Raw genomic sequence first — 56,098 nt, forward strand, 5'->3', positions numbered from 1 at the left:
TGGGGTGCCGGGCCCTTGTCATGCGGACGGGTGGGCATGAACAGAAGCCCGTTCATGCCCGAATGTGCCCATCTCCGTTTACTTCCCGGACATTCGAACGTACTCTGCGAGCGAAACCACACGTTCGGGCATGAACGGACTCGGAGGCACGCCCATGTACGCACCGGAACGCCAGCAGGAGATCCTGCGGCTCGCCCGCGACGGCGGCCGGGTGGACGTGGTCTCGCTGGCCGAGGAGTTCCAGGTGACCGCCGAGACCATCCGCCGGGACCTCAAGGCCCTCGACCGCGCCGGCCTGGTCCGCAGGGTGCACGGCGGGGCCATTCCCGCCGGGCGCCTCGACTTCGAGCCGGACCTCGCCGAGCGGGAGACGACCGCGGCCGACGAGAAGGACCGCATCGCCAGGGCCGCCCTCGCCGAGCTCCCGGCCGACGGAACACTGATCGTGGACGCCGGTTCGACGGCCGCGCGGCTCGCCGGGATCCTGCCGGCGGAGACCTCCCTCACCGTCGTCACCCACAGCCTGCCCATCGCGGCCCGCCTCGCCGACCACCCCGGCATCCAGCTCCATCTCGTCGGGGGGCGCGTACGGCACCGCACGCGCGCCGCCGTGGACGCCTGGGCGCTGCGCGCGTACGCCGAGATCCGCGCGGACGTGCTCTTCGTGGCCGCCAACGGGTTCTCCGCCGAACACGGGCTGACCACGCCCGACCTCGCCGAGGCCGCCGTGAAGCGCGCGGCCATGGCCGCTGCCCGCCGGGTGGTGCTGCTCGCCGACTCCTCCAAGCACGGCCAGGAGCACTTCGCCCGCTTCGGCGACCTGAGCGACGTGGACCTGCTGATCACCGACAGCGGGCTCGGCCCGGACGACGCCGCCGCGATCGAGCACGGCGGCACGGAAGTGGTACGCGCATGATCCTCACCGTCACCCCCAACCCGTCCCTGGACCGCACCTACGAGGTCCCCTCGCTGGACCGCGGCGAGGTCGTCCGGGCCACCGGTGAACGCGTCGACCCCGGCGGCAAGGGCGTCAACGTCTCCCGCGCCGTCACCGCGGCCGGCCGGCGCACGGTCGCCGTACTGCCCCTGGGCGGTGCGCCGGGCGCGCTGGTCGCCGACCTGCTCGACGCGCAGGGCATCGAGGTCGCTCCGGTCCCGGTCGCCGGCGCCACCCGCTCCAACATCGCGCTCGCCGAGGCCGACGGCGTACTGACGAAGATCAACGCACCGGGTCCGGAACTGACGGCGGCCGAACAGGAACTGCTCCTGGACACCGTGCGCCGGCAGTCCCCGGGCGCCGACTGGATCGCCTGCTGCGGCAGCCTGCCGCGCGGACTCGCCCCCTCCTGGTACGCCGAACTGGTCGCCCGGGTGCACGCCGCCGGCGTACGCGTCGCGCTGGACACCTCAGGGCCCGCGCTGCTCGCGGCCCTGCGCGAGCGGCCCGACGTGGTGAAGCCGAACGCGGGGGAGCTGGCCGAGGCCGTGGGGCGGCCCCTGGCCACCGTGGGTGACGCGCTGAAGGCGGCCGAGGAGCTGCGGGGGATGGGCGCCCGGGCCGTCCTGGCGAGCCTCGGCGCCGACGGGCAGCTGCTCGTGGACGACGACGGCGCCTGGTTCGGCACCGCCGCGGTGGACGCCGTCCGCAGCAACGTGGGCGCGGGCGACTCCTCGCTGGCCGGGTTCCTCGTCGCCGGCGGGCGCGGACCCGAGGCGCTCGCCTCCGCCGTCGCCCACGGCGCGGCGGCCGTCCGGCTCCCCGGCAGCGTGATGCCGACCCCGGCCGACCTGGACCCGGCCGCGGTGACCGTCACGGCCGAGGTACCCGCCGACCGCGCACTGCGGGAGCCGGTGTCATGAACCCTCCCCTCCCCCTCCTCACCCCCGTCCCCCCTTCCGCCCACCCCGCTGCACGGGCGATACGCGTGCGAAGGAGCCCGCGATGAGCGACATGATCACTGCGGAACTGGTCGATCTCGACCTGTCCGCCGACACCAAGGAGGCGGCGGCGCGCGCCCTCGCCGAGCGCATGGTGGCCCTGGGCCGGGTGACCGACCTGGACGGCTTCCTCGCCGACGTCGCCGCCCGCGAGGCGCAGATGCCGACCGGCCTCGACGGCGGCATCGGCATCCCGCACTGCCGCAGTGAACACGTCACCGAGCCCACGCTCGCCTTCGGACGCAGCGCCGCCGGGATCGACTTCGGCGCGGCGGACGGGCCCGCCGACCTGGTCTTCCTCATCGCCGCCCCGGCCGGCGCCGACGACGCCCATCTGACGATCCTGTCGTCGCTGGCCCGGCAGCTGATGAACGCCGAGTTCACCGATGCGCTGCGGTCGGTGGGCGATGCGGGGGCGGCTGCGGCGCTCATCCGGGGCGAAGAGGCAGGCTCCCCGGGCTCCGAGGACTCCGAGGACTCCGTGGCGGCACCGGGGGCGGCCTCCCCCGGTGCCGCCACGGACACCACCACCGTCGCCGCTGCCGAGGAGGAGCGCCCGTTCCGGGTCGTCGCCGTCACCTCCTGCCCCACCGGCATCGCCCACACCTACATGGCCGCCGAGTCGCTGGAGAACGCCGGCCGGGACGCCGGGATCGAGATCGTCGTCGAGACCCAGGGCTCCGCAGGCTTCACCCGGCTCGACCCGGCCGTGATCGCGGCGGCGGACGGAGTGATCTTCGCCCACGACGTGCCCGTACGGGAGAAGGACCGCTTCGCGGGCAAGCCGACCGTCGACACCGGGGTCAAGGCGGCCATCAACCGGCCCGCCGACCTGATCACCGAGGTGAGAGGCAAGGCGGAGCGCGGCGAGGTCACCGCGGCGGCCACGTCCGGAGCGTCCGGCGGTACGCCCGTCGAGCGGGCCGGTGACAGCGGCGAGGGCTACGGCACCAAACTGCGCAAGTGGCTGATGTCGGGCGTCAGCTACATGGTGCCGTTCGTCGCGGCGGGCGGCCTGCTCATCGCCCTCGGCTTCGCGATCGGCGGCTACGAGATCAACGAGGCGCCCTCGGTGATGGACCACTTCGTGTGGACCCAGGCCGACAGCTGGGGCGCCCTGCTCTTCCAGATCGGCGGCGTCGCCTTCGGCTTCCTCGTCCCGGTCCTGGCCGGTTACATCGCCTACGGCATGGCCGACCGGCCCGGCCTCGTGCCCGGCTTCGTCGGCGGCGCGATCTCGCTCACCATCAACGCCGGATTCCTCGGCGGTCTCGCGGCCGGTCTGATCGCCGGTGGCGTGGTGATCGCGATCCAGAAGGTGCGCATCCCGGCGGCCCTGCGCGGCATCATGCCGGTGGTGGTGATCCCGCTGATCTCCGCGGCGGTCGTCGGCTTCCTGATGTTCGTCGTCATCGGCAAGCCCATCGCCGAGGCCCAGAAGGGCATGACGGACTGGCTGAACGGCCTCACCGGCACCAACGCCGTCCTGCTCGGCGCCCTCCTCGGCCTGATGATGTGCTTCGACCTCGGCGGACCCGTCAACAAGGTCGCCTACACCTTCGCCACCGCCGGGATCGCCGTCGCGAGCCCCAGCGACTCCGCGATGAAGATCATGGCCGCGGTGATGGCCGCCGGCATGGTGCCGCCGCTGGCGATGGCCCTGGCCACCACCGTGCGCGGCAAGCTCTTCAACCGCACCGAACGCGAGAACGGCAAGGCCGCCTGGGTCCTGGGCGCCTCCTTCATCTCCGAGGGCGCGATCCCGTTCGCCGCCGCCGACCCGCTGCGGGTGATCCCCGCCTCCATGGTGGGCGGCGCGGTCACCGGCGCCCTGTCGATGACCTTCGGCGCCACCCTGCGCGCCCCGCACGGCGGCATCTTCGTCGTCCCGCTGATCGGCAACCCGTTCCTCTACCTGGTCGCCATCGCCGCGGGCGTGTGTGTCACGGCGGCCCTGGTGATCGTCCTCAAGGGCCTGCGCAAGCCGGCCCCGGCCACCACGGGCGCGGGCGAGGGCGCCTCGGCTCCGTCGGCGGGGACCAAGCAGCCGGTGGCCGCGTAGAGTTACGACGGTGCGTCCGTTTGGGTAGGTGTGGGCGGTTCATGCCTACTGCGATATAGATCACGATCATCACGATCCGGGGTCAAAGCCCCGGATCTTGGTGTGTACTGGGCCGCATGCCTGAGTACACGACACTCTCGCGGACGACGGGCGCCACCGTCCTCACCCTGGTGGCCGTGGCCTGTGCGGCGGGCCTGGCCGACGCCCTGCGGCGCCGGCGCGGACGGACGCGCGCACGCGAACCCCTCGACGAGGCGGCCCGCCGGCAGCACACCCCCCACGCCCCTCACGGCGCCCCGGTGATCCCACGCCAGCGGCGGACCGGCCCCCACGTGGAAGCCGTACGGCTCACCCCGGCGGAGCGCGACGCGTTCGCCGGGCTGGTACGGCGCTTCGGCGAAGGGGACTGAGCGGGGCTGAGCGGGGCTGAGTCGCGGCCCCGGCCGCCCGCGTCAGGAGACCTGCGCCGCCCGGCGCTCCATCGCGTCCCGCGCCGCGTCCTCGCTGGCGTACACCTCGCACATGTGCCGTCCGTCCGGCGTGACCGTGTGCTCGACCTCCCACACGGACATCTCCGCGCCGTCCCCCAGCAGGAACGCGTGCTCGTAGAGCGAGAAGGACAGCCCCGGACGCCCCGCGCGCGACGGGCGGCCGAAGGCCTGCGTGATCCGGTGCGCGCACGCCGTGGCCAGCAGCGCGGCCGTCTCCGCGCCCGGCCGGTCCGTGTTCTCCGCCCGGCGCAGTAAACGCCGCGCGTGATCCGCGGAACCGTCCGGAACGTACACCTGCCGCAGCGTGGGAGGCGGCAGCAGCTGCACCGTCACCGGCAGCTCGAAGTCCGGCGTGTCCGGCGGCAACGGCAGCCGGGCCGTGGCCGTCCGCAGCTCCTCCTCGTCGACATACACCTCGTGCTGCGGTTCGTCCCCCGGCGCCGTGTTGTGCACGAGCTCCCAGAGCGTCAGCGCCGAACCGTCGGCGAGCAGCCAGGTGTGCCGGTACGTCTCCCGGTGCAGACCGGCGCTGTGGTGCGCGGAGTGCAGCGAACCGTCGTGCGCCAGCGCGCAGTCCAGCCGCCGGATCGTCTCGTCCGGCAGCTCGAAGGAGTTCAGGGCACGGCCGAGGAGGCGCGCGAGGTGCTCCTCCGGAGACTCGGGCGAGTCGGATGGTTCGTACGCTGCCGTCTCGTACGGAACGCTCAAGGTTTCTCCCGGCGTTGCTGCATGTCACCTTGTGGGTGCATACCGTAGCCCCTCGGTCGGACATCGTGTCCGGGAACTGAGAAAACGTATGGCCGAAAAACGAGCGGAGCGCAAGAGAAGTTCCCGACGGGGCCGGTACGGGCATCAATTGCTCCTGGTCAAACGGTACTTCCGCAGCCGGTCGCCGGCACCCCTCACCGCTCGCCGTACAACTCCCCGTACGACGGCCACGAACCGCCCGGCCCGTCCACCGGACCGGCGGCCCGGACCGCTCGTACGATCGCGCGGGTCACCAGGTCCGCGCCCGCCGCGAGAACCTCGTTCAGGGCCAGCGGGTCCGCCGCGTCCAGCGGACGGGCGCCCGTGGCCAGGGTGAAGACGGTGTCGCCGTCGCTGAGCAGATGCACCGGCCGTACGGCCCGCGCGATGCCGTCGTGCGCGGTGCCGGCCAGCTTCTGCGCCTGCGCCTTGGACAGGCCGGCGTCGGTGGCGACCACCGCGAGCGTGGTGTTCAGCGGCGGATCCGCGTTCCGCCCGGCCACCTCCGCGAGCCGCCGCAGCGCGGCCTCGTGCACCTCCGGTTCCGGGTACCGCACCCGGCCCTGGAACAACTCCCCGTACAGCACCCCCGTCCCCGGATCCACCGCCGACCCCGCCGCGTTGGCCACCACCAGAGCGGCCACCGTGATGCCCGACTCCAGCACCGCGCTCGCGGTACCGATCCCGCCCTTCACCTGCCCGACCACCGCGCCCGTACCGGCGCCCACGCACCCCTGCGGCACCGGCGCGCCCGGATCGCTCGCCGCCGCGGCCTCGACCGCGGCCCGGCCGGTGGCCGCGTCCGGCCGGGCCCGGAAGTCGCCGCCCCGGCCCAGGTCGAAGACACAGGCGGCCGGCACCACCGGCACCACATGCGCGGGATCCGGCCCGACGCGCACCCCGCGCCCCCGCTCCTCCAGCCAGGCCATCACCCCGGACGCCGAGTCCAGCCCGTACGCGCTGCCCCCGGTCAGCACCACCGCCTCGACCGTCCGCACCAGGTTGCGCGGATCGAGTGCGTCGGTCTCCTTCGTGCCGGGCCCGCCGCCGCGCACGTCCACCGCGGCCACGGCCCCGCCCTCGGGCGCGAGCACGACCGTGGTGCCCGTGAGCCATCCGTCGCCGGTACGCGTCGCGTGCCCCACGCGCAGGCCGGCCACATCCGTCAGAGCGTCAGCTTTCATGGGCCAGTACTGCCCGGTCAGGGGCGGCCGTACCCTGGACGTATGAGCACCGCCCCCGATCCCCGCCCGAGTGGGCCCAAGCCGGCACTGGTCTTCGACGACCCGCTGGACCAGCAGTCCTCGGACGACACGGACCGCGGCTGGGGCGAGCGCCCGTCCGGTGACAGCGCGGCCGATCTGAAGCGCTTCCTCGACGAGAAGCCGCCCCACCACATCTGACCCGCCCGTCGGCGGGCCGCCCCTACCGCTCGCCGTGCCCCGTGCCGCGCTGCGCGACGAGGGTGTCGCGGATCTCCTTGAGCACCTCCAGCTCGGTGATCTCGATGACCTCGTGCGTGCCCTCCTTCGCCTTCCGGCGGGCCTCCACCCGGGCCAGGTACTTCGCCATGGGCAGCACCATCAGGAAGTAGACGACCGCCGCGGTGATCACGAACTGCAGCGTCGCCCCGAGGACCGAGCCCCACAGGATCCTGACACCGGTCGCGGCGTCCCCGGTGCCCTCGCAGGGGCCCTTCAGACACGAGCTGTAGCTGTCCAGGTTCTTCGTGCCGAACGCACCCACCAGCGGATTGATGACGCCCTTCACGACCGAGTTGACGATGTTCGTGAAGGCGGCACCGATGACCACCGCCACGGCCAGATCGACGACGTTGCCCCGCATCAGGAAGGCCTTGAAGCCCTGCAGAATGCCCGTCTTCTCCTGGTCGCTCACTTCGAGGCCTCATTTCTCGTGCGAAGGGTACGGAAGAAAGCGCTCCGCAACCTACGTCACGCCGGTGTCGGCCTGTCCAATCGGGCCGCCCGGCGCAAGGGCCCGACGCGCGGACGAGGGCCGGAGGAGCACCGGTCACCACACCGTCACCGCCAGCCGGGCCGTGGCGCTCGCGCCGGCCAGCTCGGCCGCCGTGGAACGCGGCACCGACAGCACGACCAGCGCCCCGCCGTCGCCCGTTCCGCCTGCTCCGTCCGCTCCGTCCGCCGGTTCCGGCACCTCGGTCACCCGTGCCCCGCGCGCGACCACGCGGGCCTCGCCCCCGGACGCCGTCTCCTCGGCGGCGATCACGTCCACCCGGTCGCCCGGCCGCAGCAGCCGTACCGTGGCCGCGTCGGCGATCCGCACCGCCGCCGTGACCGCCGCCCCCGCGCCCCGCGCCCGTACGGCACGGTCCCCGGAGGACACCGAGGCGGCACGGGCCGCCGGGGACCCGTCGGGGCGGCCACGGGACCGGTCCGCGTCCCGCGGCCCCGCCGCCACCAGCGCCGCCGCCGTGACCGCGAGACCGAGCGCCATGGCCCGCCTCCGGTGCCGTACGAGCCCGCCCGGGAGCGGCAGGCCGCCGCGCACCCGCACCGGGGCGAAGTGCGGCACCTCGCACGGGGGAGGGACCTCAGGGCCGGGCGGACGGGGGGAAGAGGGGGAGCGGAGCGAGGAGGGAAGACGGGACACGGATACCACCACCTGCGACGAGGGACCGGCTTGCGACTCCCACGATGAGGCCTCGCGCCGCGCCCCGCCGGGCCCTGTGGACGTACCACGAACCTGTGGAGAACTCCCCCACCCGAACGGGACGTTCCGCCCCGCCACCGGCTACGGCAGCGCGAACCCCGGGTCCATCCCGCCCAGCGCCGACGTGCACAGACAGTCCCGCTCCTCCGTCGCCGGCAGCGCGGCCACCGCGTCGAAGAGCACGCCCCGCAGCCGGTCCACGTTGGCGGCGAACACCCGCAGCACCTCGTCGTGGGAGACGCCCTCCCCGGTCTCGGCGCCGGCGTCCAGGTCGGTGACCAGGGTCAGGGAGGTGTAGCAGAGCTCCATCTCACGGGCGAGCGCCGCCTCGGGGTGGCCGGTCATGCCCACCACCGACCAGCCCTGCGCCTGGTGCCACAGCGACTCGGCGCGGGTGGAGAAGCGCGGCCCCTCGACCACGACCAGCGTGCCGCCGTCCACCGGCTCCCAGCCCCGGCCCCGTGCCGCCTTCAGCGCGGCGGCCCGCCCGGTGGGGCAGTAGGGGTCGGCCAGCGACACATGGACCACGTTCGGCACCGTGCCGTCGGGCAGCGGCAGCCCGTCGAAGTAGGTGCCCGTCCGGGACTTCGTACGGTCCACGAGCTGGTCCGGCACGAGCAGGGTGCCCGGCCCGTACTCGGGGCGCAGGCCGCCGACCGCGCACGGCCCGAGGACCTGGCGCACGCCGACCGACCTCAGCGCCCACAGGTTGGCCCGGTAGTTGATGCGGTGCGGCGGCAGATGGTGGCCGCGTCCGTGCCGGGGCAGGAAGGCGACCCGCCGGCCGGCCACCTCGCCGAGGAAGAGGGAGTCGCTGGGCGCCCCGTACGGGGTGTCCACCTGGACCTCGGTCACGTCGTCGAGGAAGGAGTAGAAGCCGGAGCCGCCGATCACGCCGATCCCGGCCTTCGCCATGTTCGCCATGCCCCGCACCCTAACCGCACCCGGAAACGCCGAAGACCCCGTCGTCGGCGGACGACGGGGTTCCGTAAGAATCCGTGAGAAAGCGGCCCTACGCGGCGGTGGTGCCGGCGGTGCTGCCCGAACCGGAGGAGCCGGACGACGAACCGGACGACGAGCTCGAACCCGAGTCCGAGGAGGAGGAGGACGTCGACGACGAGGTGCTCGACGACTTCGACGACGCCGGCGAGCTGCTCGACGAGGAGCCGCGGCTGTCGTTGCGGTAGAAGCCGGAGCCCTTGAAGACGATGCCGACCGCGGAGAACACCTTCTTCAGGCGGCCCTGGCAGTTGGGGCACTCGGTCAGGGCGTCGTCGGTGAACTTCTGCACCGCCTCGAGGCCCTCGCCGCACTCGGTGCACTGGTACTGGTAGGTCGGCACTGTCTTCCTCCTGGCACTCTCACTCGATGAGTGCTAACGACGGTCCATCTTGACGTATTCCGCGGGTTCAGTCCACTGCGACGGACTCGCGGTGACCGACGCCACGCGCGACGGTGCGCCCGCGCGGGGGCGCGGCCAGCCGCGACCGCAGCGCCAGCAGCGTCGCGAGGGCCAGCACCGTACCGGCCATCGGGACCAGGAAGCCGGCGCCGCCCCACAGGCGGTCCTCCAACTGCCCCGCGACCGTGACGGCCGCCGCCTGGCCGAGCGCGACGGCGCCGGTCAGCCAGGTGAAGGCCTCGGTGCGGGCGCCCGCCGGGACCAGGTTCTCCACCAGTGTGTAGCCGGTGATCAGGGCCGGTGCGATGCACATGCCGACCAGGAGACCGAGTCCGGCCAGCAGCAGGGCCGAGTGGGCGGTCCACAGGGCGGACGCGGTCAGCGCGAGCGCCGTGTAGCCGATCACCAGGCGCCGCTGCGGGGCGGTCTTCCAGGCGATCGCGCCGCAGGCGATGCCGGAGAGCATGTTGCCCGCGGCGAAGACGCCGTAGAGGACGCCGTTCAGTCCGGGCTCACCGATCGACTCGGTGAACGCGGCCAGCGAGACCTGCATGCCGCCGAAGACGGAACCGATGCCCAGGAACGTCACGATCAGCACGCGCACACCGGGGACGCGCAGCGCGGAAACGTGCTCCACGCGCGCGTGCCCGTCGCGGCCCGCCTCGGGCTGTGTGCCCTTCTGGGCGGCGAACAGCAGACCGCCGACCAGCGTCAGCGCGGCCTCGGTGAGCAGGCCCGCGGCCGGGTCGACGGCCGTGCACAGGGCGGTGGCCAGCAGCGGTCCGACGACGAAGGTGAACTCGTCGGTGACGGACTCGAAGGCCGCCGCGGTGGTCAGCAGCGGGGAGCCCTTGAGCCGCACGCCCCAGCGGGCCCGCACCATGGGCCCGACCTGCGGCACCGAGGCACCCGTGGGCACGGCGGCGGCGAACAGCGCCCACAGGGGCGCGTCGGTCAGCGCCAGCGCGGTGAGGGCCAGTCCGGCCGCCGTGTGGACGAGGACGCCGGGCACGAGGACGGCGCGCTGACCGTGGCGGTCGGCGAGACGGCCGCTGTAGGGGGCGAACAGCGCCATGGAGACGCCGGTGACGGCCGCGACGGCGCCGGCCGCGCCGTACGAGCCGGTGGTGTGCTGCACCAGCAGCACGATGGAGAGGGTGAGCATCGCGAACGGCTGGCGGGCCGCGAAGCCGGGGAGCAGGAACGTCCACGCGCCGCGCGTGCGCAGCAGCCGGCCGTATCCCGGTCGGGAGGTGGCCGTCGAGTCCTTCGACGTGGTGACCGTGGATGCCACGGCCCGTGCCTTTCCGCCACCTGGTAGCGGCCCGCGCGGGTCGTGCGGGGGCGCCGAGAGCTGTCCTCTTGCGCTGACTGCGGTAGATACCGGCGCCACAGCTCAGGGCGTTCCGGCCGCCATACGGTCGCGCCAGCTCTGCGTCAGGCAGAGTTGGTTCGATCTGGGGGTCGCTTGCATCGTACAGGGATCACCTGTCGTCCGCTGTGAAGCCGGGCACGCCGTCGGCGGCCCGCCTGCGGTCCGTCGGAGTCCTGTCCGCTGTCCGTCAGCGGCCCGCCTGCGGTCCGTCGGCGCCCAGCCAGCCGGCCAGCTTGCCGCCCCGGCCGACCGCGCGCAGGCGCCGTTCGGCGGCGTCCCGTACCGGGTCCGTGGCGACGACGAGCAGCTCGTCCCCGCGGCGCAGCACCGTCGACGGCAGCGGCACGAAGGACGTCCCCTCGCGCACGACGAGGGTGACGGCGGACCCGTTCGGCAGCCGCAGCTCGGCGACCTCCACGCCGTGCATCCTCGACCCGGCCGGGATGGCGACCGACAGCAGGTGTCCGCGCAGCCGCTCCAGGGGCGCCGACTCGATGCCGAGGTCGGCGGCGGATTCCCCGCCCAGGCGCAGTTTGCGGGCCAGCCAGGGCAGCGTCGGGCCCTGGATGAGGGTGTAGACGACGACCAGGACGAAGACGATGTTGAAGATCTTCTCGCTCGCCTCGACGCCCTCCACCATCGGGATCGTCGCCAGGATGATGGGCACGGCGCCGCGCAGCCCCGCCCATGACATCAGTGTCTGCTCCTGCCAGGGCACCCGGAACGGCAGCAGGCAGACGACGACGCTCAGCGGGCGGGCCACCATGGTGAGCGCCAGCCCGATGACCAGCGCGGGCACGATGTCGTCGCCCAGTTCGTGCGGGGTGACGAGCAGGCCGAGCAGGACGAACATGCCGATCTGGGCGAGCCAGCCGAGCCCTTCGGCGAAGCCGCGCGTGGCGGGCCAGTGCGGCAGTTTGGCGTTGCCCAGCACCATCGAGGCGAGGTAGACGGCGAGGAAGCCGCTGCCGTGGACTATGGCGCCGGCCGCGTAGGCGGCGACCGCGATGGCCATGACGGCGATCGGGTAGAGGCCGGAGGCGGGCAGCGCCACGTGCCGCAGCCCCCAGGCGCCCAGCCAGCCCACCGCGAGCCCGATGGCGGCGCCGATGGCCAGCTCCAGCACTATCTCGCCGACCAGGACGTACCAGTGCTCGACCGGTCCGGCCGAGGAGAAGGCGACGACCAGGATGACGACGGGCGCGTCGTTGAAGCCGGACTCCGCCTCCAGTGTGCCCGTCACCCGCGCGGGGAGCGGTATTTTCCGCAGCACGGAGAAGACGGCCGCCGCGTCGGTCGACGACACCACCGCGCCGATGATCAGCGCCTGCCGCCACTCCAGCCCGACCAGGAAGTGCGCGGCCGACGCCGTGACGCCGACGCTCACCGCGACGCCGGTCAGCGCGAGCGCGGAGGCGGCGGGCAGGATCGGTTTCACCTCCGTCCACTTCGTGCCCAGACCGCCCTCGGCCAGGATCACGACCAGGGCCGCGTATCCGATGACCTGGGTCAGCTCGGCGTTGTCGAAGTGGATGTCGCCGATGCCGTCCTGGCCCATGGCGATGCCGATGCCCAGGTAGACGAGCAGGCTGGGGAGCCCGCTGCGCGAGGAGATCCGGACCGCTGCGACGGCGACGAGCAGGACGATCGAGCAGACGAGCAGGAGCTGGTTGAGGTGGTGGACAGTCAGCGGCCGTTCCCTTCCCTGACTCAGGCGCACCCGCGCGTGAGCTCACGTACATCGCATACGAGCCACCGCTTCCGCGGCAAACTACTTCGTTACCTTACCTAACTCTTGACGTTTTCTTGACGCTCGGGACGGCAAGATCGAACGTCCGTCCGGGCTGGTTCCCCACTCCGCGTCAAGTGCCGCGGGGCCCTGCGCCTATCGTTGCTCCAGCGCTCAGTTAAAAGCACAGCCCGACCTGCCGCTCGCGTTAGGACAGCAAGGACAGCGATGCCCACCGACACCACCGCCTCCACGGGTCAGCAGGCCGGCGCCTCCGCGGGGCAGCAGCCCGGCAAGTCCGGCAGGAAGAAGGGACGCAGAGGTCGACTGATCGTGCTCGTCCTGGTCCTGGCCCTGATCGGTGCTGTCGCCTACGGCGGGTACTGGTCGGTCAGCACCGTGCGCGCCTCCTTCCCGCAGACCAAGGGCTCGATCACGCTCAAGGGCCTGACGGGAACCGTCGACGTCAAGCGGGACGGCTACGGCATCCCGCAGATCTACGCCTCCTCCGACGAGGACCTGTTCATGGCGCAGGGCTACGTCCAGGCGCAGGACCGGTTCTACGAGATGGACGTGCGCCGGCACATGACCGCCGGGCGCCTGTCGGAGATGTTCGGCGAGAGCCAGATCGACAACGACGAGTTCCTGCGCACCCTGGGCTGGGACCGGATCGCCGAGGAGGAGTACGAGAAGAAGCTCTCCCCCGCCACCAAGAAGTACCTCCAGGCGTACGCCAAGGGCGTCAACGCCTACCTGGAGGGCAAGGAGGGCAAGGAGATCTCCCTCGAGTACGCGGCGCTGGGCTTCGAGAACGACTACAAGCCCGGGAAGTGGACCCCGGTCGACTCCGTGGCCTGGCTGAAGGCGATGGCCTGGGACCTGCGCGGCAACATGCAGGACGAGATCGACCGCGCGCTGATGACCAGCCGCCTCGGCCCGAAGCAGATCGCCGACCTGTACCCGGCGTACCCGTACAGCCGGAACAAGCCGGTGGTCCAGGAGGGCCAGTACAACCAGCTCACCGGGGCGTACGAGCAGGGCGAGAGCACGGGGACGGGGACGGGCACCGGGACGGGTGCGGAGACCGGCACGGGCACAGGCACAGGCACCGGTACCGGCACGGGTACCGGCACCGGCACGGGTACCGGCACCAGCGGTTCCACCCTGGAGAGCCAGCTCACCGGCCTCCAGGAGGTCCTGCAGGACCTCCCCACCGCCGTCGGCGTCAACGGCGACGGCATCGGCTCCAACTCCTGGGTGGTCGGCGGTGAGCACACCATCACCGGCAAGCCGCTGCTCGCCAACGACCCGCACCTGTCGGCCTCGCTGCCGTCCGTCTGGTACCAGATGGGCCTGCACTGCCGCGACGTCTCCGCCGAGTGCCAGTACGACGTCACCGGCTACACCTTCGCGGGCATGCCGGGCGTGATAATCGGCCACAACCAGGACATCGCCTGGGGCCTGACCAATTCCGGTGTCGACGTCACCGACCTCTACCTGGAGAAGATCACCGGCGACGGCTACCAGTACGACGGCAAGGTGGTGCCGTTCGAGACGCGCGAGGAGACCATCAAGGTCGCCGGCGGCAAGGCGCAGAAGATCGTCGTCCGTGAGACCAACAACGGCCCCCTGCTCTCCGACCGTTCCGACGACCTGGTGAAGACCGGCAAGAAGGCCACCGTCGACAGCGCCGCCCCTGACCGGGGCGACGGCTACGGCGTCGCGCTGCGCTGGACCGCCCTGGACGCCGGCCGCACCATGGACTCCATCTTCGCGATGAACCGCGCGAAGGACTGGGACGACTTCCGTGAGGCGGCCACCCTGTTCGAGGTGCCCTCGCAGAACCTCATCTACGCGGACACCGAGGGCAGCATCGGCTACACGCTCCCCGGGAAGATCCCCACCCGCGCGGAGAACCACGACGGTTCCATCCCCGCCCCCGGCTGGGACGCCGACTACGAGTGGACCGGCTGGATCGAGCAGGAGGCGCTGCCCTACGAGTACAACCCGGACCGCGGTTACATCGTCACCGCCAACCAGGCCGTCGTCGACGAGGAGTACCCGTACACGCTGACCACCGACTGGGGTTACGGCGCCCGCAGCCAGCGGATCACCGAACTGATCAAGTCGAAGATCAAGGACGGCGGCAAGATCTCCACCGACGACATGCGGCAGATGCAGCTCGACAACTCCAGCACCATCGCCAAGCTGCTGGTGCCGCACCTGCTCAAGATCGACACCGAGGACGCGGACGTCCGCGAGGCGCAGAAGCTGCTGGAGGGCTGGGACTACACCCAGGACGCCGACTCGGCGGCCGCCGCCTACTTCAACTCCGTGTGGCGCAACATCCTCAAGCTCGCCTTCGCCCACAAGCTGCCCAAGGAGCTGCGGGTCAAGGGCCAGTGCGTGTGGGTCGACCCGGTCAACACCACCGGACCCGCCGACGAGGTGGACAAGATCCGCGAGTGCGGTCAGCGCGACGCCGACCAGGCGCAGCCCGACGGCGGCGACCGCTGGTTCGAGGTGGTCCGCAAGCTGATGGACAAGGAGGACAGCTCCTGGTGGAAGACCCCCAAGTCGGGCACCCGCCCCGCCGCGGACAACCGTGACGAGCTGTTCAAGCGCGCCATGATCGACGCCCGCTGGGAGCTGACCGCCAAGCTCGGCAAGGACATCGACACCTGGAGCTGGGGTCGGCTGCACCGCCTGTTCCTGAAGAACCAGACCCTCGGCACCGAGGGCCCGGGCTTCCTGCAGTACATGCTCAACCGCGGTCCGTGGAAGCTCGGCGGCGGCGAGGCCACCGTCAACGCGACCGGCTGGAACGCCGCCGGGGGCTACGGCGTCGTGTGGGTGCCGTCCATGCGGATGGTGGTCAACCTCGGCGACCTCGACAAGTCCCGGTGGATCAACCTCACCGGCGCCTCCGGACACGCCTACAGCGCCCACTACGTCGACCAGACGGACAAGTGGGCCGAGGGCGAGCTGCTGGAGTGGTCGTACTCGGAGAAGGCGGTCGAGGACAGCACCAGCGACACCCTGCTGCTGAAGCCCTGACCCGGTCCTCGCCGTCGGAAGCGGCCGCCACGCGCGTGTGGCGGCCGCTTCCGCGTGTGCGGGGGCTCAGCCGAACCGTCAGCCGAACCGTCAGCCGAACCGGCGCACCCCGGACGGCGTCACCACCGCGTGCACCGGCCGGTCGTGCGGCTCGGCGGGGACACGCGCGACGACCTCCGTGTCGTACAGCAGCACCACCAGCGCCGGACGCGCGCCCGCGCGGTCCAGCCGGGCGAGGACCCGGTCGTAGGAGCCGCCGCCGCGTCCCAGGCGCATCCCGCGCCTGTCGACGGCGAGGCCCGGCAGCAGCACGACGTCCGCCTCCGTGACGGCGTCCGGTCCGAGAAGCGGCCCCGAGGGTTCGAAAAGCGCCATCTTCGCGCCGTGTCGCACCCGTGTGAGTGAGCCCTCGCCCTCGTACGCCCCCCAGTCCAGGTCGTTGTCGGGCAGCAGTGCGGGCAGCAGTACGCGTGCGCCCCGCGCGCGCAGCGCGTCGAGCAGCGCGAGCGTGCCGGGCTCGCTCCCCACGGAGACGTACGCCGCCACCGTGCGCGCATGCGCCAGTTCGGGCAGTCCGAGTGCCTGCCGGGCCAGCGCGGCGGCGGATTCCCGCACGTCATCCGCCGTCAACCCGTTCCTCACCGTGAGGAGTTCTCGACGCCATGCCCGCTTGTCAAGATCGCTCGGGCCTTCTGCGTGTTTCAAATCTGTCCCCGTACCGTTCCAATATGCTCATATGAGCAGTAATTAACCGGAGCCCCAGATTCACTGCAAAGGGGCCCGATATGGTGGCGGACATGTCTCAGTCACACCCTCGGATCAGCAAGGCTGTCATCCCCGCAGCCGGTCTCGGCACCCGGTTCCTGCCGGCCACCAAGGCCACTCCCAAGGAGATGCTGCCGGTCGTCGACAAGCCGGCGATCCAGTACGTGGTCGAAGAGGCCGTCTCCGCCGGCCTCGACGACGTCCTCATGGTGACGGGCCGCAACAAGCGCCCCCTGGAGGACCACTTCGACCGCAACTACGAGCTGGAGTCCGCCCTCCAGAAGAAGGGCGACGCCGACCGCCTCGCCAAGGTCCAGGAGTCCAGCGACCTGGCCACCATGCACTACGTCCGCCAGGGCGACCCCAAGGGCCTCGGCCACGCCGTGCTGTGCGCCGCCCCGCACGTCGGCGACGAGCCCTTCGCCGTCCTCCTCGGCGACGACCTGATCGACCCGCGCGACCCCCTGCTCCAGCGCATGATCGACGTCCAGCAGCAGCACGGCGGCAGCGTCGTCGCGCTCATGGAGGTGGCCCCCGAGCAGATCCACCTCTACGGCTCCGCCGCGGTCGAGACCACCGCGGACGCCGACGTCGTCAAGGTCACCGGCCTGGTCGAGAAGCCCGCCCCCGAGGACGCCCCTTCGAACTACGCCGTCATCGGCCGCTACGTCCTCGACCCCGCCGTCTTCGGCATACTGCGCAAGACCGAGCCCGGCCGCGGCGGCGAGATCCAGCTCACCGACGCCCTCCAGCAGCTCGCCGAGGACGAAAAGGCCGGCGGCCCGGTGCACGGCGTCGTCTTCAAGGGCCGCCGCTATGACACCGGCGACCGCGGCGACTACCTGCGTGCCATTGTCCGACTGGCGTGCGAACGTGAGGACCTGGGACCGGACTTCCGGACCTGGCTCCAGCGATACGTCACCGAGGAGATGCAGCAACGTTGAGCACCGCCGCGCCCCGCACCGCAGGCCCGGACCACCTCTGGTCGGTGGACGAGCACCTGGACGACATCCTCGCGACCGTCCGGCCCCTCGAACCCATCGAGCTGCACCTCCTCGACGCCCAGGGCTGCGTCCTGGTCGAGGACGTCACGGTGCCCGTCTCCCTGCCCCCGTTCGACAACAGCTCCATGGACGGGTACGCGGTGCGGGTCGCGGACGTCGCGGGCGCGAGCGAGCGGTACCCGGCGGCCCTGGAGGTCGTCGGGGACGTCGCCGCCGGCGCGGCCGGCCTCCTCCACGTCGGCCCCGGCCAGGCAGCCCGCATCATGACCGGTGCCCCGCTCCCGCCCGGCGCCGAGACCGTCGTCCCCGTCGAGTGGACCGACGGCGGGCTCGGCGAGGGCCCGGCCACCGGGATGCGCGCCCGCAGCCTCGCCCCCGAGGGTGCCACCGGGCAGGTGAACGTGTACCGCCCGGCCGAGGCACGCGCGCACGTGCGCGCCCAGGGCAGCGACGTCAAGGCCGGTGACCGCGCCCTGGCGGCCGGCACCGTCCTCGGCCCGCCGCAGATCTCCCTGCTGGCCGCGATCGGCCGCGGCACGGTACGCGTGCGCCCGCGCCCGCGCGTGGTGGTGCTCTCCACCGGCAGCGAACTCGTCCAGCCCGACGAGGAACTGCGCCCCGGTCAGATCTACGACTCCAACAGCTTCGCCCTCACCGCCGCCGCGCGGGACGCCGGCGCGATCGCCTACCGCGTGGGCGCCGTCGCCGACGACGCCACGACCCTGCGGGACACCATCGAGGACCAGCTGGTGCGCGCCGACCTGATGGTCACCACCGGCGGCGTGAGCGTCGGGGCGTACGACGTCGTCAAGGAGGCGCTGTCGTACGCCGGGGACGAGGACGAGCCCGGCAGCGGCGTCGAGTTCCGCAAGCTCGCCATGCAGCCGGGCAAGCCGCAGGGCTTCGGCTCCATCGGCCCCGACCACACCCCGCTGCTGGCCCTGCCCGGCAACCCGGTCTCCAGTTACGTCTCCTTCGAGCTGTTCGTCCGGCCCGCCATCCGCACCCTGATGGGCCTGACGGACGTCCACCGTCCGAGGGCCCGCGCGAAGCTCACCGCGGACCGGGCGCTGACCTCGCCGGGGGGCCGCCGCCAGTTCCTGCGCGGCCGGTACACCGACGGCACGGTGACCCCGGTCGGCGGCGCCGGCTCCCACCTCGTGGCGGCCCTCGCGCAGGCGAACGCGCTGATCGTCGTCCCCGAGGACGCCGAGTCCGTCGCGCCCGGCACCGAGGTCGAGGTGGTCCTGCTCGGCTGAGCGCGACCGGTTGGCGGTACCGTGTCGCGCACAGCAGGCCCGTGCGCCGCACCGCGACGGGCCAGGACCGGGAGCGCCACACGATCATGACCGTGCCTTCCCGGGGGGAGACCCCCGGTTCCTCCGACCAGTCCCGCCTGACCCACATCGACGAGGCGGGCGCCGCCCGCATGGTCGACGTGTCCGCCAAGGACGTCACCGCGCGCACCGCGCGGGCCACCGGCCGCGTTCTCGTCTCACCGCGCGTGATCGAGCTGCTGCGCGGCGAGGGCGTCCCCAAGGGCGACGCGCTGGCCACCGCGCGCATCGCGGGCATCATGGGCGCCAAACGCACCCCCGATCTGATCCCGCTCTGTCACCCGTTGTCGGTGTCCGGTGTGAAACTGGACCTGTCGGTCGCGGACGACGCCGTGGAGATCGCGGCGACGGTGAGGACGACGGACCGTACGGGCGTCGAGATGGAGGCGCTCACCGCGGTCTCCGTCGCCGCGCTCACCGTGATCGACATGGTCAAGGCGGTCGACAAGGAGGCGGTCATCACGGACGTACGGGTCGAGGAGAAGACGGGCGGCAAGTCGGGCGACTGGAGCCGGGCATGACACTCGACGTGACCGCCGGAGGCGCGCTGCTCGCGCCGTACAGCGCGCTCGTGGTCACCGCGTCCAACCGGGCTGCCGCCGGCGTCTACGAGGACAAGGGCGGCCCGCTGATCGCGGAGGGACTGCGGCGCTTCGGCTTCGCGGTCGACGGCCCCCGGGTCGTCCCCGACGGCGACCCCGTGGAGGCGGCTCTCCGCGCGGGCGTCGACGCCGCCTACGACGTCGTCGTCACCACCGGCGGCACCGGCATCTCACCCACCGACCGCACCCCCGAGGCGACCCGCCGGGTCATCGACCACGAGATCCCCGGCATCGCGGAGGCCATCCGGGCGTACGGCCGCGACAAGGTGCCCACGGCCGCCCTCTCCCGGGGCCTCGCGGGAGTCGCGGGCGGCACGCTGATCGTCAACCTGCCGGGGTCCAGCGGCGGGGTGAAGGACGGTCTTGCCGTCCTGGAGCCGCTGCTGAAGCACGCCGTGGACCAGCTGCGCGGCGGGGACCACCCGAGACCGGACGCCACGGGCGGGGGTGCGAGCTGAACAGCCCACACTGGCCGGTCGAGCTGGTGGACGGCGACATCGTCCTCCGGCCGATAAGGCTGCGCGACCAGAAGGCCTGGCGCGAGGTCAACCGCCGCAACCGTGACTGGCTGCGGCCCTGGGAGGCGACGATCCCGCCGCCCACGCCCAGCGGCCCGGTCACCCACCGGCCGACCTACCGTCAGATGGTCCGCCACCTGCGCTCCGAGGCCAACGCGGGCCGGATGCTGCCGTTCGTCATCGAGTACCAGGGCCGTCTCGTCGGCCAGTTGACGGTCGCCGGGATCACCTGGGGCTCGATGTGCTCGGGCCACGTCGGCTACTGGGTGGACGAGTCGGTGGCCGGCCGCGGAGTGATGCCGACGGCCGTGGCGATGGTCGTGGACCACTGTTTCCGCGCTGTCGGACTGCACCGCGTCGAGGTCTGCATTCGCCCCGAGAACGGGCCGAGCCGCAGGGTCGTGGAGAAACTCGGATTCCGCGAGGAGGGACTGCGCCCGCGATATCTGCACATCGACGGCGCCTGGCGCGACCACCTCGTCTTCGCGCTCACGGCGGAGGAGGTCCCCGACGGTTTGCTCGCCCGGTGGCGCCGGGCACGCTCCGAGGGGCGGTCCGGCCACGAGCGGCGTAATCCGGGAATCCCGCACGGCCCCGGAAATTGAATAAACGTTCGAATTTAAGCGGAAGGTGACCGCCTTCAGGCGTGGAATTCCCGCTTTGAGGGGGTCCCTGATCGTGCCGGTCACAAGAAAAGTTCGAAATATCAGCCAGATCGTGCGACACACCGGCCCAATTGGCGGATGGCCCCGTGCAAACCCCTCTACCGTGTGAGATGTGAGCAGCAGCGGCCTCATCTACGCAGTCATCGTCGGGGCCTGGGCCGCCTACTTGGTGCCGATGTGGCTCCGTAGGCAGGACGAGCTGAACGAGGCCCGTCCGACGGAACGCTTCAGCACCGCCATCCGATTGCTGTCCGGACGGGCGGGCATGGAGCGCCGGTACGCCAAGGACCTGCGGGCGCGCTCCGCCGACGAGGGGGAGTACGACGTCCACGACCCGGACGCGGTCACCGACACGGTGGACGTCCGGGCCTTCGCCGTGTCCCAGACCCGTCCGCAGACCCAGGCACCCCTGCCGTCGCTCCCCGAGGAGCGGCCGGAACCGGTACCTGCCCGGCCTCCGCGCGAGCGCGCGGACGGGCGGGCGCCCGAACCGGCCGCCGCGCGGGGACGCGTCCCGGCCGCCCGCCGCGGACAGGACGCCCAGCGGGCCCGAGCGGCGCAGGCCGCCGCCGCGCGCGCCCAGCGCTCCAAGGCGCTCGCCCGCCGCCGGCGCACCACCACGATGCTCTTCGCCGCCTTCACGCTCGGCGCGATCGTCGCGGCGGTCGGCGGACTCGCGTTCCTCTGGGCACCCGGCGTGCCGGCCGTGCTGCTGAGCGCCTACATCGCCTACCTCCGCTCCCAGGAGCGCCGCCGCTTCGCCTACCAGATGGACCGCCGCCAGGCCGAGGTCGCCGCGCAGCGGCTGCGCGAGCGGGAGCGACAGCCGCGACGCCGCCCGTCCGTCGAGGACGCCGACCCCGACGAACCGGAGGGGCCGGAAGCGGGAGTCGACGTCGACCCGGGCATGACCGCGCTCGCCGCGGACCGGCGCGCGCTCGTCGAGCAGACCGACCACGCCGAGTGGGTCGACCAGCAGCGCGAGCGGCAGCGGCGGCCCGGCCAGGGCGGCGACAGCTGGGACCCGGTCCCGGTACCGCTCCCGACGTACGTGACCGCCCCGGTCGCCCCCCGCGCCACGGGCGACGTGGACCTGGGCGCCCCGGACACCTGGAGCTCGGCCCGCTCCAGCGCCGTACCGGCGGACGAGGCACAGGGCTCGGCCGACGAAGCGGACCCGGACCCGGCCGCTCCCGCCGACGACCGCAGCGACGCCCGCCGGGCCGCCTCGGCCCGCCGCTCCCGCGAACGCGGCCGCACCCCCCTCTTCGACCAGTACGAGGACGGCGACCGCCCGAAGGCCGCCAACGAGTAGTGCCAGGCCAACGGATTTCCGAGCACCCCGATCGGGATGCTAAAGTTTCACTCGTTGCAAGGGCCTGTGGCGCAGTCCGGTAGCGCACCTCGTTCGCATCGAGGGGGCCAGGGGTTCAAATCCCCTCAGGTCCACTGCACAGTTGGAAGCCCCCGCCGAGAAATCGGCGGGGGCTTCTTCGTGTTGAGCGGGCCGTCAGTCGGTGGTCTCGTTCTCGGGTGCGGCGGTCGGCGGCTGGTCCACGACGAAGGATCCCTTGCCGCGTACGGTCACGATGAGCCCTCGCTCGCGGAGTTCCTGCGCGGCCCGGCGGGCGGTGAGCCGTGCCACGCCGTACTCGTCGGCCAGATGATTCTCCGAGGGGATCGGCCTGTCCGGGGCCAGCTCCCCTGACTCGATCTTCTTCGTGATCACGTCGGCCAGTTGGACGTAGAGCGGCCTTGCGCTCATCGGGTCCAAGGTCGACTTGGGCTCCTCTGTATCGCTCATATGTCCAACGTAGGCGTATGCCTATCTGCACGCTCGAGCGGATCCCTCTGCACTTGTATGTAGAGGGATGCAGTGCGCTGTAACGTCGGTCGTGTAAGACCCCGGCGAGGTGGCCAGACCTCCCGGGGCGCGGCCAACGCTGAATCGGAGCGTCGACATGCATGACTTTATCCGCCGTGTGGTCCGGTGGCCGGGCCTTCTCTTCGGCCCCGGCACGGGAGCCCACCGTGCGGGCGATCCTCGCCCCGCCCACCTCACCGTCCGCCCCACCGGCTCCGCCCGCCTCCCCCTCCACCGCTCCCCGTACTGCCGGCACCTTCCGCTCGACGGAGCCGAGTCCAGGCTCGTTCGTCCGTACCTCGACCTCGATCAGTACGTCGTCGGGGCGGGGAAGGTGGCCGCGTGATGGAGTCGACCCCCTCGCTGCGGCTGCTGCCCTGGTCGTCGTCGGACGGCAAGCCCTGCTTCCTCGCCAACGGTGTCGAGGGCGGCCGTGTCTCGCAGTTGGCGGACGAGACGGAGGCGCGTCAACTGGCCGACGGCCTGGAGATGCTCGGCCGCGCTCGACGGGTGCTGGACGAGCCCCTGTCCCCGAACGTCGAGGTGCGCTACACCGCCGTCCGGCTCACCGAGTGCCTGGCGGACGCGCTGCGCGTGGCGGAGTCCCGTGGCCGGCGCCTGTCCTCGTCGGACGCACGTGGCACTGGGAGTGTCGTCGACAGTGGGACGGGTGGGGCGTGCTCATGAGTCTCCAGGCTGTGCGGTGGGCGGGTATCGAACGGCTCACCCGGGTCGTCGGGGAGGGCTATCGTCGTAGGCACGGTGCACCGAAGGAGTACACCCGGTCATGTCCGCACGCGCAGCAGAATCCACGCCGGCCGTCCCGCCCATGCCCGAGCGGAACCCCAAGGCGTTGCGTGCTGCCATCGCTCAGCACGCTCCCCAGCTTCTTCCGGACTTCGACGAGCACTGGAAGTGGGCCGTCGCGGACGCGTATGACATCAGCACGGTGCCTGCGTTCATGGCCCGCTGGTGGGGTGAGTACGCGGTCGCACGGGATCCGGAGCTCGATGCCCATATGGCTGATCTCCACCACCGTGCGGCAGGGTCCACCGACATCGCCGAGGCCAAGGCGCTCCTGGAAGAAGCCTCCCACATCCGGCACGAGGTACAGCGGCTGGAGCCTGGTCAGTGACCGACGACGGGTTCATGGGACCGCCGTGGCAGATGGACTGGACGCTCAAGGCTCAGGCCGTTCGCGACACCCTGCCCGAGCATGTGCGGAAGACGGTCGACGCCGTGCGCGCTGAACTCGTCACGGCGAAGGACCCGTACTTCCGGGGCATCGCACGGATGCGGACCTTCCCGACGGCATGAGGGTCAGGCCGATCCAGTCCAGCGTTCCGAAGGGCCCTCGCATCTTCTTCTTCGGTCATGGGCACGGCTGGCTGCGCTACACCTTCATTCGGCGTGTGGAGGACCCCCAGATCATCGTGGAAGAGGTCTTCTGGCAATGACCCGGCGCCGGTCTCAGAGCGTCTTCGCGTAGCAGCGGCTGTCCTCGTGGAAGCGGTAGTAGCCGAACTTCTCGCAGGGTTCGTAGCCGCTGGAGGTGTACAGGGCGATGGCCTCCGGCTGCTTGGTGCCGGTTTCCAGGACCATGCGGACGCGGCCGGCCGCGCGGGCGTCCTCCTCCAGGGCGGCCAGGATGCGGCGGGCCAGGCCCCGGCCGCGCATCTGCTCGGTCACGTACATGCGCTTGAGCTCGGCGTCGCCGTCGCGGTTGCCCTCGTCGTTGGCGTCCTGGACGCGCCAGCCGCCGGAGGCCACGGGGATGCCCGCCTCGTCGTAGGCGATCAGGTAGGTGCCGTTCGGGGGCCTGAAGTCCGCCGGGTGCATGGGGGTGGAGTCGCCGCCGTCGCCGTAGCGGACGTGGTACTCGGCCTGGACCTCGGCATCCAGTTTCACGGCGTCGGGGTGGTCGTACGGGACCGGGCGGATATCCATGCCGATTACCGTAAAACATGCCCGGACCTGGAGTGTCGTATCGTGCCCTGATGCTCACTGTGACCTCCGTCAACGTCAATGGACTGCGGGCCGCCGCCAAGAAGGGCTTCGTGGAGTGGCTGGCCGGGACCTCCGCCGATGTGCTGTGTCTGCAGGAGGTGCGGGCGGAGGCGAAGCAGTTGCCGGAGCAGGTGCGGGAGCCCGAGGGGTGGTACGTGACGCATGCTCCCGCCGCTGCCAAGGGGCGTGCGGGGGTGTCCCTGTACTCCCGGCGTGAGCCCGAGCGCACACAAATCGGTTTCGGGTCGGACGAGTTCGATGACAGCGGGCGGTATGCGGAGGTCGATCTGCCCGGTGTGACCGTCGCCTCGCTCTATCTGCCGTCCGGGGATGTCGGGACCGAGCGGCAGGACGAGAAGGTGCGGTTCATGGACCAGTTCCTCGTCTACCTCAGAGGACTGCGGGAGCGGGCCGCCGCCGACGGGCGGGAGGTCGTCGTCTGCGGGGACTGGAACATCGCCCATGAGAAGGCCGACCTGAAGAACTGGCGCGGGAACACCAAGAGTTCCGGGTTCCTGCCGGAGGAGCGGGAGTGGCTGTCCCGGGTGCTCGATCCGGCGGACGGCGGGTACGTCGATGTCGTACGGGCGCTGCATCCGGACGTGGACGGGCCGTACTCCTGGTGGTCCTACCGGGGGCGGGCCTTCGACAACGACACCGGATGGAGGATCGACTACCAGATGGCGACCCCGGGACTCGCGGGACGGGCGGTCGACGCCCGCGTCGAGCGCGCGGCCACGCACGCCGAGCGGTGGTCGGACCACGCGCCCGTGACGGTGGTCTACGAGCAGGGCGTGAGCTGATGCGGACGCCGAGGCAGGCCGCTCGGGTCGCCGTGCTGGATCCGGACGGGGCCGTCTTCATGTTCCGGTACGACAATGACGAGGTCGGTGTCCACTGGGCGATGCCCGGTGGTGGCATGGAACCGGGGGAGACGCCCGAGCAGGCCGCGCGGCGGGAGCTGCGCGAGGAGACCGGGTGGGACGACATCGCGCTCGACGGCACCGTGCTGTGTCTGTGGGAGCACGACTTCACCCGGGCCGGTGTTCCGGTGCGGCAGAGCGAGCACGTCTTCCTCGCCCGTGGTCCCCGGCGTGACCTCACGGGAGACCTCGCCGCCGCGCACGCCGAGGACCGGATCCTGCGGTGGCGCTGGTGGTCGCCGGAGGAGCTGGCGGGGGACACGGAGCCGTTGTGGCCGCCGCAGTTGCCGGAGCTGCTGGCGCGTGTGCGGCGGGACGGGCCGCCGGTGGAGCCCGTCGACCTCGGGTATGTGAAGAATCGCTAGTCCTGTTTGCGCAGCCGCCGGTCCAGGGCCAGGGACAGTTCCGCGTCCACCACGCTGCGGGCCAGTGGGCGCAGGCGGTGGAGGGATTCCTCCGGGGCGTGGCGGAGGATCAGAGTGGCGAAGAGGTCGGCCAGGGTGTCGGCGTGGGTGCGGACCTCCGCGCCGGTGCGGAGCACCTCCGCGAGCGGGATGCCCTCGCGGACCAGGGCCGACGACACGTCCAGCAGGCGCCGGCTGATGTGGACGATCTCCTCGCCGTCGACGCCGAGGTAACCGAGGTCCAGCGCGACGGCCAGGTTCTCCGGGGTGACCTCGCCGGCGAAGTGGTCGGCGAGTTCCTCGGGGGTGAGGCGGACGGGGACCTCGTCGGTGGGGACGTCCATGCCGAGGAGTTCGCCGACGTCACGGCCGTGGTCGAAGGCCTCGGCGAGTTCCGCTATGCCGTTCAGGGTGTGGCCGCGTTCCAGGAGCGCCGTGATCGTGCGCAGACGGGCCAGGTGGTGGTCGTCGTACCAGGCGATACGGCCCTCACGGCGCGGTGGCGGGATCAGCTTGCGCTCGCGGTAGAAGCGCAGCGTGCGCACCGTGATGCCGGCCAGCCGGGCCAGCTCGTCCATGCGGTACTCGCGTCGCTCACCGGGTCCTTCGCTCTCTTCTGCCACGCCTGAAGCCTAGGGCGTACCGGCGGTAACTTTCCTCGCGTGCCCCCTACCCATCAGTACGGAGCTGCTCTACGCTCCCCATTGCGCCAGTGTTCACTGGCGGAGTTCTGAGCGATGCGTGGAGGCTTCGGGATGGCCGAGCACGAGCACGGACAAGAGCACGAGCACGTACGGGTGGCGGTGGTCGGGTCGGGATTCGGCGGGCTCGGGGCCGCCGTGCGGCTGCGGCGCGAGGGGATCACCGACTTCGTCGTCCTGGAGCGGGCCGGCAGTGTCGGCGGCACCTGGCGCGACAACAGCTACCCCGGCTGCGCCTGCGACGTGCCGTCGCACCTGTACTCGTTCTCCTTCGCGCCCAACCCCGACTGGCCCCGCTCCTTCTCCGGACAGCGGCACATCCGCGCCTACCTGGAGCACGTCACCGACGTCTTCGGGCTGCGGCCCCACATCCGCCTCGACTCGGAGGTGAAGCGGATGGTGTGGGACGGCGAGCGGATGCGGTGGGAGATCGAGACGAGCAGCGGGAATCTCAGCGCGGACGTCGTCGTCTCCGCCACCGGGCCGTTGTCGGAGCCGAAACTGCCCGACATCCCCGGGCTCGACTCCTTCCCCGGCAAGGTCTTCCACTCCGCCCAGTGGGACCACGACTACGACCTGCGCGGCAAGCGGGTCGCCATGGTCGGCACCGGGGCGTCCGCGATCCAGATCGTGCCCTCCATCCAGCCGCTCGTCTCGCGACTCACCCTCTTCCAGCGCACCCCCGCCTGGGTCCTGCCCCGCGTCGACCGGCCCATCAGCGGAGCCGAGCGCGCCCTGCACCGGGCACTGCCCGTCACCACCAAGCTGCGCCGCGGACTGCTCTGGGGCATCAGGGAGTTGCAGGTCCAGGCGTTCACCAAGCACCCCGGCGAGCTCGGCTTCGTCGAGCAGCTCGCCAAGCGGAACATGGGCCGCGCCATCAAGGACCCGGCCCTGCGCGCCAGGCTCACCCCCGACTACCGCATCGGCTGCAAGCGGATCCTGCTGTCGAGCACCTACTATCCTGCGCTCGCTCAGCCCAATGTCGATGTCGTCGCGAGCGGTTTGAGTGAGGTGCGCGGGTCCACCGTCGTCGGTGCCGACGGGAGCGAGGCCGAGGTCGACGCGATCGTGTTCGGGACCGGGTTCCACGTCACCGACATGCCCATCGCGGAGCGGGTCGTCGGGGCGGAGGGGAAGACCCTCGCCGAGAGCTGGGCGGGCGGGATGCAGTCCCTGCGCGGTGCGGCCGCCGCCGGGTTCCCCAACTGGATGACGATCATCGGGCCCAACACCGGCCTCGGGAACTCCTCCATGATCCTGATGATCGAGTCCCAGCTCAACTACCTGGCCGACTACATGCGGCAGTTGGACGTCCTCGGGGGCCGGGTCGCCCTCGACGCCCGCCCCAGCGCCGTACGCGCCTGGAACCACCGGGTGCAGGAGCGGATGAAGCGCACGGTGTGGAACACCGGCGGCTGTACGAGCTGGTACCTCGACGAGAGCGGGCGCAACACCACCATCTGGCCCGGTACGACGAGCGAGTTCCGGCGCGAGACCCGGCGGGTCGACCTCGCCGAGTACGCCGTCCTGCGGGCGCACCCCAACAGCACGGTCACCCAGGAGAACGCCGAGGTGACCGCGTGAGCCGCCTCACCCACGTCACCTCCGGGCCGTACGCCCCGCCCGCCGCCGCCCGTGAACTGACCGCCCTCTCCGCCGACGGCGCCCGGCTGCACGTCGAGGTGCACGGCCCCGAGGAGGCGCCGGCGGTCGTCCTCGCCCACGGCTGGACCTGCTCGACCGCGTTCTGGGCGGCGCAGATCCGCGAACTGGCCGCCGACCACCGGGTCATCGCCTACGACCAGCGCGGCCACGGACGCACCCCCGCGAGCCCGGCGTGCAGCACCGACGCGCTCGCCGACGACCTCGAAGCCGTACTCACCGCCACCCTCGCGCCCGGCGAACAGGCCGTGGTCGCCGGGCACTCCATGGGCGGGATGACGGTGATGGCCGCCGCCACGAGGCCCGCGTTCCGCGCGCACGTGGCCGCCGTCCTGCTGTGCAGCACCGGCAGTTCGCGGCTGGTCGCCGAGTCGACGGTGGTGCCGATACGGGCGGGCAGGGCGCGGAGCCGGCTGACCGGGCACATCCTCGGCTCCCGCGCCCCGCTCGGGCCGGTCACACCGCTCGCCCGCCGGATCCTCAAGTACGCGACGATGGGCCCCGCCTCCGCCCCGGACATGGTCGAGGCGTGCGCCCGTATCGTGCACGCCTGTCCGCGCACGGTGCGCCACGCCTGGTCGCGCGTGCTCGACGGGCTCGATCTCGACCACGGACTCGCCGAGTTGCGCGTACCGGTCGAGATCGTCGCCGGTGGCGCGGACCGGCTCACCCCGCCGGTGCACGCCCGGTCGCTCGCCGCCGCGCTGCCGAACTGCCTCGGCGTCACCGAGCTGCCCGGCATCGGCCACATGACACCCGTCGAGGCGCCCGACCTGGTCACCGGGAAGATCCGCGCCCTGGCCGCCGCCCACATCAACGCCGTACCCGCCGTCGAGGAGAGCGCATGAGCAGGGTCAGTCTCGAAGGAAGGGTCGCCGTCGTCACCGGAGCGGCGCGCGGCGTCGGGGAGTTGCTGGCCCGCAAGCTCTCCGCGCGCGGGGTGAAGGTGGCGCTGGTCGGGCTGGAGCCGGACGCGCTCAAGGATGTCTCCGCGCGGCTGCACAGCGACAGCGACCACTGGTACGCGGACGTCACCGACCACGAGGCGATGGCCAAGGTCGCCGAGGAGGTCCGGGAGCGGTTCGGCCGGGTCGACATCGTGGTCGCCAACGCCGGTGTGGCGACGGGCGGTCCGTTCGCCGACTCCGATCCGGAGTCCTGGCGGCGGGTGATAGAGGTGAACCTGATCGGATCGGCGGTCACCGCTCGGGCGTTCCTGCCGCTGCTCGCCGAGAGCCGGGGCTACCTGCTCCAGATAGCCTCCCTCGCCGCGATCACCCCGGCGCCGATGATGACGGCGTACTGCGCCTCCAAGTCCGGTGTGGAGGCGTACGCGCACAGTCTGCGCGCCGAAGTCGGGTACCGGGGCGTGAAGGTGGGCGTCGGGTACCTGTCGTGGACCGACACCGACATGGTGCGCGGGGCCGATCAGGACGACGTGATGCGGGAGTTGCGGCAGCGGCTGCCGTGGCCGTCGAACAAGACGTACCCGCTGGGGCCCGCGGTGGACCGGCTGGTGGCCGGCATCGAGCGGCGGGCGAGCCATGTGTACGGGCAGTGGTGGCTGCGCGGGATGCAGGGCGTGCGCGGGTACCTGCCCGCGGTCATCGGGACGGTGGGGCAGCGGGAGATGCGGCGCTTCGGCGACCGGCTCGCGGGCGTGCGCACGGGGTTGGTCGGGGCGGGCGGCAACGCCGATGAGCAGCACCGGAACACGGTCCGTGACTGATCGACATGCGCGGGGTGACGGGGCGTGTGAATCTGATCGGGCAAGTTCCCCCCACCCCACAACGGGAGTGAACCCACATGGGTATGAAGGATCAGTTCCAGGAGAAGTCCGAGCAGTTCCAGCAGCAGGCCAAGCAGCGTGCCCAGCAGGGCAAGGAGCAGATGCAGGGCCGTGGCCGCCGGAGGGACGAGGACATGGACGAGCCGCGCCGTCGGCGGGAGTCCGAGGAGCGTATCGACCAGGACTACGACGTCTGACGTCGAGCGGCGAAGACGTCTGGGGACGTCCGAAGACGCTTGAGGACACCTGAGGACGTCTGAACGCGTCGTGCGCTGAAGCGGAAGGGGTGCCCCATGGCGAAGGGGCGCCCCTTCCTCACGTCCTCGGCGGCAGCGTCCGGGGCGGCAGCTTCGGCCGGGAGCGGTCGGGCAGGTCGCGGTAAGCCGGCGGCGTCGCGGGTGGGTTGGCCTCCAGCAGCTCCAGGGCGAGCCGCACCGCGTCGTCGAGCACCGCGTACCGGCCCTCGGCCCAGTCCAGCGGGGTGCGCAGCGCCTCCAGGTCGGGTTCGACGCCCTTGTTCTCCACGGACCAGCCGTACGCGTCGAACCAGGCCGCGTTCATCGGCACCGTGATCACCGTGCCGTCGCCGAGCCGGTGCCGGCCGGTCATGCCGACCACTCCGCCCCAGGTGCGCTGGCCCACCACCGGGCCCAGCTCCAGCAGTTTGAACGCGGCGGTGATCATGTCGCCGTCGGAGCTGGTCGCCTCGTCCGCGAGCGCCACGAGCGGTCCGCGCGGGGCGTTGGAGGCGTACGACACGGGCTGGGCGTCGCGGGTGAGGTCCCAGCCGATGATGGTGCGGGTCAGCTTCTCCACGACGAGTTCGCTGATGTGGCCGCCCGCGTTGCCGCGCACGTCCACGATCAGCGCGGGGCGGGACATCTCCATGCGCACGTCGCGGTTGAACTGGGCCCAGCCGGAGCCGCCCATGTCGGGGATGTGCAGGTAGCCGCAGCGGCCACCGCTCAACTCCCGTACCACCGCGCGGCGCTTGGCGACCCAGTCCTGGTAGCGCAGCGGTGTCTCGTCGATCAACGGGACGACGGCGACCCGGCGGGGCGGGCCCGCGCCCTCGGGATCGGAGGGGCCCGAAGGGCCTTCCGCAGAAGGGTGGTGGTGGGCGACGGGTGGGAGGAAGGTGAGTTCCACGGTCGTGCCGCCCGCACCCGCGAGCAGCGGGTAGGGGCCGGTGACCGGGTCCACCGGGCGGCCGTCGACGTGGGTGAGGACCGCGCCCTCGCGGATGCCGGTGCCGGCCAGCGGGGAGCGGGCGCGGGAGTCGGAGGAGTCGCCGGGCAGGATCCGCTTGACGGTCCAACCCTCCTCGCGGGGAACCAGGTTGGCGCCGAGCAGGCCCTGGCGGCGCTGGTAGTGCGGGGGGCCCTCGTTGCGGCGGGCGGCGGTGACGTAGGCGTGGGAGGTGCCGAGTTCGCCGAGGACCTCGCGCAGCAGGTCCGCGAAGTCGTCGGGGGAGGCGACCCGTTCGACGAGCGGGCGGTACTGCTCCAGGATCGCGTCCCAGTCGATGCCGCCCATGCCGGGTTCCCAGAAGTAGGCGCGGATCAGCCGCCCGGCCTCCGCGTACGCCTGGCGCCACTCGGCGGCCGGGTCGGCCTCGTGCAGGATGCGGCGGGCGTCGATCCACACCGTGGAGTCGCTGTCGCCGGGCTCGGTGGCGGGCACCGCGCGCAGCTCGCCCTCGTCGGCCACGACCAGCCGGGTGCCGTCGCCGCTGACCGCGAAGAAGTCCAGGTCGCCGACGAGTTCGGACCTCTTCGCCTTGCCGATGTTGAAGTGTTCCAGGGTGGGCCGGCCGCTGATGTCGCTGGGGTTGGCGAAGGTCTCGCCGAGCGCGCCGGAGATCGGCCAGCGCAGCCAGACGAGACCGCAGCCCGCGACCGGGTACAGCCCCGAGTACTTGGAGGCGGAGACCGGGAAGGGGGTGACCCTGCTCTCCAGGCCCTCCGCCTCGACGGTCACCGTGCCGGCCTCGCCGCCCTCCTCGGCCTCCTCGCGCTCGACGGGGTCCAGCCCGCCGGCGGCAGGGCGGCCCTCGGGGTTCAGGGCGAACGGGGAGGGGGTCGCCGACGACAGCGGCACCAGGTACGGGCGGCAGCCCAGCGGGAACGACAGGTCGCCGGTGTGCACGTCGTACACCGGGTCGAAGCCGCGCCAGGACAGGAAGGCGAGATAGCGGCCGTCTAGGGTGAAGACCGGATTCTCGTCCTCGAAGCGGCCGTTGGTGACGTCGAGCACCAGCCGGTCCTTGATCCGGGCGAGTTTGATCTGCCGCAGCGACCGCCCGATCACCGGGTGGGACCAGGCCAGCCAGGCCCCGTCGGGGGAGAAGGCGAGGTCGCGCACCGGCCCGTTGCCGGAGTGGATCAGCTCGGTGACCTCGCCCTGGCTCTCCTCGTCGGTGTCGACCAGCAGCAGCCGTCCGTCGTGCGCGGCGACGGCCAGCCGCCGCCCGTCGGGGTCGGCCACCATCTCCAGCACCCGGCCCAGCTTCCCGGCGGCCAGCCGCCGGGGGGCGCGCTGGCCGGTGGCCCGGGGCAGGGAGGCGATCTCGACGGCGTCCTCGCCCTCGGCGTCCGTCACGTACGCCACCTGGTCGCCCGCGCCGAGCATCTCCGGCAGCCGGACCCGTACGCCCGGGGTGTCGGTGAGGGTGCGCGCGGGACCGTCGCGGTGGGTGAGCCAGTACAGGCTGCCGCGTACGACGACGGCGCTCGCGCGGCCGGTCTCGTCGACCGAGATGCCGTCGAGGTGGCGGGCGGCGGGCACCTGGTAGGGGCGCCGCCCGGAGCGCGGCCCGCTCAGCGTCACGTCGAGCCGGCGCGGGGCGGCGCCGGGGGACAGGTCGTCCACGAGCCACAGGTCGCCGGCGCACTGGTAGACGACCCGGGTGCCGTCACTGGCGGCGTGCCGGGCGTAGAAGGCGTCGTGGTCGGTGTGACGGCGCAGGTCGGAGCCGTCGTACGCGCACGAGTACAGGTTGCCGACGCCCTCGTGGTCGGAGAGGAAGGCGATCCGGCCGGCGACGAACATGGGGGAGTGCAGATGGCCGTCGAGGCCGTCGAGGAGCCGGTGCCCGTGCAGCCAGAGCCTGCCCGTGGCGCCGCCCCGGTAGCGCTTCCAGGAGGCCGGTTCGTGCGGCGGGGTGCCGGTGAGCAGCAGCGACTTGCGCTCCCCGGCGATGTCGGCGACCTGGATGTCGGAGACCGGGCCCCAGGGCAGTTTGCGGCCGGGGCTGCCGTCGCAGGTGAGCTTGTAGGCCCAGGTGAAGTACGAGAAGGGCTCACCGTGCGAGGCGACGGCGAGGATCTCGGCGTGGCCGTCCTCGTCGGGGGGCGCCCAGCCGCAGACCCGGGTGTCGGAGCTGCCCCAGTAGGTGAGGCGCCGGCCCGGTCCGCCGTCCACCGGGACGAGGTGCACCTCGGGGTCGAGGCTGCGCCAGCTCGTGTACGCGATGTGGCGGCCGTCGGGGGAGAAGCGGGGGTGGCCGAGCTTGGTGCGGTCGACGGTGAGCCGCCAGGCGCGGCCCGGTCCGTCGAGCGGGGCGAGCCAGAGGTCGTCCTCGGCCACGAAGCACAGCAGGTCGTCCTTGAGGTGGGGCAGACGCAGATAGCTCACCCTTCCCATGCTTTGCCGGGGCCCGGACCCCGGCAACTTATGGGTAACCGACAACCGTGACGCAGACCACGAACGAAACCGTTTCGTTTCGCTAGGAGATGCCGGGCGGGCGGAGTACTCTCGTGGTGTACGAAACCGTACCGTTCGGTGCGGTGGACACCGGAGTGGACCGGAGCGGAAGGGTGAGCGGTATGAGTGAAGTCGCGACGACGCGTCGCAGCCGGATCACCCCCGAGCGCGAGGCCGAGCTGTACGGGGCCGTGCTCGCCCTGCTCCGCGAGGTCGGCTACGACGCCGTCACCATGGACGCCGTGGCCGCCCGCACCCGGTCCAGCAAGGCCACCCTCTACCGCCAGTGGGGCGGCAAGGCCGAGCTGGTGGTGAGAGCGATGCGCAGCCAGAAGCCGGGCGGCATCGCCGACATCGACACCGGGACCCTGCGGGGCGACCTGCACGCCATCGTCGGCCGTGAGGACGACTGCGTCATGGAGCAGAACGCCGCCCTGATGCGCGCGCTCGCCATGGCCGTGCACATGAACGACGATCTCCGCCAGGCGTTCAAGGAACTCCTGGTCGAACCGGAGATGGAGGAGTTCCGGCGGATGATCCGGCGCGCGGTCGACCGGGGCGAGATCAGCCCCGACAACCCTGCGCTGGACTACATGGTGCACATGCTCGTCGGCGCGTTCGCCACGCGGACGCTGATCGACGACCTGCCGCCCACGCGGGAATTCCTCACCTCGTACATCGACGCCGTGGTGCTCCCCGCCCTCGGCGTGACCACTCACTGACCGTCCCCGGGTCAGCCGCCACAAGTCAGCCACCACCTGACGTCACCGCTCACGTCGTCGGGCTGATCACACCTGCCCCGAAGCAACCACGACCTGACCGGGAGTACGCCCTCGTGGCCACTTTCCTCTATCGACTCGGCCGGTTCGCCTTCAGGCGACGGCATCTGGTAGCCCTCATCTGGGTGGCGCTGCTGGCGCTCGCGGGCGTCGGCGCGGCCGGCGCCCCGGCGGCCGGCAACTCGTCCTTCTCCATACCCGGCACCGAGGCCCAGAAGGCCTTCGACCTGCTGGAAGAACGCTTCCCCGGCTCCAGCGCCGACGGAGCGACCGCACGCGTCGTCTTCAAGGCGCCCGCCGGCGAGAAGATGACCGACGCCGACAACAAGGCGACCGTCCGGAAGACCGTCGACGAGCTCTCCGACGGCTCCGAGGTCGCCCGCGTCACCGACCCGTACCAGGGCGGCGGCGTCAGCCAGGACGGCACCATCGCCTACGCCTCGGTGAGCTACAAGGTCTCCGGCATGGAGCTGGAGGACTCCTCCCGCGACGCCCTGGAAGGCGCCGCCGAGGACGCCCGCGACTCCGGGCTGACCGTGGAGATCGGCGGTGACGCCCTCCAGGCCGTCCCGCACACCGGCTCCGCCGAGATCATCGGCATCGGCGTCGCCGCGGTCGTCCTCGTCATCACCTTCGGCTCGCTGCTCGCGGCCGGGCTGCCGCTGCTCACCGCGATCATCGGCGTCGGCATCGGCGTGGCCAGCATCACCGCCCTGGCCAGCACCCTGGACCTCGGCTCCACCACCTCCATCCTGGCCTCGATGATCGGCCTCGCGGTCGGCATCGACTACGCGCTGTTCGTCGTCTCCCGCTACCGGGCCGAACTGGCCGAGGGCCGCGGGCGCGAGGAAGCGGCCGGCCGGGCCGTCGGCACCGCGGGCTCCGCCGTGGTCTTCGCCGGCCTCACCGTCGTGATCGCCCTGGTCGGCCTGTCGGTCGTCAACATCCCGATGCTGACGAAGATGGGCATCGCCGCCGCCGGCACGGTCGCCATCGCGGTCCTGATCGCCCTCACCCTGATCCCCGCCCTGCTCGGCTACGCGGGCCGCCGGGTCCGGCCCGCCGGTGAGAAGAGCAAGCTGCTCGGCGGGGGCCGCGCCGCGAAGAAGCCGCAGCGCCCGAACATGGGCACCCGCTGGGCCAGCTTCGTCGTGCGCCGTCCGCTGGCCGTGCTGCTGCTCGGCGTGGTCGGCCTGGGTGCCGCGGCCGTCCCGGCCGCCTCGCTGGAACTGGGCCTGCCCGACGACGGCTCCCAGCCGACGTCCACCACCCAGCGCCGCGCCTACGACCTGCTCTCCGAGGGCTTCGGCCCCGGCTTCAACGGCCCGCTCGTGGTCGTGGTCGACGCCAAGGACAGCGACGACCCGGATGCCGTCTTCAAGCAGGCCGGCGACGACATCAAGGGCCTCGACAACGTCGTGAACGTCGCCCCGGCGGCCCCCAACAAGGCCGGCGACACCGCGACGATCACCGTCGTCCCCGACTCCAAGCCCTCCTCGGTGACCACCGAGGACCTGGTGCACGACATCCGTGACACCGGCGCGGACATCAAGGCCGACACCGGCGCCGACGTCCTGGTCACCGGCTCCACGGCCATGAACATCGACGTCTCGCAGAAGCTCAACGACGCGCTGGTGCCGTACCTGGTCCTGGTGGTCGGCCTGGCGTTCCTGCTGCTGATCGTCGTCTTCCGGTCGATCCTGGTCCCGCTGAAGGCTGCCCTCGGCTTCCTGCTGTCGGTCCTCGCGGCCCTCGGCGCGGTCGTCGCGGTCTACCAGTGGGGCTGGCTGTCCGGCCTGATGGGCGTCGAGGAGACCGGCCCGATCATGTCGATGATGCCGATCTTCATGGTCGGCGTGGTCTTCGGCCTGGCCATGGACTACGAGGTGTTCCTCGTGACCCGGATCCGGGAGGCCTACGTCCACGGCGAGAAGCCGGGGCAGGCCGTGGTGACCGGCTTCAAGTACAGCGCCCGGGTGGTGACCGCCGCCGCGGTGATCATGATGGCCGTGTTCTCCGGCTTCATCGGCTCCAGCGAGCAGATGGTCAAGATGATCGGCTTCGGCCTCGCGGTCGCCGTCCTCTTCGACGCGTTCGTCGTCCGCATGGCGATCGTCCCGGCGGTGCTGGCCCTGCTCGGCGAGCGGGCCTGGTGGCTGCCGAAGTGGCTGGACCGGATCCTGCCCAACGTGGACGTCGAGGGCGAGGGCCTGCGCACGGACGACGACAGGAAGGACGAGGACCGGGAACTCGTACGGGCCTGACGGCCTGGACGAACGCAGAACCAGCCGGTGAGGGCTCCGTGGGGACGGGGCGCCCTCACCGGCTTCCCCCTGTACGGGCTCCGGGACTCCGTGTCAGGTGCCGTATACCGTGGAGCGATGTCCGACGTGAACGGCCCAGACCACCAACTCCCCGTTGTCGACCGTGTAGATGACGCGGTAATCGCCGACACGGAGCCGGCGCCGGTCGGGCTGGGAGACGAGCGCCGTGGTGTTGAAGCCGAGCGGGTCGGTCTCCAGTTCCGTCAGTTTGACCAGGATCCGGAGCGCCATGTCCCGGGGGATCTTGCGCAGCTCCGCCTGAGCCTCCGGCCGGAAGACGGTGCGATATGTGTTACTCACCGCGCTCCAGCGTTTCCCTCATGACGTCCTCGATCGGGATGCCGACCACCGGATTCGCCATGCGCTCGTCGATGAGCCGGTTGATCTCGCGCTCTTCCCATTCCTGGTACTTGCGGAGGACCTCTATCGACACGACCGCGGCCACCTGCCTGCCACGCCGGGTGATGACCGTGGGCGTGTCGTCACGGTCGGCCCGCTCGACCACCTCGGCCAGGTGGGCGCGCACGTCACGGATGGACTCCATGGGCATCTGCGTCATGCACCAAAGGTACACGGTGTCCCATGTGTACACACCGGATCATTGTCGTCGGTACTCTCGGGTGCCCCGGGGTGACGTGCGCGAGCGCACCCCGTGACCCCCCTGGTCACCGCGGCCGTCCTGCTCGCCGCGGTCACCCACGCCAGTTGGAACGCCATCGCGCACCGGATCACCGACAAGCTCGTCGGGTTCACGCTGATCTCCGGCGGCGGACTGCTGATCGGGCTGGCGGCGGTGCCGTTCGTGCCGCTCCCGGCGGCCGGGGCGTGGCCCTACCTGTTCTGCTCGGCCGCGATCCACATGGCCTATTACGCGCTGCTGATGAAGTCCTTCCGGCTGGGCGACTTCGGCCAGGCGTACCCCATCGCCCGGGGCAGCGCGCCCCTGGTGGTCACCGTCCTCGCCGCCGTGTTCGCGCACGAGGTGCCCGACGGCTGGGCCGCCGCCGGGATCGCCCTGTCCTGCGCGGGCCTGACCGGCGTCGCCCTGTGGGGACTGCGCGGGCGCCGGCCCGACTGGGCGGCGATCGGGGCGGCCCTGGCGACCGGCCTGACCATCGCCGTGTACACCGTCGTCGACGGGCTCGGCGTAAGGGCCTCGGGGTCGTCGTCCGGCTACATCGCCTGGCTGATGGCGGTCCAGGGCGCGGTGATCCCGGCGTACGCCCTCTGGCGCTGGCGGCGGGAGACGGGCGCCCGGCTCCGTCCGCACGCGGGTCTCGGGCTGCTCGGCGCCGCGCTGTCCGTCGCCGCGTACGCGCTCGTCCTGTGGGCCCAGACCCGCGCGGCCCTCGCCCCCGTCGCGGCCCTGCGGGAGTCGTCGATCATCGTGGGCGCGGCCATCGGGGCGCTGTTCTTCAAGGAGCGGTTCGGTGCCCCGCGGATCGCCGCGGCCGGGCTGCTGGTCGTCGGGATCGGGCTGATGCTCCGCGCGGGATAGCGCGGCGTGCGCCGCCGTACGGGCGGGTGCGCGGGCGCGGTACGAGGGGCACCCTGGAATGAGAGGAATTCCGGAGGTGATCCTCATGATGCACACCGCAGTGGGATGGCACGTGGACCTGGAGTTCGAGGAGGACGACCGGCAGACGCGCGCCGCCGCGCTGGTCCGGCTGCCCGACGGGACCGAGGTGCGGGCCCACGGCCACGCGAACCGGCACCACACCGACTCCAATCAGCCACGGGTCGGGGAGGAGATCGCCGGCGCACGCGCGCTGAACGAACTCGCCATGCAGATGCTGACCAAGGCGCACGGCGAGATCGACGACGCGTCGGGCCGCATCTCGCACCCGATCCACGTCTAGGCCGTCAGGGCCTGACGTACCGCCCGTATCAGCGCCTGGGCCCTGGGGTCCGCCGTCACCGTCCTGCGGAAGCCGTTGGTGACGTAGCCGAAGGCGATGCCCGACTCCGGGTCGGCGAAGCCGAGGGAGCCGCCGCGGCCGGGGTGGCCGAAGGAGCCCGGGGCCAGGAGGGGGGAGGCGCCGCCGTGCAGCATGTAGCCGAGCCCGAAGCGGGTGTTCACGACCAGCACCCGGTCGGGGCCGGCCGACTCCTCGGCGCGGGCGAGTTCCACGGTGGCCGGGTCGAGGAGGCGTACGCCGTCGACCGGGCCGGTCAGTGACGCGTAGAAGCGCGCCAGCCCGTCCGCCGTCGCGATCCCGTTGGCGGCGGGCAGGGCCGCCGCGCGGAACACCGGGTCGTTCTGGTCCGGGAAGGGGGTGATCGCGGCGAAGGCGCGGCGGGTGAGGGAGGACGGGTCGGCGTAGGCGTCGGTGACCGAGCGCTTGGGGCGGGCGCGGAGCGTCCCGGACGGCTCGGGGCCCTCGATCCTGCCGACCGTTCCCACGCGGTGGGCCTGCGCGTCCGGCAGCCCCACCCACAGGTCCAGTCCCAGCGGGCCGGCGATCTCCGACGCGATCCACTCGCCGGAACCCCGGCCGGTCACGCGGCGCACCAGCTCGTCGACCAGCCAGCCGTAGGTCAGCGCGTGATAGCCGTGATCGGTGCCCGGCTCCCACGCGGGGGTCTGCGCGGCGACCGCCTCGGCGGCCCGCACGGGGTCGGCCGCCTCGTCCGGGGTGAGCGGGTGGTCCAGGACGGGGAGTCCCGCGCGGTGGTTCAGTACGTGCCGGACCAGCAGCCGTTCCTTGCCGTGCGCCTTGAACTCCGGCCAGTAGTGGCCGACCGGCGCGTCCAGGTCCAGCTCGCCGCGCTGGTGCAGCAGCAGGAGTACGGCGGCGGCGACGCCCTTGGTCGCCGAGCGCACGACCTGCGCGGTGTCCCGCTCCCAGGGCTTCGTGCCGTCGACGTCCTTCACCCCGGCCCACAGGTCGACGACCTTGCGTCCGTCCCGGTACACGGCGACGGCCGCGCCCCGGTCCCCGAGCGCCTCGAAGTTCCGCGCGAACGCCTCCCGGACCGGCTCGAAACCCCCGGCCACCGTGCCGTGCACGTCCACGTCCACGTCCCTCGGTCCTTCCACTCGCCTGTGACACTCGCCTGTGACAGTGCGTGCAACAGTGCCGGTCCGCCTGCGATTCCTGGGCGCAGGCGGCCGGGCACGATCGTTACGTCGATGTTGCCGGCACCGAGCGCGGATCGAAGCCGTACGGCAGCTCAAGGCGGTGGGCGCGCATCAGCTCGTCGTCGGCGAGCAGGTCCGCCGTGGTGCCGTCGGCCGCGATCACGCCGTCGCTGAGGATCAGCGAGCGCGGGCACAGTTCGAGGGCGTAGGGCAGGTCGTGCGTGACCATCAGGACGGTGACGTCCAGGGAGCGCAGGATGTCGGCGAGTTCGCGGCGGGAGGCGGGGTCCAGGTTGGAGGACGGCTCGTCCAGGACCAGGATCTCCGGCTCCATCGCCAGTACGGTCGCCACGGCCACCCGGCGCCGCTGGCCGAAGGAGAGGTGGTGCGGCGGGCGGTCCTTGAACTCCGCCATGCCGACCAGGCCCAGCGCCCGGTCCACCCGCTCCTCCAGTTCGGGCCCCTTGAGCCCGGCCGCCGCCGGACCGAACGCCACGTCCTCGCGCACCGTCGGCATGAAGAGCTGGTCGTCGGGGTCCTGGAAGACGATGCCGACCCGGCGCCGGATCTCCGCCATGTGCCGCCTGCCGACCTCGAGGCCGGCCACCGTCACCGTGCCGGTGCCGCCGGTCAGGATGCCGTTGAGGTGGAGGACGAGGGTCGTCTTGCCGGCGCCGTTCGGACCGAGCAGCGCGACCCGCTCGCCGCGCGCGATGGAGAAGTCGACGCCGAACAGGGCCTGGTGGCCGTCGGGGTAGGCGAAGGCGAGGCCGGAGACCTCGAGGGAAGCAGTACTCACAGGGTCCATCCCAGCAGACAGACGACGAGGGCGGCCGAGGGGAGGGCGAGGGCGTACGACCACTGCGTCCGGTCCGCGGTCACCTCGTCGATCACCGGCATCGAACCGGCGTAACCGCGGCTCACCATGGCCAGGTGCACGCGCTCGCCGCGTTCGTAGGAGCGGATGAACAGCGCGCCCGCCGACTTGGCGAGCACGCTCCAGTGCCTCATCCCGCGCGCCTCGAAGCCGCGGGACTCGCGGGCGATCCGCATGCGCCGCATCTCGTCGGTGATGACGTCGCCGTAGCGGACCATGAAGGAGGCGATCTGCACCAGCAGCGGCGGGAGCTTCAGCCGCTGGAGGCCGAGCAGGAGTTCGCGCAGCTCGGTGGTGGAGGCGAGGAGGACCGAGGCGGCCACGCCCAGGGTGCCCTTGGCCAGCACGTTCCACGCGCCCCACAGTCCGTTCACGCTCAGCGACAGCCCGAGGACGTCGGTCCGTTCGCCCTCCGCGACGAACGGCAGGAGGACGGCGAAGGCGACGAACGGGACCTCGATCAGCAGCCGCTTGAGCAGGAAGCCGGCCGGTACGCGGGCGGCGTACGCGACGAGGGCGAGCAGTCCGGCGTACACCGCGAACGCCCACATCGCCTCGCGCGGGGTGGAGACCACGACCAGGACGAAGGCGAAGACCGCGGTGAGCTTGGTGTGCGGCGGCAGGGCGTGCACGGGGGAGTGCCCGTGCCGGTAGAGCCTGTGCGCGTGGCCCGCTCCCACGTCAGACGCTCGTGCTGGTGGGGGAGGCGGCCTCGGCTTCCTCGCCGGTACGGCGCCTGCGGACCGCCCAGAACACGCCGGTGCCCGCGACGACCGTCACGCCCACGCCGATCACGCCGGCCAGACCGCCGGAGAGGCGGGCGTCGTCGACGTCCTCGACGCCGTAGTCGGCCAGCGGGGAGCCGGCGATCGCGTGCTCCTCGGCCTTCTCGTCGATGCCGTGGTCGGTGGCGACCTTCTCCAGGCCGTCCGGGTCGGCGGAGGCGTAGAAGCTGACGAACCCGGCGAGGACCAGCGAGGTGACCAGACCGGTGATCCAGACCTTCCGCTGGGAACGGGCGGGGACGGGCTCCGGCTCCGAGGTGTCCGGGGCGTCGACCAGCTCGCCGTTCACCCGCAGCTTGAGCTTCTGCGTCAGGCCACGCGCCCCGTACACCAGGTCCGGGCGGACGGCGATGACCGCGCCGACGGTCAGGGCGGTGATCACGGCCTCGCCGATGCCGATGAGGACGTGCACGCCCACCATGGCGGTGGCGACCTTGCCGAGGGAGACGTCGGCGGTGCCGCCGATCGCGTAGAGCAGCGTGAAGACGGCGGCGGAGGCCGGGACGGAGACCAGGGCGGCGACGAAGGACGCGACGGTCACCGAGCGGCGGGTGCGCGGCAGCACCTTCACCAGGCCGCGGAAGAGCGCGTACGCGACGATCGCCGTGGTGATCGCCATGGTGGTGATGTTCACGCCGAGCGCGGTCAGCCCGCCGTCGGCGAAGAGGACGGCCTGCATCAGCAGGACGACGGAGACACACAGGACCCCGGTGAAGGGGCCGACGAGTATCGCGGCGAGGGCGCCGCCGAGCAGATGGCCGCTGGTTCCCGCCGCGACGGGGAAGTTCAGCATCTGCACGGCGAAGATGAACGCCGCCACCAGTCCGGCCAGCGGCGCGGTGCGTTCGTCGAGTTCGCGGCGGGCACCGCGCAGGCTCACGGCGATCGCGCCGGCGGCGACGACTCCGACCGCGGCGGACACGGGGGCGTTGATGAATCCGTCAGGTGCGTGCACGGACTCGATGATGTGGCCTGTTGCAAATGTTGCGCAAGAGCGAGCCGGTTGTTTTACCTCACGCATAGCCCGGCTGTGATATGCGCCTCTCGGACGCACGAATTCCGGATCGAGTGCACGATTGAACGGGGGGCGGGTATACGGATTGCACACCTTTCGTGCAGATCGACGCAGCGTAAGGGGCCACCGATGTCCGTAGTCGAGCAGTACGCGCGAGCCCACATCGTCACCGACGTCCTGGAAGAGGACCGCGGAGCGGTACCCGTGGTACTGCGCTACGACTCCGAACAGGATCCCCGCTGCGTCCGCGTGTCGCTTCCGGGCGCCGCGCCCCGCGAATGGGCCGTCGCGCGGGAACTGCTGGAGCAGGGCCTGCGTGCCCCCGCGGGCCGGGGCGAGATACGGGTGTGGCCGTGCGGCCGGGTCCAGGCCGTGGTCGAGTTCCACACCGCGCAGGGCGTGTCGGTGGTGCAGTTCGAGACCAAGACCCTGACCCGGTTCCTGCGGCGGACCTACGCGGCCGCCGCCGAACCCGTCCCGCACTGACCTCTCAGCGACCTCTCAGCCGGCGCTCTTCAGCAGGGCCGCCACGATCGGTCCGGCCGTCGAACCGCCGTGACCGGCCTTCTGGACCACACCCGCGGCCGCCAGGTCCCCGCGGTACGCGGTGAACCAGCCGTTGGGCTTCTCCTGCCCGTCGACCTCGGCCGACCCGGTCTTCGCGCCCTTCTGCCCGCTCACCCCGGCCATCGCCTCCGCGGCCGTGCCGTAGGAGGCGGTGTACGACATCAGCTCCCGGAGCTGCGCCAGCGTGCCGGCCGACATGGTGCGCGAGGCCGTCGCGAGCTTCCGCCCGTCGACCTCGGGGGAGACCAGGTACGGCTGGTGGAAGACGCCCGACTGGACCGTCGCCGACACCGACGCCATGTTCAGCGGGTTCATCCGCACCCCGCCCTGGCCGATCAGGGAGGCCCCCATGGGGGCTTTCGACTGCACCGGCACCGAGCCGTCGAAGGTCGGCACGCCGACCTGCCAGTTGTTCATCGACAGCCCGAAGACCTGCTGGGCCTGCTTCGTCAGGTCGTCGTCCGCCAGCTCGGGCGCCTGGCTGATGAAGGCCGTGTTGCAGGACCGGGCGAAGCTCGCCTTGAACGTGCCGTCCTCGATCTCGAACTTGTCGTCGTTCTGGAACTTCCAGCCGCCGTAGGTGAAGTACTTCGGGCACGGGTGCTGCTCGTCCATCGAGGCGAGGCCCTTCTCGATCAGCATCGAGGCGGTGATCACCTTCATCGTGGAGCCCGGGGCCAGCGAACCCGAGAACGCGGTGTTGAAACCGTGCGAGGAGTTCGCCACCGCCAGGATCTCGCCGGTCGACGGCCGCAGCACCACCACCGACGCCCGCTCCTTCTTCTCCACCTGCGCCTCGGCGGCGGCCTGCAGGGACGGGCTCAGCGTGGTCTTCACGGTGCCGGGCGTGCCCTCGCTCAGCTCCAGCAGCGTCTTGTCTGACAGCTCCGCCTTCTTCGACTCCTTGCCGCGCACGATCCGCAGCTCGACGCCGGCCTCGCCGCCCGCCTTCTCGCCGTACTTCTCGCGCAGCCCGTCCAGCACCGACCCCAGGGACGGGTACGCGGCGGTGGTCAGCTCGTTGCCGTCCCGGTCCAGCGCCTTGACGGGCGGGGCGCCCGCCTCGCCGGTGACCAGCTTGTCGCCGTCCTTGAGCTCGGGATGCACGACGGCCGGCTGCCAGGCCACCCGCGGCTCGCCGTCCCCGGCCCGGCGTACGACGGTCAGCGCGCTGTCGTACGCCAGCGGCTTGCCGACGTCCTCGGACGAGACCGTGCCCTTGACGGCGAAGGGGACCTTGCCGCCGGTGCGGGTGCCGGCGGTGAGGGTGACGTCCTTGATGCGGGCGTCCTCGGCGTAGGCGGTGAGCAGGGCGGTCGCGGCCTCGGGGTCGTCGGTGGCGGCGGCGGCCTCCTTCACCTTCCCGGCCTGCCAGGCGGTGAGGAAGCGTTCGGCCGTGCCGGTGACCTCGGCGGCGGACAGGGGCCCGGTCCTGGCGTCCTCCGCCTGCGCGGCGGACGACGTCCGCGTGCCGTCCTCGGCCGCGGCACCGCCGCCGAGGAGCGCGTAGGCGCCGAACCCGACGCCACCGACCACCACGGCGATCACTCCGCCGAGCACGACGGGTCGTGTCTTGCGCCCCTCGGTGGCGTTTCTTCTGTTCCCCACTGCTTCCCGTTCCTCCGCTGTCCGCCGGGCTCCCCGTGGCCCCCGTGGTGCTCACGTGTGCCAACGACGGCCACCACACTAGAGTCCCGCCGCGTGCCCGGCGCGGTCAGTCGGCCGCTCGTAGCACGGCTGCGACAATCGGCCCGGCCGCGTCGCCGCCGTGGCCGCCCTGCTGGACCATGGCCGCCGCCGCGACGTCGTCGCGGAAGCCGGTGAACCAGCTGTCGGAGGTGGCGTTGCCGTCGACCTCGGCGGAACCGGTCTTCGCGCCGATGTCACCGCGGAGCCCGGACATGGCCTCCTGGGCGGTGCCCTGGGTGGCGGTGAGCCACATCATCTGCTTGAGCTGGGACGCGGTGTCCGCCGGGAGCCCCTTGGCCTGTGCGAACCGCCGGTTGTCGAGGTCGGAGGAGACCAGGTACGGCTGGCGGAAGGTGCCGGTGATGGCGGTGGCCGTCACGGAGGCCATGTTCAGCGGGTTCATCTGCACCTGGCCCTGGCCGATGGCGTTCGCAGCCTGGTCCGGGCCGCTGACGGTGGGAACACTGCCGTCGAAGGAGGCGATGCCCGTCTTCCAGTCGTTGCGGCCGAGTCCGAACCGCTCCTGCGCCTCCTGGGTGAGCGAGGCGTCGCTGAGCGGCTTCTCGTCGATGAGCTTGATGAAGGCCGTGTTGCAGGAGCGCAGGAAGCTGTTGGCGAGGCTGGCGCCCTCGTTCGGCTCCATGCCGGTGAGGTTCTTGAAGGTCTGGCCCCACCGCATGGCGGTGGGCGGGCAGGGCGCCGGGCCGTTCATAGAGGTCACGCCGTTGTCGATGAGCATGGCGGCGGTGATGATCTTCATGGTGGAGCCGGGGGCGACCTGGCCCTGGAAGGCCGCGTTGAACCCGTCGTCGCGGTGGTTGGCCACCGCCAGCACCTCACCGGTGCTCGGCTTCACCGCCACCACCGATGACTCGGCGTACTGTTGCACCGCCTTCTCGGCCGCGGCCTGCGCCGTGGCGCTGAGGGTGGTGCGCAGCTTGCCCGGCTCGCCCTCGGCGAGGGTCAGCAGCGGGGTGTCGGCGGCGGCCTTGCCCGTGGTGCCCTCGGCGTGTCTGATCACCAGCTCGACGCCGGGCGTGCCGCCCGCCTTCTCGCCGTACTTCTGGCGCAGGGTGTCCAGGATCGGCCCGAGCGAGGGGTACTTCTCCTTCGTCAGCACCGTGCCGTTCCGGCCCACCGCCTCGATGGGCGGCTGCGCGGACTCCTCGGTGACAAGGGTGTCGCCCTCCCTCAGATCCGGGTGGACGACGGACGGCTGCCAGTCGACCAGCGCCCGCCCGGTGGTCTTCCCGCGTACGACGGTCAGCTCGCTCTCGTAGCTCAGCTCCTCGGACTTCCCGTCGAAGGTGACGGTCGCCTTCACCGTGAAGGGCACGGTGGTGCCGGTGGCCTTGCCGGGCGTGATGCCGACCTCGCCTATGTGCGCGTCGTCGCCGTACGCCGTCAGCAGCGCGCCGGCCTCCTGCGCGTTGTTCGTGTACGACGCCGCCTGCGCCGCCTCCCCCTTCTCCCAGGCCGCGAAGAAACTCTTGGTGGTCTCCTCGACCTCCCCCTCGTCCGGCGGCCCGGTCTCGTTCGTCCCCGCGGCGCTCGAACCACCGCCCCCGCCGCCGCTCACGGCCGACACGATGTTGTAGGCGCCGTACCCGGCCCCGCCCAGCATCACCGCGAACACACCGCCGATGACGGCGGCCTTGACCCCCTTGCCCATCGGGCGCTCCCCCTCCGCCGGACCCCCACGCCTTATGAACGTGTTCAAAAAGCCCGGTGAGTGAGCACTCTATGCGCAGGGAGTGACAACCGGGGCGGCTGTTTCCGTTTGTTGTCCGAACAGAGACCGGCGGTGACCGGAACGGCTCAGACCCACGTGTCCAGCCACATCCGCGCCCGCCAGTCGTCTATCGGGATCGGGGTGCCGGTGTAGATGGGCCAGAAGTAGATGAAGTTCCAGGCGATCAGCAGGGTCAGCACGCCCGCCGCCGTCGCGCCCGCGACGCGGCGGGTGTCGGTGGAGCGGGGCGGGCCGACGAGGGCGCCCAGGAGCATCGCCACGGCCAGGCAGAGGAAGGGGAGGAAGACGACGGCGTAGAAGAAGAAGATCGTGCGCTCCTGGTAGAGGAACCAGGGGGCGTAGCCGGCCGCGATGCCGCAGGCGATCGCGCCGGCCCGCCAGTCGCGGCGGAACAGCCAGCGCCACAGGACGTAGAGGATCGCGAAGCAGGCCGCCCACCACAGCATCGGGGTGCCGAGCGCCAGCACCTCCTGGGCGCACTTCTCGCCCGCGTCGACCGGGCAGCCGTTCGTGCCGGGGGCCGGGGACTCGTAGAAGTAGGAGACCGGGCGGCCGGTGACGATCCAGCTCCACGGGTTGGACTCGTAGGTGTGCGGCGAGGACAGGCCCACGTGGAAGTCGTAGACCTGGTTCTCGTAGTGCCACAGGCTGCGCCACCAGTCGGGCAGCAGCCACGACCAGTCGCTGTCCTTGCCGTCCTTGGCCGCCCAGTCGCGGTAGTAGCCGCCGGTGCCGTCGGCCGGGGAGAGGATCCAGCCGATCCAGGAGGCGAAGTAGGTGACCACCGCCACCGGCACGGTCGACAGGAACGCCCAGCCCAGGTCGCGCCTCAGCACCGCGAGGCGGGGCCGGTGCGCGCCGGCGACCCTGCGCGCGCCGACGTCCCACAGCACCGCCATCACACAGAACGCGGCCATGATGTAGAGGCCGTTCCACTTCGTGCCGATCGCCAGACCCAGCATCAGGCCCGCCGCCAGCCGCCAGGGGCGGAAGCCGATCCGGGTGTTCTCGGCGACGTACGCGTCCGGGCGGACCCGGCCGTCCGCGTCCACGGGCAGCGCGGCGGCGAGCTTCTCGCGCGCCCGGTCCCGGTCGACCACCAGGCAGCCGAACGCCGCCAGCACGAAGAACATCAGCACGCCGTCGAGCAGCGAGGTCCGGCTCATCACGAAGTGCAGCCCGTCCACCGCCATCAGCGCGCCCGCGAGACAGCCGAGGAAGGTGGAGCGGAACAGGCGCCGGCCGATGCGGCACAGCATCAGCACGGAGAGCGTGCCGAGCAGGGCCGTCATGAACCGCCAGCCGAACGGGTCGAAGCCGAACATCAGCTCGCCCAGTCCGATCACGTACTTGCCGACCGGCGGATGCACGACGTACGCCGCGTCCGTCGGGATGGGGACGGCACCGCCCGAGAGGATCAGATCGTTGGCGTTCTTGTCCCAGTTGACCTCGAACCCGCGGTGGACCAGCGCCCACGCGTCCTTGGCGTAGTACGTCTCGTCGAATATCACCGCCTTCGGGCTGCCCAGGTTCCAGAACCGGAGCACCCCCGCCAGCAGTGTGACCAGGAGCGGGCCGCCCCACCCCGACCAGCGGGCGAGGTGCCCGGCGAGCACCGGCGGCACCCCGAGCGTGTCCCACAGCCGCTTCGACGGCTCCGTGTACGGCGGCACCAGGCGGTCGCGGACGTCACCCTCACGGACGCCGGCCTCGCGGGCGTCGCCTCTGGCCGGGCCCGGCGCCCGGTAGCCGAAACGGCGCAGCCGCTGCTGCCACGACGGCCGCTCTTCGTACGGCGGCCAATCCTGCCGGGTGTCCGTGGAGGACGCGGTACTGGTCACCGCGCCATCGTAGGGAACAGGGCTGTGTGAGTCCCGCGCATGACCGGTATGCCCCGGCTCCGTTCCGTACTGGGAGGATGGGGGCGTGACCGGAATCCTCGTACTCGCAGGCACCCCCATCGGCGACATCTCCGACGCCCCGCCCCGGCTCGCGGAGGAACTCGCGGGCGCCGACGTCGTCGCCGCCGAGGACACGCGGAGGCTGCGGCGCCTCACCCAGGCGCTCGGCGTCACCCCCAAGGGACGGGTCGTGTCGTACTTCGAGGGCAACGAGTCCGCCCGCACGCCCGAGCTGGTCGAGGAGCTGGCGGGCGGCGCGCGCGTGCTGCTGGTGACGGACGCCGGGATGCCGTCCGTGTCCGACCCCGGCTACCGGCTGGTCGCCGCGGCCGTCGAGCGGGACGTCAAGGTCACCGCCGTGCCCGGCCCGTCCGCCGTGCTCACCGCGCTCGCCCTGTCCGGGCTGCCCGTGGATCGCTTCTGCTTCGAGGGGTTCCTGCCCCGGAAGGCCGGCGAGCGGCTGGGACGGCTGCGCGAGGTCGCCGAGGAGCGGCGCACCCTCGTCTACTTCGAGGCCCCGCACCGCCTCGACGACACCCTCGCCGCGATGGCCGAGGTGTTCGGAGGGGAGCGGCGGGCCGCCGTCTGCCGCGAGCTGACCAAGACGTACGAGGAGGTCAAGCGGGGGCCGCTGGCGGAGCTGGCCGCGTGGGCGGCGGAGGGCGTGCGCGGGGAGATCACGGTGGTGGTCGAGGGGGCGCCGGAGAAGGGGGCCGAGGAAGTCGACGCGGCGGAGCTGGTGCGCAGGGTACGGGTGCGGGAGGAGGCGGGGGAGCGGCGCAAGGAGGCGATCGCGGCGGTGGCCGTGGAGGCGGGACTTCCTAAACGGCAGGTGTTCGACGCGGTGGTGGCGTTCAAGAACGCCGCTGACACTCCCGGTTCCGGGGAGCGCCGTTAGGGACACGGTGCATCGCGGACCGACGGTCGTGGGTGGCTGATCGCGCCCGCGCGGCGGCAGCCGCATATCGGACACGGCCCCGCGCCCCTGAGGGGGTGAGGCCAGGCGGCGGTAAAAGGCTCGGGGGGTTTCGGTAAGGGACGGTCAAATCGGGCTCAATAGTCGGCTTCCCCTCCTGCGCTCGCGGTCCGGGAGCGGTCCACTGGGAGTGGGACGGGATCGTCCCTCCAGTGGACCGACAGGAGTCGGGATGAGCGAAATCATCGGGCGGGCCGCGCTGCGGGCGGGTGCCACCGCCGTGGTCAACGAGTCGTACTCCTTCGCCTGTATGCGATGCGGATACGGCTGGGAACAGTCGTACGAAATAGAGCACCACACCGATGCCGACGGCCACGACTTCGTGATGTACGTGGCGGACGGCCGGATCGTCCCCTCCCCGCTGAACCGGCCGACGTGCCAGAACTGCGACGGCCATGTCGTACGGATCATGCGGCCGGGCCGGGTCGCCTCCGCGCGGGACGCCGCCCACCGCGAACGCCGGGTGCCGCCCGCCGGGCCCGTCGAGGCGGTGTGGGAGCCCGAGGGAGCGACGGCGGCCGTATCGCCCGAGAAGCGCCACCACTGGCATCTGTCCGACCTCCTCCACCCCTTCCGCCGGGCGACCTGACGCCCGCGCCGCTTCCGTAGGATCGGGGGCATGCCTTCGAACGCCCCCGACAAGAACGCCGCCCCGCCGCTCCCGGAGCCCCTGCGGGTGCCGGTCGCGGACTCGCACACCCACCTCGACATGCAGTCCGGCACGGTGGAGGAGGGGCTCGCCAAGGCCGCGTCGGTGGGTGTGACGACGGTCGTGCAGGTCGGCTGCGACCTCAAGGGGTCCCGGTGGGCGGCTCAGACCGCGGCGGCGTACGACTCCGTCCACGCGACGGTCGCGCTGCACCCCAACGAGGCCCCGCGCATCGTCCACGGGGACCCCGACGGCTGGTCCCGGCAGGGCGCCCGCGAACCCGGCGGGGACGCGGGACTGGACGAGGCGCTCGCCGAGATCGACCGGCTGGCCGCGCTGCCCCAGGTCAAGGGCGTCGGCGAGACCGGCCTCGACTACTTCCGCACCGGGCCGGAGGGCAAGGAGGCGCAGGAGCGGTCCTTCCGCGCCCACATCGAGATCGCCAAGCGCCACGGCAAGGCCCTCGTCATCCACGACCGCGACGCCCACGCCGACGTCCTGCGCGTGCTGAAGGAGGAGGGCGCCCCCGAGCGCACCGTCTTCCACTGCTACTCCGGGGACGCCGAGATGGCGGAGATCTGCGCGGGCGCCGGGTACTACATGTCGTTCGCCGGCAACGTCACCTTCAAGAACGCGCAGAACCTGCGGGACGCGCTCGCCGTGGCCCCGCTGGAGCTGGTCCTGGTGGAGACCGACGCGCCGTTCCTGACGCCGGCGCCGTACCGGGGGCGGCCGAACGCCCCGTACCTGGTGCCGGTGACCGTGCGGGCCATGGCGGCCGTACGGGGCATCGACGAGGACACCCTCGCCGCCGCCCTCGGGGCGAACACGGCCCGCGCCTTCGGTTATCCACAGGCGTGACCTGCGGGGTCGCCGCGCCCCGTACCCTTGTCCCGTGACCAGCCCCACCCCCGACGCCCTCCTGGGCCCCGCCGACATCCGTGAACTGGCGGCCGCCCTCGGCGTACGGCCCACCAAGCAGCGCGGCCAGAACTTCGTCATCGACGCCAACACGGTCCGCCGTATCGTGCGCACCGCCGAGGTCCGCCCCGACGACGTGGTCGTCGAGGTCGGACCGGGGCTCGGCTCGCTCACGCTGGCGCTGCTCGAGGCCGCCGACCGGGTCACCGCCGTCGAGATCGACGACGTCCTCGCCGCCGCGCTGCCCGCCACCGTCGCCGCCCGCATGCCCGGGCGGGCCGAGCGGTTCGCGCTGGTCCACTCCGACGCGATGCACGTCACCGAGCTGCCCGGACCCGCCCCGACCGCGCTCGTCGCGAACCTGCCCTACAACGTGGCCGTCCCGGTGCTGCTGCACATGCTCGAAAGCTTCCCCAGCATCGAGCGCACCCTCGTCATGGTCCAGTCGGAGGTCGCCGACCGGCTCGCCGCCGCACCCGGCTCGAAGGTGTACGGCGTGCCCTCGGTCAAGGCCAACTGGTACGCGGAGGTCAAGCGGGCCGGGGCCATCGGGCGGAACGTCTTCTGGCCCGCGCCCAACGTCGACAGCGGACTGGTCTCGCTGGTCCGCCGCGCGGAGCCGCTGAAGACCACCGCCTCCCGGCGCGAGGTGTTCGCCGTCGTCGACGCCGCCTTCGCCCAGCGCCGCAAGACGCTGCGGGCCGCGCTCGCCGGGTGGGCGGGATCGGCGGCCGCGGCCGAGGCCGCCCTGGTCGCGGCGGGGGTCTCGCCGCAGGCACGCGGGGAGTCCCTGACCGTCGAGGAGTTCGCGCGCATCGCCGAGCACGCCACGAGCAAGGAGCAGGGTCAGCAGTGAGCGTCACCGTCCGCGTCCCCGCCAAGGTCAACGTCCAGCTCGCGGTCGGCGCGGCCCGCCCCGACGGCTTCCACGACCTGGCCAACGTCTTCCTCGCGGTGGGCCTGTACGACGAGGTCACCGTCACGGCGGCCGACGGGCTGCGGGTGACCTGCGCCGGCCCCGACGCCGACCAGGTCCCCCTGGACCGTACGAACCTCGCCGCCCGTGCCGCCCTGGTGCTCGCCGAGCGGTACGGCCGGGACGCGGACGTCCACATCCACATCGCCAAGGACATCCCCGTCGCCGGGGGCATGGCGGGCGGCAGCGCGGACGGTGCGGGTGCCCTGCTGGCGTGCGACGCGCTGTGGGGGACGGGTGCCTCGCGCGAGGAGCTCCTCGACATCTGCGCCGGGCTGGGCAGCGATGTGCCGTTCAGCCTGGTGGGAGGGGCGGCGCTCGGTACCGGACGGGGCGAGAAGCTGACGGAGCTGGAGGTCGGGGGAAGCTTCCACTGGGTGTTCGCGATGGCCTCGCGGGGGCTGTCGACACCGGCGGTGTTCCGGGAGTTCGACCGGCTGGGGGAGGGACGGGAGATCCCCGAGCCCGTGGCCTCGCAGGAACTGCTCGACGCCCTGGCCAAGGGGGACGTCGACGCGCTCGCCGCCGCCGTCTCCGACTCCAATGATCTTCAGCCGGCGGCGCTGTCGCTGTTCCCGGAACTGGCGGACACGCTCGCGGCGGGGCGGGCGGCGGGGGCACTGGCCACCCTGGTCTCGGGCTCGGGACCGACCACGGCGTTCCTCGCCCGGGACGCGGAGTCGGCTGACGTGATCGCGGGAGCCCTGAGGGCTTCCGGCACCTGCCGCACGGTGCGCAGGGCGGCGGGGCCGGCGCCGGGGGCGACGGTCGTCTGAGGATCGGGGCCGCGTCCCGACCGTGCCCCGGAAGGTTCGCCGGTCCAAGAGGGACCGGCTCCTCACGTCCCGGGCGCGTTCCGTCAGGGCCTACGCTTGAAAGCTGATCGACCCACCGGGCAGGAGAGAAATGGCCGTCAATCTGGTCAATGTCGAGAACGTCAGCAAGGTGTACGGGACGCGTGCGCTGCTCGACGGGATTTCCCTCGGCGTCTCCGAGGGGGACCGGATCGGGGTCGTGGGGAGGAACGGGGACGGCAAGACCACGCTCATCCGGATGCTGGCCCGGCTGGAGGAGGCCGACACCGGGCGGGTGACGCACTCCGGCGGGCTGCGGCTCGGGGTGCTCACCCAGCACGACTCGCTCGACCCGGCCGCCACCGTGCGGCACGAGGTCATCGGGGACATGGCCGACCACGAGTGGGCCGGGAACGCCAAGGTCAGGGACGTACTGACCGGGCTGTTCGGCGGGCTGGACCTGCCGGGGTTCCCCAAGGGACTCGACACGGTCATCGGGCCGCTGTCCGGTGGTGAGCGGCGCCGGATCGCGCTCGCCAAGCTGCTCATCGAGGAGCAGGACCTGATCGTCCTCGACGAGCCGACCAACCACCTCGACGTCGAGGGCATCGCCTGGCTCGCCCAGCATCTGCGGGCGCGGCGGTCCGCGCTCGTCTGCGTCACCCACGACCGCTGGTTCCTGGACCAGGTCTGCACCCGCATGTGGGACGTGCAGCGCGGTGACGTGTACGAGTACGAGGGCGGCTACTCCGACTACGTCTTCGCCCGCGCGGAGCGTGAGCGCATCGCCGCCACCGAGGAGGTCAAGCGGCAGAACCTGGTCCGCAAGGAGCTGGCCTGGCTGCGGCGCGGCGCCCCCGCCCGGACCTCCAAGCCGCGGTTCCGGGTCGAGGCCGCGAATGAGCTGATCAAGGACGTGCCGCCGCCCCGCGACAGCAGCGAGCTGATGAAGTTCGCCTCCTCGCGGCTCGGCAAGACGGTGTTCGACCTGGAGGACGTCACCGTCCAGGCCGGGCCCAAGGTGCTGCTCAAGCACGTCACCTGGCAGCTCGGGCCCGGGGACCGCATCGGTCTGGTCGGGGTCAACGGCGCGGGCAAGACGTCCCTGCTGCGGGCGCTGGCGGAGGCCGCCCGGAGCGAGGGGGAGGTGCAGCCCGCGGGCGGTCAGGTCCGCGTCGGCAAGACGGTCAAGCTCGCCTATCTCTCCCAGGAGGTCGCCGAGCTCGACCCCACCTGGCGGGTGCTCCAGGCCGTGCAGCAGGTGCGCGAGCGCGTCGACCTCGGCAAGGGGCGCGAGATGACCGCCGGGCAGCTCTGCGAGACCTTCGGGTTCAACAAGGAGAAGCAGTGGACGCCGGTCGGCGATCTGTCGGGCGGTGAGCGGCGGCGGCTGCAACTGCTGCGGCTGCTGATGGACGAGCCCAACGTCCTCTTCCTCGACGAGCCCACCAACGACCTCGACATCGAGACCCTCACCCAGCTCGAGGACGTCCTCGACGGCTGGCCCGGCTCGATGATCGTCATCTCCCACGACCGGTTCTTCGTCGAGCGCACCACCGACCGCGTGTTCGCCCTCCTCGGCGACGGCACCCTGCGGATGCTGCCGCGCGGGATCGACGAGTACCTGGAGCGCCGCAAGCGGATGGAGGAGGCCGCCGCCGCTGCGGCCTCCGTACCGGCCGCGGTGTCTCAGGGTTCCGCGCCGGAGAAGAGCGCCGCCGACCAGCGCGCCGCCAAGAAGGAGCTGCAGAAGATCGAGCGGCAGCTCGACAAGGTCTCCGAGAAGGAGACCAAGCTGCACGCCGCCATCGCCGAGCACGCCACCGACTTCGCGAAGGTCGCCGAACTCGACGCCGAGCTGCGGGAACTGGCCGGACAGCGGGACGAGCTGGAGCTGCGCTGGCTGGAACTGGCGGAGGACGCCTGAGCCGTCCCGCCCGTCCGCGCGCGGGGGCGCGTGTGGCGTGAAGGGGGCGTGAAGGCGCGTAACAGGGGCATCACGGGCCGGTCCTCCCTTGGGAACAGGGGCGGATACGGCCCGGTGGCGTGTCCGTACCGGGTGATAGAAAGGGCCCAGTCTGAGAAACGTCTGAATACGGCTCTGGGTTCATCGCGCACCTCAGGGCGTGGCTAAAAATCAGTGAGCAAGGGGGAACGCGCTGATGACGCAGCCGCCGAACCAGCCGCCGCAGGGAGGCTTCGGAGCGCCGCAGGATCCGCCGCCGGGGGGTGGCTTCGGGGCTCCGCAGACGCCCCCTTCGCCTCCGCAGGGGCCGCCGGCCGGTGCGCCGCAGCCCGGATACGGGTATCCGCAGCAGCCGGGGCCGTACAACTCCGGGCCGTACAACTCCGGGCCGTACGCCTCCGGGCCCTACGGACAGCCGCAGCAGCCGGGGCCGTACGGGCAGCAGCCCGGGTACGGATACCCGCCGCAGCCGCAGTTCCCCGGGGCGCCCGGTACGCCGCCGCCCGGCGGGCCCGGCTCCCGGAGCCCCTTCAAGGGCAAGCCCGCCATGATCATCGGCGCCGCGGTGGCCGCGCTGCTGGTGATCGGCGGCACCGTGTGGGCCGTCTCCGGTGACGACGGCAAGAAGGACAAGAAGCCCGTCGCCAAGCAGACCGACGACCCCGAGCCGGGCGGCTCCTCCGGCGCCCCGGTCAACCCGGGCGACGGCAGCGGCGACGGCGGCGAGGACCCGGAGAACCTCAACGAGGGCCGCAAGGCCGGTGAGTCCAAGGTGCTCTGGTACAAGGAGGCGCCCGACGCGCCCGGTTCCGGCGCCGACGCCCCCGGCATGTGGGTCACCGACAAGACGGCCGTGAAGGCCGCCTACAAGGAGCTCTTCGCCTACAACGTCGGTGACGGCGATCCCACCTGGGACACCATCGCCTTCCCGCAGGAGATCTGCGCGGTCACACAGGAGAAGACGGCCGACGACAAGGTCGTCATCGCCTACAAGAGCGGCAAGAACGACAGCGCCGAGTGCAACCAGCTCCAGCTCGTCGACCTCAACACCGGCGAGAAGGGCTGGAAGCAGGAGGTCGCCGACGGCGCGCTGTTCGACTCCTCGCTCTCCATCGAGATGTCCCTCACCGGCAACACGCTGATGGTGGGCCGCTCGCAGTCCGGCACGGCGTACGACGTGACCAGCGGCAAGAAGCTGTTCGACGCGAAGAAGTACGGCGACGCCCCCTGCTTCCCCGCCGCCTTCGCGGGCGGTGAGCGGCTGCTCCAGGTCGCGTCCTGCGGCGCCGGCGGCACCAACGAGCACGACGAGCTCCGGGAGCTCGACCCGAAGACCGGCAAGGTGAAGTGGACCCAGAAGTTCGACAAGGGGTGGCGCATCGAGCGCACCTACTCCGTCGACCCGGTGGTCGTCTACAGCACCAACGAGGAGAAGAAGGCCTGGAACATATCCGTCTTCACCGGCGGCAGCGGCAAGTTCCGCTCCGAGGTCACCATCGACGAGGACTTCGCCCCCGGCTGCGGCTGGGCCATCCTCGCGCGCGACCTCCAGGGATGTGAAGGCGTCGTCGTCGACGGGAACACCCTCTACCTGCCCACCGAG

At 71.9% G+C, this 56,098-nt stretch carries 57 protein-coding genes and 1 tRNA gene (1 of these 58 running past the window's edge); 36 read left to right on the forward strand and 22 right to left on the reverse strand.

From position 1 onward, the window contains the following. The first annotated feature begins 154 nt into the window (after positions 1–154). From AMK33_RS29355 to AMK33_RS29370, 4 genes are all read left to right on the forward strand, one after another. Positions 155–916, forward strand: coding sequence for a DeoR/GlpR family DNA-binding transcription regulator (locus tag AMK33_RS29355; protein WP_073936007.1), 762 nt, complete (start codon positions 155–157; stop codon positions 914–916). Beyond that, positions 913–1,860 carry a 1-phosphofructokinase gene (gene pfkB / locus AMK33_RS29360; RefSeq protein WP_073936008.1) on the forward strand — a complete coding sequence of 316 codons (948 nt, stop codon included), beginning with the start codon at positions 913–915 and terminating at the stop codon, positions 1,858–1,860. Before AMK33_RS29355 ends, pfkB begins: the two co-directional genes overlap by 4 nt. Positions 1,861–1,942: 82 nt before the next feature. After that, positions 1,943–4,000 (forward strand): PTS fructose transporter subunit IIABC, encoded by a 2,058-nt coding sequence (locus tag AMK33_RS29365; RefSeq protein WP_073936009.1) that lies wholly within the window; start codon positions 1,943–1,945, stop codon positions 3,998–4,000. Between the two features lie 116 nt (positions 4,001–4,116). Next, a complete protein-coding gene (locus AMK33_RS29370) occupies positions 4,117–4,410 on the forward strand; it encodes a hypothetical protein (RefSeq protein WP_073936010.1) in 294 nt (97 codons plus the stop codon). A gap of 42 nt (positions 4,411–4,452) precedes the next feature. Here the strand turns inward: AMK33_RS29370 and AMK33_RS29375 are convergent, their stop codons facing one another. Continuing rightward, a complete protein-coding gene (locus AMK33_RS29375) occupies positions 4,453–5,199 on the reverse strand; it encodes a DUF6227 family protein (protein ID WP_073936011.1) in 747 nt (248 codons plus the stop codon). Positions 5,200–5,393: 194 nt separating this feature from the next. Then, the gene (locus tag AMK33_RS29380) at positions 5,394–6,422 is read right to left on the reverse strand and encodes a P1 family peptidase (RefSeq protein WP_073936012.1); all 1,029 of its coding nucleotides are present in this window, start codon (positions 6,420–6,422) and stop codon (positions 5,394–5,396) included. Positions 6,423–6,464: 42 nt separating this feature from the next. Between AMK33_RS29380 and AMK33_RS41730 the strand changes: the two genes are divergently transcribed. Beyond that, positions 6,465–6,641 carry a hypothetical protein gene (locus AMK33_RS41730; protein WP_107425243.1) on the forward strand — a complete coding sequence of 59 codons (177 nt, stop codon included), beginning with the start codon at positions 6,465–6,467 and terminating at the stop codon, positions 6,639–6,641. Between the two features lie 22 nt (positions 6,642–6,663). Here AMK33_RS41730 and mscL read toward each other — a convergent pair whose 3' ends face one another. The 6 genes from mscL to AMK33_RS29410 all read right to left on the reverse strand — a co-directional run bounded on the left by mscL (position 6,664) and on the right by AMK33_RS29410 (position 12,426). After that, positions 6,664–7,134 (reverse strand): large conductance mechanosensitive channel protein MscL, encoded by a 471-nt coding sequence (gene mscL, locus AMK33_RS29385; RefSeq protein ID WP_073936013.1) that lies wholly within the window; start codon positions 7,132–7,134, stop codon positions 6,664–6,666. 135 nt (positions 7,135–7,269) lie between these two features. Next, a complete protein-coding gene (locus AMK33_RS29390; RefSeq protein ID WP_235618236.1) occupies positions 7,270–7,791 on the reverse strand; it encodes an RcpC/CpaB family pilus assembly protein in 522 nt (173 codons plus the stop codon). Between the two features lie 219 nt (positions 7,792–8,010). After that, on the reverse strand, positions 8,011–8,844 hold the full coding sequence (locus tag AMK33_RS29395; RefSeq protein WP_073936161.1) for an S-methyl-5'-thioadenosine phosphorylase: 834 nt from the start codon (positions 8,842–8,844) through the stop codon (positions 8,011–8,013). 97 nt (positions 8,845–8,941) lie between these two features. Beyond that, positions 8,942–9,271, reverse strand: coding sequence for an FmdB family zinc ribbon protein (locus AMK33_RS29400; protein WP_073936015.1), 330 nt, complete (start codon positions 9,269–9,271; stop codon positions 8,942–8,944). Positions 9,272–9,338: 67 nt separating this feature from the next. Next, complete coding sequence (locus AMK33_RS29405) at positions 9,339–10,625, reverse strand: MFS transporter (protein ID WP_073936016.1); 1,287 nt, start codon at positions 10,623–10,625, stop codon at positions 9,339–9,341. 268 nt (positions 10,626–10,893) lie between these two features. After that, complete coding sequence (locus tag AMK33_RS29410) at positions 10,894–12,426, reverse strand: potassium/proton antiporter (protein ID WP_073936017.1); 1,533 nt, start codon at positions 12,424–12,426, stop codon at positions 10,894–10,896. A 237-nt stretch (positions 12,427–12,663) separates the two neighbouring features. On the opposite strand from AMK33_RS29410, the gene AMK33_RS29415 reads away from it, so the two are divergent. After that, positions 12,664–15,492 carry a penicillin acylase family protein gene (locus AMK33_RS29415; protein WP_073936018.1) on the forward strand — a complete coding sequence of 943 codons (2,829 nt, stop codon included), beginning with the start codon at positions 12,664–12,666 and terminating at the stop codon, positions 15,490–15,492. 90 nt (positions 15,493–15,582) lie between these two features. On the opposite strand, the gene AMK33_RS29420 is transcribed toward AMK33_RS29415, so the two are convergent. Continuing rightward, positions 15,583–16,197, reverse strand: coding sequence for a 5-formyltetrahydrofolate cyclo-ligase (locus tag AMK33_RS29420; RefSeq protein WP_073936019.1), 615 nt, complete (start codon positions 16,195–16,197; stop codon positions 15,583–15,585). Positions 16,198–16,289: 92 nt separating this feature from the next. On the opposite strand from AMK33_RS29420, the gene galU reads away from it, so the two are divergent. From galU to AMK33_RS29455, 7 genes are all read left to right on the forward strand, one after another. Further along, entirely contained in the window at positions 16,290–17,201 is a 912-nt protein-coding gene (galU, locus tag AMK33_RS29425) for a UTP--glucose-1-phosphate uridylyltransferase GalU (protein ID WP_073936162.1), read from the forward strand. Then, on the forward strand, positions 17,198–18,520 hold the full coding sequence (glp, locus tag AMK33_RS29430; RefSeq protein WP_073936020.1) for a molybdotransferase-like divisome protein Glp: 1,323 nt from the start codon (positions 17,198–17,200) through the stop codon (positions 18,518–18,520). The genes galU and glp overlap by 4 nt, the downstream gene beginning before the upstream one ends. A gap of 86 nt (positions 18,521–18,606) precedes the next feature. Further along, entirely contained in the window at positions 18,607–19,119 is a 513-nt protein-coding gene (gene moaC, locus AMK33_RS29435; protein WP_073936163.1) for a cyclic pyranopterin monophosphate synthase MoaC, read from the forward strand. Further along, positions 19,116–19,658, forward strand: coding sequence for a MogA/MoaB family molybdenum cofactor biosynthesis protein (locus tag AMK33_RS29440; RefSeq protein ID WP_073936021.1), 543 nt, complete (start codon positions 19,116–19,118; stop codon positions 19,656–19,658). The genes moaC and AMK33_RS29440 overlap by 4 nt, the downstream gene beginning before the upstream one ends. Positions 19,659–19,684: 26 nt before the next feature. Continuing rightward, on the forward strand, positions 19,685–20,323 hold the full coding sequence (locus tag AMK33_RS29445) for a GNAT family N-acetyltransferase (protein WP_235618237.1): 639 nt from the start codon (positions 19,685–19,687) through the stop codon (positions 20,321–20,323). 172 nt (positions 20,324–20,495) lie between these two features. Further along, entirely contained in the window at positions 20,496–21,698 is a 1,203-nt protein-coding gene (gene sepX / locus AMK33_RS29450; protein WP_073936023.1) for a divisome protein SepX/GlpR, read from the forward strand. Between the two features lie 60 nt (positions 21,699–21,758). Then, positions 21,759–21,832, forward strand: a tRNA-Ala gene (locus tag AMK33_RS29455). Between the two features lie 61 nt (positions 21,833–21,893). On the opposite strand, the gene AMK33_RS29460 is transcribed toward AMK33_RS29455, so the two are convergent. Further along, a complete protein-coding gene (locus AMK33_RS29460; protein WP_079195008.1) occupies positions 21,894–22,148 on the reverse strand; it encodes a GntR family transcriptional regulator in 255 nt (84 codons plus the stop codon). 196 nt (positions 22,149–22,344) lie between these two features. On the opposite strand from AMK33_RS29460, the gene AMK33_RS29465 reads away from it, so the two are divergent. From AMK33_RS29465 to AMK33_RS44985, 5 genes are all read left to right on the forward strand, one after another. Next, a complete protein-coding gene (locus AMK33_RS29465; RefSeq protein WP_073936025.1) occupies positions 22,345–22,593 on the forward strand; it encodes a hypothetical protein in 249 nt (82 codons plus the stop codon). Next, positions 22,593–22,934 (forward strand): hypothetical protein, encoded by a 342-nt coding sequence (locus tag AMK33_RS29470; protein WP_073936026.1) that lies wholly within the window; start codon positions 22,593–22,595, stop codon positions 22,932–22,934. The genes AMK33_RS29465 and AMK33_RS29470 overlap by 1 nt, the downstream gene beginning before the upstream one ends. Before the next feature lie 100 nt (positions 22,935–23,034). Beyond that, positions 23,035–23,382 carry a DUF6247 family protein gene (locus tag AMK33_RS29475; protein ID WP_073936027.1) on the forward strand — a complete coding sequence of 116 codons (348 nt, stop codon included), beginning with the start codon at positions 23,035–23,037 and terminating at the stop codon, positions 23,380–23,382. Further along, the gene (locus tag AMK33_RS44980) at positions 23,379–23,564 is read left to right on the forward strand and encodes a hypothetical protein (protein ID WP_073936028.1); all 186 of its coding nucleotides are present in this window, start codon (positions 23,379–23,381) and stop codon (positions 23,562–23,564) included. Before AMK33_RS29475 ends, AMK33_RS44980 begins: the two co-directional genes overlap by 4 nt. Beyond that, entirely contained in the window at positions 23,561–23,704 is a 144-nt protein-coding gene (locus AMK33_RS44985; RefSeq protein ID WP_327380000.1) for a hypothetical protein, read from the forward strand. The genes AMK33_RS44980 and AMK33_RS44985 overlap by 4 nt, the downstream gene beginning before the upstream one ends. Before the next feature lie 13 nt (positions 23,705–23,717). Here the strand turns inward: AMK33_RS44985 and AMK33_RS29485 are convergent, their stop codons facing one another. Further along, entirely contained in the window at positions 23,718–24,194 is a 477-nt protein-coding gene (locus AMK33_RS29485; RefSeq protein WP_073936029.1) for a GNAT family N-acetyltransferase, read from the reverse strand. A 50-nt stretch (positions 24,195–24,244) separates the two neighbouring features. On the opposite strand from AMK33_RS29485, the gene AMK33_RS29490 reads away from it, so the two are divergent. Together AMK33_RS29490 and AMK33_RS29495 are read left to right on the forward strand one after the other, a co-directional pair. Next, positions 24,245–25,057 (forward strand): exodeoxyribonuclease III, encoded by an 813-nt coding sequence (locus tag AMK33_RS29490; RefSeq protein WP_073936030.1) that lies wholly within the window; start codon positions 24,245–24,247, stop codon positions 25,055–25,057. Next, positions 25,057–25,542, forward strand: coding sequence for an NUDIX hydrolase (locus tag AMK33_RS29495; RefSeq protein WP_073936031.1), 486 nt, complete (start codon positions 25,057–25,059; stop codon positions 25,540–25,542). Before AMK33_RS29490 ends, AMK33_RS29495 begins: the two co-directional genes overlap by 1 nt. Here the strand turns inward: AMK33_RS29495 and AMK33_RS29500 are convergent. Next, positions 25,539–26,159 (reverse strand): MerR family transcriptional regulator, encoded by a 621-nt coding sequence (locus tag AMK33_RS29500; protein ID WP_073936032.1) that lies wholly within the window; start codon positions 26,157–26,159, stop codon positions 25,539–25,541. The two genes, AMK33_RS29495 and AMK33_RS29500, sit on opposite strands and share 4 nt — an antisense overlap. Positions 26,160–26,336: 177 nt before the next feature. On the opposite strand from AMK33_RS29500, the gene AMK33_RS29505 reads away from it, so the two are divergent. The 4 genes from AMK33_RS29505 to AMK33_RS29520 all read left to right on the forward strand — a co-directional run bounded on the left by AMK33_RS29505 (position 26,337) and on the right by AMK33_RS29520 (position 29,933). Further along, positions 26,337–27,869, forward strand: coding sequence for a flavin-containing monooxygenase (locus AMK33_RS29505; protein ID WP_073936033.1), 1,533 nt, complete (start codon positions 26,337–26,339; stop codon positions 27,867–27,869). Beyond that, positions 27,866–28,795: an alpha/beta fold hydrolase gene (locus AMK33_RS29510; protein ID WP_073936034.1), complete on the forward strand. Its 930-nt coding sequence runs from the start codon at positions 27,866–27,868 to the stop codon at positions 28,793–28,795. Before AMK33_RS29505 ends, AMK33_RS29510 begins: the two co-directional genes overlap by 4 nt. After that, positions 28,792–29,676, forward strand: coding sequence for an SDR family oxidoreductase (locus tag AMK33_RS29515; protein WP_073936035.1), 885 nt, complete (start codon positions 28,792–28,794; stop codon positions 29,674–29,676). Before AMK33_RS29510 ends, AMK33_RS29515 begins: the two co-directional genes overlap by 4 nt. A gap of 77 nt (positions 29,677–29,753) precedes the next feature. Beyond that, entirely contained in the window at positions 29,754–29,933 is a 180-nt protein-coding gene (locus tag AMK33_RS29520; protein ID WP_073936036.1) for a hypothetical protein, read from the forward strand. 118 nt (positions 29,934–30,051) lie between these two features. Here the strand turns inward: AMK33_RS29520 and AMK33_RS29525 are convergent, their stop codons facing one another. After that, on the reverse strand, positions 30,052–33,372 hold the full coding sequence (locus tag AMK33_RS29525) for a S41 family peptidase (RefSeq protein ID WP_073936037.1): 3,321 nt from the start codon (positions 33,370–33,372) through the stop codon (positions 30,052–30,054). Between the two features lie 191 nt (positions 33,373–33,563). Between AMK33_RS29525 and AMK33_RS29530 the strand changes: the two genes are divergently transcribed. Both AMK33_RS29530 and AMK33_RS29535 read left to right on the forward strand, forming a co-directional pair. Then, positions 33,564–34,163 carry a TetR/AcrR family transcriptional regulator gene (locus AMK33_RS29530; protein ID WP_073936164.1) on the forward strand — a complete coding sequence of 200 codons (600 nt, stop codon included), beginning with the start codon at positions 33,564–33,566 and terminating at the stop codon, positions 34,161–34,163. A gap of 113 nt (positions 34,164–34,276) precedes the next feature. Then, the gene (locus tag AMK33_RS29535) at positions 34,277–36,484 is read left to right on the forward strand and encodes an MMPL family transporter (protein WP_073936038.1); all 2,208 of its coding nucleotides are present in this window, start codon (positions 34,277–34,279) and stop codon (positions 36,482–36,484) included. Between the two features lie 93 nt (positions 36,485–36,577). On the opposite strand, the gene AMK33_RS29540 is transcribed toward AMK33_RS29535, so the two are convergent. Then, complete coding sequence (locus AMK33_RS29540) at positions 36,578–36,844, reverse strand: type II toxin-antitoxin system RelE family toxin (protein ID WP_073936039.1); 267 nt, start codon at positions 36,842–36,844, stop codon at positions 36,578–36,580. After that, positions 36,837–37,103, reverse strand: a complete 267-nt coding sequence (locus tag AMK33_RS29545) for a type II toxin-antitoxin system Phd/YefM family antitoxin (protein ID WP_073936165.1) — start codon at positions 37,101–37,103, stop codon at positions 36,837–36,839. The genes AMK33_RS29540 and AMK33_RS29545 overlap by 8 nt, the downstream gene beginning before the upstream one ends. Before the next feature lie 93 nt (positions 37,104–37,196). Between AMK33_RS29545 and AMK33_RS29550 the strand changes: the two genes are divergently transcribed. Both AMK33_RS29550 and AMK33_RS29555 read left to right on the forward strand, forming a co-directional pair. Then, positions 37,197–38,042 (forward strand): DMT family transporter, encoded by an 846-nt coding sequence (locus tag AMK33_RS29550; protein WP_073936040.1) that lies wholly within the window; start codon positions 37,197–37,199, stop codon positions 38,040–38,042. 85 nt (positions 38,043–38,127) lie between these two features. Next, on the forward strand, positions 38,128–38,403 hold the full coding sequence (locus AMK33_RS29555) for a DUF1876 domain-containing protein (protein WP_073936166.1): 276 nt from the start codon (positions 38,128–38,130) through the stop codon (positions 38,401–38,403). Here the strand turns inward: AMK33_RS29555 and AMK33_RS29560 are convergent. The 4 genes from AMK33_RS29560 to AMK33_RS29575 form a co-directional block, all read right to left on the reverse strand. Next, the gene (locus AMK33_RS29560) at positions 38,400–39,560 is read right to left on the reverse strand and encodes a serine hydrolase domain-containing protein (protein ID WP_073936167.1); all 1,161 of its coding nucleotides are present in this window, start codon (positions 39,558–39,560) and stop codon (positions 38,400–38,402) included. The genes AMK33_RS29555 and AMK33_RS29560 overlap by 4 nt on opposite strands. A gap of 109 nt (positions 39,561–39,669) precedes the next feature. Beyond that, positions 39,670–40,434, reverse strand: coding sequence for an energy-coupling factor ABC transporter ATP-binding protein (locus AMK33_RS29565; protein ID WP_073936041.1), 765 nt, complete (start codon positions 40,432–40,434; stop codon positions 39,670–39,672). Beyond that, a complete protein-coding gene (gene cbiQ / locus AMK33_RS29570) occupies positions 40,422–41,183 on the reverse strand; it encodes a cobalt ECF transporter T component CbiQ (protein WP_073936042.1) in 762 nt (253 codons plus the stop codon). The genes AMK33_RS29565 and cbiQ overlap by 13 nt, the downstream gene beginning before the upstream one ends. 1 nt (position 41,184) lies before the next feature. Then, positions 41,185–42,243: an energy-coupling factor ABC transporter permease gene (locus AMK33_RS29575; protein WP_073936043.1), complete on the reverse strand. Its 1,059-nt coding sequence runs from the start codon at positions 42,241–42,243 to the stop codon at positions 41,185–41,187. 189 nt (positions 42,244–42,432) lie between these two features. Here AMK33_RS29575 and AMK33_RS29580 point away from each other — a divergent pair, with 189 nt between their 5' ends. Then, positions 42,433–42,789, forward strand: coding sequence for an SsgA family sporulation/cell division regulator (locus AMK33_RS29580; RefSeq protein ID WP_073936044.1), 357 nt, complete (start codon positions 42,433–42,435; stop codon positions 42,787–42,789). Between the two features lie 15 nt (positions 42,790–42,804). Here AMK33_RS29580 and AMK33_RS29585 read toward each other — a convergent pair whose 3' ends face one another. The 3 genes from AMK33_RS29585 to AMK33_RS29595 form a co-directional block, all read right to left on the reverse strand. Continuing rightward, entirely contained in the window at positions 42,805–44,478 is a 1,674-nt protein-coding gene (locus AMK33_RS29585) for a penicillin-binding transpeptidase domain-containing protein (RefSeq protein WP_073936045.1), read from the reverse strand. Positions 44,479–44,584: 106 nt separating this feature from the next. After that, positions 44,585–46,231 (reverse strand): penicillin-binding transpeptidase domain-containing protein, encoded by a 1,647-nt coding sequence (locus AMK33_RS29590; protein WP_073936046.1) that lies wholly within the window; start codon positions 46,229–46,231, stop codon positions 44,585–44,587. Between the two features lie 146 nt (positions 46,232–46,377). Continuing rightward, positions 46,378–48,153 carry a dolichyl-phosphate-mannose--protein mannosyltransferase gene (locus tag AMK33_RS29595; RefSeq protein ID WP_073936047.1) on the reverse strand — a complete coding sequence of 592 codons (1,776 nt, stop codon included), beginning with the start codon at positions 48,151–48,153 and terminating at the stop codon, positions 46,378–46,380. An 85-nt stretch (positions 48,154–48,238) separates the two neighbouring features. Here AMK33_RS29595 and rsmI point away from each other — a divergent pair, with 85 nt between their 5' ends. The 7 genes from rsmI to AMK33_RS29630 all read left to right on the forward strand — a co-directional run. Continuing rightward, complete coding sequence (gene rsmI, locus AMK33_RS29600; protein ID WP_073936048.1) at positions 48,239–49,111, forward strand: 16S rRNA (cytidine(1402)-2'-O)-methyltransferase; 873 nt, start codon at positions 48,239–48,241, stop codon at positions 49,109–49,111. 250 nt (positions 49,112–49,361) lie between these two features. Then, positions 49,362–49,778, forward strand: a complete 417-nt coding sequence (locus AMK33_RS29605) for a hypothetical protein (protein WP_073936049.1) — start codon at positions 49,362–49,364, stop codon at positions 49,776–49,778. A 30-nt stretch (positions 49,779–49,808) separates the two neighbouring features. Next, entirely contained in the window at positions 49,809–50,699 is an 891-nt protein-coding gene (locus AMK33_RS29610; protein ID WP_073936050.1) for a TatD family hydrolase, read from the forward strand. A 34-nt stretch (positions 50,700–50,733) separates the two neighbouring features. Continuing rightward, complete coding sequence (gene rsmA / locus AMK33_RS29615; protein ID WP_073936051.1) at positions 50,734–51,615, forward strand: 16S rRNA (adenine(1518)-N(6)/adenine(1519)-N(6))-dimethyltransferase RsmA; 882 nt, start codon at positions 50,734–50,736, stop codon at positions 51,613–51,615. Further along, complete coding sequence (locus tag AMK33_RS29620; RefSeq protein WP_073936052.1) at positions 51,612–52,511, forward strand: 4-(cytidine 5'-diphospho)-2-C-methyl-D-erythritol kinase; 900 nt, start codon at positions 51,612–51,614, stop codon at positions 52,509–52,511. Before rsmA ends, AMK33_RS29620 begins: the two co-directional genes overlap by 4 nt. 130 nt (positions 52,512–52,641) lie before the next feature. Further along, positions 52,642–54,456, forward strand: coding sequence for an ABC-F family ATP-binding cassette domain-containing protein (locus tag AMK33_RS29625; protein WP_073936053.1), 1,815 nt, complete (start codon positions 52,642–52,644; stop codon positions 54,454–54,456). Between the two features lie 235 nt (positions 54,457–54,691). Further along, a protein-coding gene (locus AMK33_RS29630) for an outer membrane protein assembly factor BamB family protein (protein WP_073936054.1) crosses the window boundary here: on the forward strand, positions 54,692–56,098 show its 5' portion. 357 nt of this gene lie beyond the right edge of the window; the window shows 1,407 of its 1,764 coding nt (coding positions 1–1,407); its start codon is at positions 54,692–54,694; the stop codon falls past the right edge of the window.

This window comes from Streptomyces sp. CB02400 (assembly GCF_001905725.1).
Classification (GTDB): Bacteria; Actinomycetota; Actinomycetes; order Streptomycetales; family Streptomycetaceae; genus Streptomyces; species Streptomyces atrovirens.

Excerpts from the sequence above, each read along its gene's own strand:
- AMK33_RS29355 (WP_073936007.1), top strand. The coding sequence starts at position 155 with ATGTACGCACCGGAACGCCAGCAGGAGATCCTGCGGCTCGCCCGCGAC.
- pfkB (WP_073936008.1), top strand. The coding sequence starts at position 913 with ATGATCCTCACCGTCACCCCCAACCCGTCCCTGGACCGCACCTACGAG.
- AMK33_RS29365 (WP_073936009.1), top strand. The coding sequence starts at position 1,943 with ATGAGCGACATGATCACTGCGGAACTGGTCGATCTCGACCTGTCCGCC.
- AMK33_RS29370 (WP_073936010.1), top strand. The coding sequence starts at position 4,117 with ATGCCTGAGTACACGACACTCTCGCGGACGACGGGCGCCACCGTCCTC.
- AMK33_RS29380 (WP_073936012.1), bottom strand. The coding sequence starts at position 6,422 with ATGAAAGCTGACGCTCTGACGGATGTGGCCGGCCTGCGCGTGGGGCAC.
- AMK33_RS41730 (WP_107425243.1), top strand. The coding sequence starts at position 6,465 with ATGAGCACCGCCCCCGATCCCCGCCCGAGTGGGCCCAAGCCGGCACTG.
- AMK33_RS29395 (WP_073936161.1), bottom strand. The coding sequence starts at position 8,844 with ATGGCGAAGGCCGGGATCGGCGTGATCGGCGGCTCCGGCTTCTACTCC.
- AMK33_RS29415 (WP_073936018.1), top strand. The coding sequence starts at position 12,664 with ATGCCCACCGACACCACCGCCTCCACGGGTCAGCAGGCCGGCGCCTCC.
- galU (WP_073936162.1), top strand. The coding sequence starts at position 16,290 with ATGTCTCAGTCACACCCTCGGATCAGCAAGGCTGTCATCCCCGCAGCC.
- moaC (WP_073936163.1), top strand. The coding sequence starts at position 18,607 with ATGACCGTGCCTTCCCGGGGGGAGACCCCCGGTTCCTCCGACCAGTCC.
- AMK33_RS29440 (WP_073936021.1), top strand. The coding sequence starts at position 19,116 with ATGACACTCGACGTGACCGCCGGAGGCGCGCTGCTCGCGCCGTACAGC.
- AMK33_RS29460 (WP_079195008.1), bottom strand. The coding sequence starts at position 22,148 with ATGAGCGCAAGGCCGCTCTACGTCCAACTGGCCGACGTGATCACGAAG.
- AMK33_RS29465 (WP_073936025.1), top strand. The coding sequence starts at position 22,345 with ATGCATGACTTTATCCGCCGTGTGGTCCGGTGGCCGGGCCTTCTCTTC.
- AMK33_RS29470 (WP_073936026.1), top strand. The coding sequence starts at position 22,593 with ATGGAGTCGACCCCCTCGCTGCGGCTGCTGCCCTGGTCGTCGTCGGAC.
- AMK33_RS29475 (WP_073936027.1), top strand. The coding sequence starts at position 23,035 with ATGTCCGCACGCGCAGCAGAATCCACGCCGGCCGTCCCGCCCATGCCC.
- AMK33_RS44985 (WP_327380000.1), top strand. The coding sequence starts at position 23,561 with ATGAGGGTCAGGCCGATCCAGTCCAGCGTTCCGAAGGGCCCTCGCATC.
- AMK33_RS29485 (WP_073936029.1), bottom strand. The coding sequence starts at position 24,194 with ATGGATATCCGCCCGGTCCCGTACGACCACCCCGACGCCGTGAAACTG.
- AMK33_RS29490 (WP_073936030.1), top strand. The coding sequence starts at position 24,245 with ATGCTCACTGTGACCTCCGTCAACGTCAATGGACTGCGGGCCGCCGCC.
- AMK33_RS29495 (WP_073936031.1), top strand. The coding sequence starts at position 25,057 with ATGCGGACGCCGAGGCAGGCCGCTCGGGTCGCCGTGCTGGATCCGGAC.
- AMK33_RS29500 (WP_073936032.1), bottom strand. The coding sequence starts at position 26,159 with ATGGACGAGCTGGCCCGGCTGGCCGGCATCACGGTGCGCACGCTGCGC.
- AMK33_RS29505 (WP_073936033.1), top strand. The coding sequence starts at position 26,337 with ATGGCCGAGCACGAGCACGGACAAGAGCACGAGCACGTACGGGTGGCG.
- AMK33_RS29515 (WP_073936035.1), top strand. The coding sequence starts at position 28,792 with ATGAGCAGGGTCAGTCTCGAAGGAAGGGTCGCCGTCGTCACCGGAGCG.
- AMK33_RS29520 (WP_073936036.1), top strand. The coding sequence starts at position 29,754 with ATGGGTATGAAGGATCAGTTCCAGGAGAAGTCCGAGCAGTTCCAGCAG.
- AMK33_RS29530 (WP_073936164.1), top strand. The coding sequence starts at position 33,564 with ATGAGTGAAGTCGCGACGACGCGTCGCAGCCGGATCACCCCCGAGCGC.
- AMK33_RS29545 (WP_073936165.1), bottom strand. The coding sequence starts at position 37,103 with ATGACGCAGATGCCCATGGAGTCCATCCGTGACGTGCGCGCCCACCTG.
- AMK33_RS29555 (WP_073936166.1), top strand. The coding sequence starts at position 38,128 with ATGATGCACACCGCAGTGGGATGGCACGTGGACCTGGAGTTCGAGGAG.
- AMK33_RS29565 (WP_073936041.1), bottom strand. The coding sequence starts at position 40,434 with ATGGACCCTGTGAGTACTGCTTCCCTCGAGGTCTCCGGCCTCGCCTTC.
- AMK33_RS29580 (WP_073936044.1), top strand. The coding sequence starts at position 42,433 with ATGTCCGTAGTCGAGCAGTACGCGCGAGCCCACATCGTCACCGACGTC.
- AMK33_RS29590 (WP_073936046.1), bottom strand. The coding sequence starts at position 46,231 with ATGGGCAAGGGGGTCAAGGCCGCCGTCATCGGCGGTGTGTTCGCGGTG.
- AMK33_RS29605 (WP_073936049.1), top strand. The coding sequence starts at position 49,362 with ATGAGCGAAATCATCGGGCGGGCCGCGCTGCGGGCGGGTGCCACCGCC.
- AMK33_RS29610 (WP_073936050.1), top strand. The coding sequence starts at position 49,809 with ATGCCTTCGAACGCCCCCGACAAGAACGCCGCCCCGCCGCTCCCGGAG.
- AMK33_RS29625 (WP_073936053.1), top strand. The coding sequence starts at position 52,642 with ATGGCCGTCAATCTGGTCAATGTCGAGAACGTCAGCAAGGTGTACGGG.